The 57,671-nt window shown below is 37.5% G+C and carries 50 protein-coding genes (2 of these 50 running past the window's edge); 37 read left to right on the forward strand and 13 right to left on the reverse strand.

Annotation, left to right across the window (positions count from 1 at the left end):
- The 3 genes in view from PQ456_RS03745 to PQ456_RS03755 are tightly spaced (at most 23 nt apart) and all read left to right on the forward strand, a layout consistent with a single transcriptional unit that may run on beyond the window.
- Positions 1-31 carry the final stretch of a YerC/YecD family TrpR-related protein gene (locus PQ456_RS03745; protein ID WP_069327488.1) on the forward strand. The gene continues 260 nt to the left of window position 1, outside the view, so only the last 31 of its 291 coding nucleotides appear in the window; the start codon falls outside the window, past its left edge; it ends in the stop codon at positions 29-31.
- 5 nt (positions 32-36) lie between these two features.
- Positions 37-804: a sirohydrochlorin chelatase gene (locus PQ456_RS03750; protein WP_273614918.1), complete on the forward strand. Its 768-nt coding sequence runs from the start codon at positions 37-39 to the stop codon at positions 802-804.
- Positions 805-827: 23 nt separating this feature from the next.
- Positions 828-1,721 carry a diacylglycerol kinase gene (locus PQ456_RS03755; protein WP_273614919.1) on the forward strand — a complete coding sequence of 298 codons (894 nt, stop codon included), beginning with the start codon at positions 828-830 and terminating at the stop codon, positions 1,719-1,721.
- 205 nt (positions 1,722-1,926) lie between these two features.
- Here the strand turns inward: PQ456_RS03755 and PQ456_RS03760 are convergent, their stop codons facing one another.
- A complete protein-coding gene (locus PQ456_RS03760; protein ID WP_273614920.1) occupies positions 1,927-2,757 on the reverse strand; it encodes an alpha/beta fold hydrolase in 831 nt (276 codons plus the stop codon).
- Positions 2,758-3,212: 455 nt separating this feature from the next.
- On the opposite strand from PQ456_RS03760, the gene rlmD reads away from it, so the two are divergent.
- The 5 genes from rlmD (at position 3,213) to PQ456_RS03785 (ending at position 11,300) form a co-directional block, all read left to right on the forward strand.
- On the forward strand, positions 3,213-4,769 hold the full coding sequence (gene rlmD, locus PQ456_RS03765) for a 23S rRNA (uracil(1939)-C(5))-methyltransferase RlmD (RefSeq protein ID WP_420540638.1): 1,557 nt from the start codon (positions 3,213-3,215) through the stop codon (positions 4,767-4,769).
- A 562-nt stretch (positions 4,770-5,331) separates the two neighbouring features.
- Positions 5,332-8,439 carry an ATP-binding protein gene (locus tag PQ456_RS03770; protein WP_273614922.1) on the forward strand — a complete coding sequence of 1,036 codons (3,108 nt, stop codon included), beginning with the start codon at positions 5,332-5,334 and terminating at the stop codon, positions 8,437-8,439.
- Positions 8,432-9,337, forward strand: coding sequence for an RNA-binding domain-containing protein (locus PQ456_RS03775; protein ID WP_273614923.1), 906 nt, complete (start codon positions 8,432-8,434; stop codon positions 9,335-9,337). The genes PQ456_RS03770 and PQ456_RS03775 overlap by 8 nt, the downstream gene beginning before the upstream one ends.
- Positions 9,338-9,629: 292 nt before the next feature.
- A complete protein-coding gene (locus tag PQ456_RS03780; RefSeq protein ID WP_273614924.1) occupies positions 9,630-10,610 on the forward strand; it encodes a tRNA dihydrouridine synthase in 981 nt (326 codons plus the stop codon).
- A 129-nt stretch (positions 10,611-10,739) separates the two neighbouring features.
- A complete protein-coding gene (locus tag PQ456_RS03785) occupies positions 10,740-11,300 on the forward strand; it encodes an SF0329 family protein (protein ID WP_273614925.1) in 561 nt (186 codons plus the stop codon).
- 171 nt (positions 11,301-11,471) lie between these two features.
- Here PQ456_RS03785 and PQ456_RS03790 read toward each other — a convergent pair whose 3' ends face one another.
- A complete protein-coding gene (locus tag PQ456_RS03790) occupies positions 11,472-12,344 on the reverse strand; it encodes a GNAT family N-acetyltransferase (RefSeq protein ID WP_420540659.1) in 873 nt (290 codons plus the stop codon).
- Positions 12,345-13,090: 746 nt separating this feature from the next.
- Between PQ456_RS03790 and PQ456_RS03795 the strand changes: the two genes are divergently transcribed.
- Together PQ456_RS03795 and PQ456_RS03800 are read left to right on the forward strand one after the other, a co-directional pair.
- Positions 13,091-14,089, forward strand: a complete 999-nt coding sequence (locus tag PQ456_RS03795; RefSeq protein ID WP_273614927.1) for a YiiG family protein — start codon at positions 13,091-13,093, stop codon at positions 14,087-14,089.
- Positions 14,090-14,380: 291 nt separating this feature from the next.
- On the forward strand, positions 14,381-15,082 hold the full coding sequence (locus PQ456_RS03800; protein WP_273614928.1) for a CPCC family cysteine-rich protein: 702 nt from the start codon (positions 14,381-14,383) through the stop codon (positions 15,080-15,082).
- Positions 15,083-15,415: 333 nt separating this feature from the next.
- On the opposite strand, the gene PQ456_RS03805 is transcribed toward PQ456_RS03800, so the two are convergent.
- Both PQ456_RS03805 and PQ456_RS03810 read right to left on the reverse strand, forming a co-directional pair.
- On the reverse strand, positions 15,416-15,931 hold the full coding sequence (locus PQ456_RS03805; RefSeq protein ID WP_273614929.1) for a pyridoxamine 5'-phosphate oxidase family protein: 516 nt from the start codon (positions 15,929-15,931) through the stop codon (positions 15,416-15,418).
- Between the two features lie 440 nt (positions 15,932-16,371).
- Positions 16,372-17,532, reverse strand: coding sequence for a leucine-rich repeat domain-containing protein (locus PQ456_RS03810; RefSeq protein ID WP_273614930.1), 1,161 nt, complete (start codon positions 17,530-17,532; stop codon positions 16,372-16,374).
- Between the two features lie 337 nt (positions 17,533-17,869).
- On the opposite strand from PQ456_RS03810, the gene PQ456_RS03815 reads away from it, so the two are divergent.
- From PQ456_RS03815 to PQ456_RS03865, 11 genes are all read left to right on the forward strand, one after another.
- On the forward strand, positions 17,870-19,450 hold the full coding sequence (locus PQ456_RS03815) for an ArnT family glycosyltransferase (protein ID WP_273614931.1): 1,581 nt from the start codon (positions 17,870-17,872) through the stop codon (positions 19,448-19,450).
- Position 19,451: 1 nt separating this feature from the next.
- Positions 19,452-20,054 (forward strand): hypothetical protein, encoded by a 603-nt coding sequence (locus PQ456_RS03820; RefSeq protein ID WP_273614932.1) that lies wholly within the window; start codon positions 19,452-19,454, stop codon positions 20,052-20,054.
- A 177-nt stretch (positions 20,055-20,231) separates the two neighbouring features.
- On the forward strand, positions 20,232-20,795 hold the full coding sequence (locus PQ456_RS03825) for a hypothetical protein (RefSeq protein ID WP_273614933.1): 564 nt from the start codon (positions 20,232-20,234) through the stop codon (positions 20,793-20,795).
- A 202-nt stretch (positions 20,796-20,997) separates the two neighbouring features.
- Positions 20,998-21,864, forward strand: a complete 867-nt coding sequence (locus PQ456_RS03830) for an aminoglycoside phosphotransferase family protein (RefSeq protein ID WP_273614934.1) — start codon at positions 20,998-21,000, stop codon at positions 21,862-21,864.
- 136 nt (positions 21,865-22,000) lie between these two features.
- Positions 22,001-22,285 carry a hypothetical protein gene (locus tag PQ456_RS03835; protein ID WP_273614935.1) on the forward strand — a complete coding sequence of 95 codons (285 nt, stop codon included), beginning with the start codon at positions 22,001-22,003 and terminating at the stop codon, positions 22,283-22,285.
- 109 nt (positions 22,286-22,394) lie between these two features.
- Positions 22,395-23,141: a tRNA pseudouridine(38-40) synthase TruA gene (gene truA, locus PQ456_RS03840; protein ID WP_273614936.1), complete on the forward strand. Its 747-nt coding sequence runs from the start codon at positions 22,395-22,397 to the stop codon at positions 23,139-23,141.
- Between the two features lie 295 nt (positions 23,142-23,436).
- The gene (locus PQ456_RS03845; RefSeq protein ID WP_273614937.1) at positions 23,437-24,807 is read left to right on the forward strand and encodes an amino acid permease; all 1,371 of its coding nucleotides are present in this window, start codon (positions 23,437-23,439) and stop codon (positions 24,805-24,807) included.
- Between the two features lie 193 nt (positions 24,808-25,000).
- Positions 25,001-25,897 carry an SDR family oxidoreductase gene (locus PQ456_RS03850; protein WP_273614938.1) on the forward strand — a complete coding sequence of 299 codons (897 nt, stop codon included), beginning with the start codon at positions 25,001-25,003 and terminating at the stop codon, positions 25,895-25,897.
- A 188-nt stretch (positions 25,898-26,085) separates the two neighbouring features.
- A complete protein-coding gene (locus PQ456_RS03855) occupies positions 26,086-26,745 on the forward strand; it encodes a M48 family metallopeptidase (RefSeq protein WP_273614939.1) in 660 nt (219 codons plus the stop codon).
- Positions 26,746-26,785: 40 nt separating this feature from the next.
- On the forward strand, positions 26,786-27,343 hold the full coding sequence (locus PQ456_RS03860) for a GNAT family N-acetyltransferase (RefSeq protein WP_273614940.1): 558 nt from the start codon (positions 26,786-26,788) through the stop codon (positions 27,341-27,343).
- Between the two features lie 233 nt (positions 27,344-27,576).
- A complete protein-coding gene (locus tag PQ456_RS03865) occupies positions 27,577-27,945 on the forward strand; it encodes an MAGE domain-containing protein (RefSeq protein WP_273614941.1) in 369 nt (122 codons plus the stop codon).
- 83 nt (positions 27,946-28,028) lie between these two features.
- On the opposite strand, the gene PQ456_RS03870 is transcribed toward PQ456_RS03865, so the two are convergent.
- Entirely contained in the window at positions 28,029-29,750 is a 1,722-nt protein-coding gene (locus PQ456_RS03870) for a cellulase family glycosylhydrolase (RefSeq protein WP_273614942.1), read from the reverse strand.
- A gap of 459 nt (positions 29,751-30,209) precedes the next feature.
- Between PQ456_RS03870 and PQ456_RS03875 the strand changes: the two genes are divergently transcribed.
- The 6 genes from PQ456_RS03875 (at position 30,210) to PQ456_RS03900 (ending at position 35,987) form a co-directional block, all read left to right on the forward strand.
- Positions 30,210-30,827: a TetR/AcrR family transcriptional regulator gene (locus PQ456_RS03875; protein WP_273614943.1), complete on the forward strand. Its 618-nt coding sequence runs from the start codon at positions 30,210-30,212 to the stop codon at positions 30,825-30,827.
- Positions 30,828-30,987: 160 nt separating this feature from the next.
- Positions 30,988-31,641 carry an HlyD family secretion protein gene (locus PQ456_RS03880; RefSeq protein WP_273614944.1) on the forward strand — a complete coding sequence of 218 codons (654 nt, stop codon included), beginning with the start codon at positions 30,988-30,990 and terminating at the stop codon, positions 31,639-31,641.
- Positions 31,642-31,653: 12 nt separating this feature from the next.
- Positions 31,654-33,171 carry a DHA2 family efflux MFS transporter permease subunit gene (locus PQ456_RS03885; protein ID WP_273614945.1) on the forward strand — a complete coding sequence of 506 codons (1,518 nt, stop codon included), beginning with the start codon at positions 31,654-31,656 and terminating at the stop codon, positions 33,169-33,171.
- Between the two features lie 69 nt (positions 33,172-33,240).
- Complete coding sequence (locus tag PQ456_RS03890) at positions 33,241-34,755, forward strand: efflux RND transporter periplasmic adaptor subunit (protein ID WP_273614946.1); 1,515 nt, start codon at positions 33,241-33,243, stop codon at positions 34,753-34,755.
- A 151-nt stretch (positions 34,756-34,906) separates the two neighbouring features.
- Positions 34,907-35,431, forward strand: a complete 525-nt coding sequence (locus PQ456_RS03895) for a GrpB family protein (protein WP_273614947.1) — start codon at positions 34,907-34,909, stop codon at positions 35,429-35,431.
- A 25-nt stretch (positions 35,432-35,456) separates the two neighbouring features.
- Positions 35,457-35,987, forward strand: coding sequence for a hypothetical protein (locus PQ456_RS03900; RefSeq protein ID WP_273614948.1), 531 nt, complete (start codon positions 35,457-35,459; stop codon positions 35,985-35,987).
- 71 nt (positions 35,988-36,058) lie between these two features.
- On the opposite strand, the gene PQ456_RS03905 is transcribed toward PQ456_RS03900, so the two are convergent.
- A complete protein-coding gene (locus PQ456_RS03905; protein ID WP_273614949.1) occupies positions 36,059-37,249 on the reverse strand; it encodes an MFS transporter in 1,191 nt (396 codons plus the stop codon).
- Positions 37,250-37,397: 148 nt separating this feature from the next.
- Positions 37,398-38,000, reverse strand: a complete 603-nt coding sequence (locus PQ456_RS03910) for a TetR/AcrR family transcriptional regulator (protein WP_273614950.1) — start codon at positions 37,998-38,000, stop codon at positions 37,398-37,400.
- Between the two features lie 287 nt (positions 38,001-38,287).
- Between PQ456_RS03910 and PQ456_RS03915 the strand changes: the two genes are divergently transcribed.
- Positions 38,288-41,275, forward strand: a complete 2,988-nt coding sequence (locus tag PQ456_RS03915) for an S-layer homology domain-containing protein (protein WP_273616232.1) — start codon at positions 38,288-38,290, stop codon at positions 41,273-41,275.
- A gap of 79 nt (positions 41,276-41,354) precedes the next feature.
- Here the strand turns inward: PQ456_RS03915 and PQ456_RS03920 are convergent, their stop codons facing one another.
- Positions 41,355-41,810 carry a MerR family transcriptional regulator gene (locus tag PQ456_RS03920; RefSeq protein ID WP_273614951.1) on the reverse strand — a complete coding sequence of 152 codons (456 nt, stop codon included), beginning with the start codon at positions 41,808-41,810 and terminating at the stop codon, positions 41,355-41,357.
- Positions 41,811-42,027: 217 nt separating this feature from the next.
- Here PQ456_RS03920 and PQ456_RS03925 point away from each other — a divergent pair, with 217 nt between their 5' ends.
- Both PQ456_RS03925 and PQ456_RS03930 read left to right on the forward strand, forming a co-directional pair.
- The gene (locus PQ456_RS03925; protein WP_273614952.1) at positions 42,028-42,882 is read left to right on the forward strand and encodes an SDR family NAD(P)-dependent oxidoreductase; all 855 of its coding nucleotides are present in this window, start codon (positions 42,028-42,030) and stop codon (positions 42,880-42,882) included.
- Positions 42,883-42,986: 104 nt separating this feature from the next.
- Positions 42,987-43,862 (forward strand): aminoglycoside 6-adenylyltransferase, encoded by an 876-nt coding sequence (locus PQ456_RS03930; protein ID WP_273614953.1) that lies wholly within the window; start codon positions 42,987-42,989, stop codon positions 43,860-43,862.
- A 157-nt stretch (positions 43,863-44,019) separates the two neighbouring features.
- Here the strand turns inward: PQ456_RS03930 and PQ456_RS03935 are convergent, their stop codons facing one another.
- The 4 genes from PQ456_RS03935 to PQ456_RS03950 all read right to left on the reverse strand — a co-directional run bounded on the left by PQ456_RS03935 (position 44,020) and on the right by PQ456_RS03950 (position 48,453).
- Positions 44,020-44,739 carry an HAD family hydrolase gene (locus PQ456_RS03935; RefSeq protein ID WP_273614954.1) on the reverse strand — a complete coding sequence of 240 codons (720 nt, stop codon included), beginning with the start codon at positions 44,737-44,739 and terminating at the stop codon, positions 44,020-44,022.
- 29 nt (positions 44,740-44,768) lie between these two features.
- The gene (locus PQ456_RS03940) at positions 44,769-45,806 is read right to left on the reverse strand and encodes a zinc-dependent alcohol dehydrogenase (protein WP_273614955.1); all 1,038 of its coding nucleotides are present in this window, start codon (positions 45,804-45,806) and stop codon (positions 44,769-44,771) included.
- Between the two features lie 92 nt (positions 45,807-45,898).
- Positions 45,899-47,137, reverse strand: coding sequence for an aspartate aminotransferase family protein (locus tag PQ456_RS03945; protein WP_273614956.1), 1,239 nt, complete (start codon positions 47,135-47,137; stop codon positions 45,899-45,901).
- A 116-nt stretch (positions 47,138-47,253) separates the two neighbouring features.
- Positions 47,254-48,453, reverse strand: a complete 1,200-nt coding sequence (locus tag PQ456_RS03950; RefSeq protein WP_273616233.1) for an MFS transporter — start codon at positions 48,451-48,453, stop codon at positions 47,254-47,256.
- 127 nt (positions 48,454-48,580) lie between these two features.
- Here PQ456_RS03950 and PQ456_RS03955 point away from each other — a divergent pair, with 127 nt between their 5' ends.
- The 3 genes from PQ456_RS03955 (at position 48,581) to PQ456_RS03965 (ending at position 51,394) form a co-directional block, all read left to right on the forward strand.
- Positions 48,581-49,222, forward strand: a complete 642-nt coding sequence (locus PQ456_RS03955; RefSeq protein ID WP_273614957.1) for a DUF1349 domain-containing protein — start codon at positions 48,581-48,583, stop codon at positions 49,220-49,222.
- Positions 49,223-49,912: 690 nt separating this feature from the next.
- The gene (gene desA / locus PQ456_RS03960) at positions 49,913-50,956 is read left to right on the forward strand and encodes a Delta(5) desaturase DesA (RefSeq protein WP_273614958.1); all 1,044 of its coding nucleotides are present in this window, start codon (positions 49,913-49,915) and stop codon (positions 50,954-50,956) included.
- A gap of 57 nt (positions 50,957-51,013) precedes the next feature.
- Entirely contained in the window at positions 51,014-51,394 is a 381-nt protein-coding gene (locus PQ456_RS03965) for a response regulator (RefSeq protein ID WP_273614959.1), read from the forward strand.
- A 78-nt stretch (positions 51,395-51,472) separates the two neighbouring features.
- Here the strand turns inward: PQ456_RS03965 and PQ456_RS03970 are convergent, their stop codons facing one another.
- Positions 51,473-52,513, reverse strand: a complete 1,041-nt coding sequence (locus PQ456_RS03970; RefSeq protein WP_273614960.1) for a BtrH N-terminal domain-containing protein — start codon at positions 52,511-52,513, stop codon at positions 51,473-51,475.
- Positions 52,514-52,716: 203 nt separating this feature from the next.
- Here PQ456_RS03970 and htpG point away from each other — a divergent pair, with 203 nt between their 5' ends.
- The 4 genes from htpG to PQ456_RS03990 all read left to right on the forward strand — a co-directional run.
- The gene (gene htpG, locus PQ456_RS03975; protein WP_273614961.1) at positions 52,717-54,615 is read left to right on the forward strand and encodes a molecular chaperone HtpG; all 1,899 of its coding nucleotides are present in this window, start codon (positions 52,717-52,719) and stop codon (positions 54,613-54,615) included.
- A gap of 363 nt (positions 54,616-54,978) precedes the next feature.
- Positions 54,979-56,679 (forward strand): methyl-accepting chemotaxis protein, encoded by a 1,701-nt coding sequence (locus PQ456_RS03980; protein WP_273614962.1) that lies wholly within the window; start codon positions 54,979-54,981, stop codon positions 56,677-56,679.
- A 184-nt stretch (positions 56,680-56,863) separates the two neighbouring features.
- Positions 56,864-57,481 (forward strand): DUF6707 family protein, encoded by a 618-nt coding sequence (locus PQ456_RS03985; RefSeq protein WP_273614963.1) that lies wholly within the window; start codon positions 56,864-56,866, stop codon positions 57,479-57,481.
- Positions 57,478-57,671, forward strand: the 5' end (the start) of a protein-coding gene (locus tag PQ456_RS03990) for a hypothetical protein (protein ID WP_273614964.1). It continues 514 nt past the right edge of the window; only the first 194 of its 708 coding nucleotides appear in the window; the start codon lies at positions 57,478-57,480; its stop codon lies beyond the right edge, outside the window. Before PQ456_RS03985 ends, PQ456_RS03990 begins: the two co-directional genes overlap by 4 nt.

The raw sequence follows: 57,671 nt of genomic DNA on the forward strand, positions 1-57,671 counted from the left end.
CAAAATGACATTGGAACGTCTAGGGAGGTAATCTCTATGAAGCCCGGTGTATTAATAATTAGTCATGGTTCGCCGGAAACGTCTTGGATGGAGCAGATTGATGAAGCGGTATCTCATATTCATCTGCCAAGCGATCTACCTGTAAATGCAGTCTTCCTGGACAATGTTCCGGGAAGATTTATTCAGGATGGAATCGATGAATTGGAAGCGCAAGGGGTAACCGATCTTTTGGTTGTTCCGCTATTTGTGTCCTCTGGTAGTACACATATGGATGAGATTGCGTATGCTTTGGGTGTCAAAGAAACTCCTGATCGCGAGACCGATCTGGAACCTTTTACGATTCAAGCGAATGTTCATTTCGGATATCCAGCCGATGATGATGAAGATATCGCTCGGATGGTCTGGGATCAAGTGAAAGATTTATCGGTTGCACCTGAAAATGAAGTGGTGTTAGTCGTCGGTCACGGCAGTATTCATGACGGATTCAGACAACGCTGGGAAAAAGGTATTTCTTCGTTAGCTCAGCGCGTAGGACAGGTTAGTGAAGTGGCTCATACTGACTATGCATTACTTAATCCAGATAGTCTGCGCGCTAAAACAGAAGAATGGACAGCACGCGGTTATAAAGTGCTGATTGCGCCACTTTTTCTAAGCAAAGGGATATTCCTGAATCAAGTGATTCCGGGGCGTGTGGAAGGGTTAAGCTATGAATATGCAGGTACAGCATTGTTGCCACATCCACTGCTATCTCACTGGATGGAGCGTCAGATTCAGTCACTGTTGAACCAACTCATAACAACATAATTCATATTAGGTGGCATGATGGAATGAAAAGAGCGAGACTGATATATAATCCTTCTTCAGGTCGGGAGGAAATGAAGCGCCGTTTGCCGGATATTTTGGATCGGTTAGACAAAGGCGGTATCGAAGCCAGCTGTCATGCGACAACAGGTGAAGGCGATGCAACCATTTCAGCCGCCAAAGCGATCGAAGATGGATATGAATTGATTATTGCCGCTGGTGGCGATGGTACGATTTATGAAGTCATTAACGGCATGGCTGAATATGATAATCCACCGCCACTTGGCGTATTTCCACTAGGTACAACCAATGATCTATCGCGTGCTTTAGGCGTACCGAGACATTGGGAAGATTATTGCGATCTGGTGATTCGTCAGAATGCGAGACCGATCGATGTGGGTCGCTTTAACGATCGCTATTTTATTAATATTGCTGGTGGAGGATCATTGACCGAGCTGACTTATGAAGTACCCAGTCGACTCAAAACGATGATCGGACAGATGGCGTATTATATGAAAGGCATCGAGAAAGTCGTTAACTTAACACCAACCGAATTGAAAATTACAGCTGCCGGGCAAGAACCGCTACACGAAGAATTTATGATTTTTCTAGTTGCTAATACCAATTCAGTCGGTGGATTTGAAAAGTTAGCGCCGGGAGCACGAATAGATGATGGATTATTTGATTTTATCGGTGTCAAAAAGTGTAATATCGCCGAATTTATTCGCTTAATCTCTATCGCCGCTCGTGGAGAACATCTTAACGATCCGAAGATTATTTATTTCCAGACCAATCGCTTGGAGATTGAAGCGCCTAGTAATAATGTACAAATTAATCTAGACGGTGAACTCGGTGGATCATTACCGGGGATTTTTGAGATTTTGCCACAGAAATTACAAGTATTCTCGGATCTGAAGTAAACGATCTCAACGTTGAAAAGCGCCTGTTTCCTTTGGGAAATAGGTGCTTTTTTGAATGCTACATATTAGCTATAACGTTTATGTTCATATAATAAGTGCTGGGCACGATAACAAAATCAGTACTAATTTTCCTAGTATAATCAGATACCATTTCATTTTTTACAGAGCAAATGATCGTTCATTCCAATTTCTTCAGCATGTAATGCTAGTTAGAAGATTGTTGATTTACTTTGTTCAAAAAATGCGTAACCCATTCATGATTATCTTCGGCTACATCAATAAACAAATTATGACCGCTATTTCCTAAGATAGTAGTGGTAGAATAAGGGTATTTCGTAAAGAAATCAATCTGATCTTGATAACCAACCACATTGTCCATTTTGCCCAATAATACATGCAGAACAGTGTCATGATGCAAAGAAAGTTGCTCTTCTAATGCATAACGATAATATTGTTGACCTTCTCGTTGAATCCGATCCATAAAGTCATGATCTGCCCGGCGTACTCCCGGAACAATCAATTGTTGATACAGCTCCCATGTTTTAGAGTTAATCCGAATATTCATACTCAAGTAATCCTGATATTCACTGTTGCTTGTATCTGTATCAACCTCTTCTTCTATGAGAGGAACTTGCTGCTCGACTCGCCGTTGTTCAAATTGTCCGATCACCACAGGGCAAGTAAGATAAGCTCCTTTAACCCGATTTTGCAGTTTATTCATAATGCCCAGACTTAGATATCCCCCGTAGGAATGTCCAAATAACAGAATATCTTCATAACCAATAACCTGCTCGATAAAGGTTAGAAGGATGTCTAACATATCATCAGTGCTGTTGATCGACAGACTACTGTGAGAGTCGCCCATCCCTGGTAAGTCTACATAGATACGTCGGTATCCAGAGATCGTTTGAAAAATAGGTTCATACGAATGCTTCATGCTTAGTTTATCCAGAGCATTGCCATGTAAAAATAAAATCGTTGTACCTTCGCCAAACATTTCATAATCCATTTCAATATCTTTAATCGTAGCTTTCATCATGTACTCCTTTTGCCGAAGCTATTGTTATATGTATAGCAAGTACTCTTCGCACAAACAGATATGATTTCATCTGCTTATCCTATATCTGTTCGCCAATACGGTTAAAACTTGTGTATGTATAACCGGTAGATACTATATAAATTTTAACAGAGATCACTTTTACATGACAAGATCAAAGGGGCATATACATTCTAATCGTTATTTTAAAATGAACCTAACATCTCCTGTAGAAGTACTATTGCGTTATAATAGAATTGGTGTATGTACATGAACTATTTTCAATTGGAGCTTGTTGAGATAGAAACGTTAAATATTCTATGAAAAAACACGGATAGTTATTGTAAGTATAGGTAATTTTCTATACAATCTTTAGAGGAATTGTTCTTCGGAATGTCCATTCGTAGTGGACAATGTATTTTTGAATTGAGATGTTGGATAGCCTTGAGCAATTAATGAAATGCAGTCATGTGTATAAAGAAATGGAGCCAAACGAGATGAGTAAAGACCGCAGAGGCGGCAGAAAATATAGCAACAACCGGCAACAACCGAGTCAAGCGACAGCTCTTGCGCTGGCGAACTTACCTGTTGCCAAAAATGACGAGTTGGAATTAGAGATTATCGGTATGAATCATGACGGAGAAGGCGTAGGTCGAGCAGAAGGATATACATTGTTCGTTCAAGGTGCTCTGCCGGGTGAAAAGATTCAAGCCAAAGTACTCAAAACGAAAAAACAATACGGTTATGCCAAAATGACCGCCATACTAGAAGCGAGCCCAGATCGCGTAGAAGCCCCTTGCCCGATCTATAATCAATGTGGTGGCTGTCAGGTACAACATATGAGTTATGACGCGCAATTGGAATGGAAACGTCAGCATGTCATAGATAATTTACAACGGATCGGTAAGCTGAGTGTATGGGTAGACCAGCAGGTTCAGCTTCATCTTGATCATAATGCAGATACGCAGAAGAAGTCCGAAAATAAAGGCATCAAAGTACTGCCAACACTGGGAATGGCTGAACCGTGGCGTTATCGGAACAAAGCACAGGTGCCAATCAGTGAAATAAACGGTCAATTGGTTGCTGGCTTCTACGCGCGTGGCAGTCATCGGATTATTGATATGGATACCTGTCTGATTCAAGATACCCGTAACGATGAACTGATCGCTAAAGTCAAACAGATCGGCAAAGAGCTAGGAGTATCTGCATATAATGAAGAGTCAGGCACAGGTCTATTGCGCCATGTGGTGGTCAAAGTCGGCTTCCGTACAGGTGAGATGATGGTCGTCCTCGTCACTAACGGAGAACGTCTACCACGTCCAAGCGAATGGATCGACCGTATCCGTCTCGAAATGCCACAAGTGGTCAGTATTTGCCAGAATGTGAATACCAAGACAACGAATGTCATTTTCGGCGATACCACCAAAGTATTATGGGGACGCGAAGTGATCCATGATTATATTGGTGATGTGAAGTTTGCGATATCGGCACGTTCTTTTTATCAAGTGAATCCGGTGCAGACGGATGTGTTATATAGCAAGACGGTTGAATATGCTGGACTAACAGGAAAAGAAACGGTTATTGATGCGTACTGTGGTATAGGAACCATTTCACTCTTTTTAGCGCAACATGCGAAGCAAGTGTACGGTGTGGAGATTGTGAAAGAAGCGATCGAAGATGCTCGTTCTAATGCAGTATTGAATGGGATGACGAATGTGGAATTTGAAGTGGGCGCATCGGAAGATGTGATTCCGCGTTGGAAAGCAAATGGAATTACACCAGATGTGATCGTTGTCGATCCACCACGTAAAGGATGCGATCCGAGGTTGTTGGAGACGATCTTGGCGATGCAACCGGAGCGTGTGGTGTATGTGTCCTGTAATCCAGCGACACTGGCGAGAGACTTGCGTGTGTTGGAAGATGGTGGGTATGTGACGGTGGAAGTTCAGCCAGTAGACATGTTCCCGCATACGGTGCATGTGGAGAGTGTGGCGGTGTTGGTAAAGGAATAGTATTTTGAAAACATATTTACCTATTTAAATAGTCATGTAGCCCGAAGCTTCTAAAGTTCGGGCTATATTTTTTTATAAAAAGTAATTAATTCGGCGCAAGTCATTTGATAAAGCTTCTTTATTTTGAATAGAGAATAGTTTTATATAACCAATAATATTTTAATTATTAGAAAATAATGAATTTTCTGGTTTATCAGATGTAGGTATATAGTATCTAAATAAAAGATCAGGTGGAAATATTAATGAAATAAGGTCTATATGATTATCTGAAAATGAGTCCCATGTCACTTTAAATAGTTTATTTTTTTAAAGATATGGGAATGATTATAGAATTTAAAGCATAAATAGTCTATTATGGTTGCAACTATATCATATTTACAAATTATAGAATCTTAAGTTTTTTAAAAGAAATCATCCAGAAGATTTTCTAGCATACAATAAATTAATGATATACGAAAGTCTTACTACAACGTAGGATAGTATTAGTTTAAATAGATAAATGAGAGCGTTACCATGCTTATCAATAACAGAAATAGATTTATTATAAGGGAGTAGATAGTTTATGACGTTTCGTGAAAAAATCCAACAATTGCGTAAAGGAGCAAGTGAGGCTCAATCTGCAACAAAAATTATCGATAAGCTCAAAGCCCTTAAAGATAGCAATGGCTCAGATACATCATATAGATGGATATGGGAGCTGATTCAAAATGCTAAGGATGTTGTGAATGCAAGTGGGCTAGTTGATATTGAGATTAAATTTAGCGAAGTAAATAAAACTATTGAATTTAACCATAATGGTCGATTATTTACGACTGAAAACATAGTTTTTTTGATTGAGCAAGTTTCAACAAAAGAACGCTCATTGACTGCTGAGAATAAAAAAAAATCTACTGGTAAATTTGGAACGGGCTTTTTGACGACTCATTTGCTTTCTGAGAAAGTTCACGTGTATGGATATCTACAAGATGATAATGAACCGCCTCGTTCCTTTGAGACATTATTAGACAGAACTGGACAAGACAAAACAACAATCATGAAAGCCATAAGTGACAGTTGTGATATGTTGGACACTGGAAAAGAATGTAGTATTGATGAGAGTCAAATGAATACAAGGTTTGTGTACGAATTGAATGAAGTGGGAATAGAAACGGCAAAGTTAGGCTTGAAAAATCTTCTGATTTCTATTCCATATGTGTTTGCATTTGTGCCGGAGTTAAATTCAATAACCTTTAGTATGGATGATTATAAAAAAGTGATTCAAAAAGGGCAAGAAGTAGCTGTAAAACTTGAGTCTGCCAATGCTACCCAGGTACAAATCTTAACTTCAAAAGGCGAAAATACAACTTCTGAAAATAGGTATGTCTTTGTAAAATCGAATAATGAGGTATCGATCGCTGTAGAAATTAAAAAAAACGACAAAGGTGAAAAGCATTTAATTGAACCACATAAGGAATTACCACGGATTTTTTGCGATTTTCCATTACTAGGTACTCATGACTTTTCATTTCCAGTAGTTGTGAATAGTCCATTGTTTAATCCCACAGAGCCTCGTGATGGTGTCCCTTTAATTCATTCCGAGCGTTCAGGTGGTGACTCAGAAGAGAACAGAAATAGAATTATACAAGCAATAAATGTGTATAATGATATGCTTGACTATTTTGCAAAGGAAGGTTATAAAGACCTCTATAATATTGTTAAGATTTCTGCACAACCGGAAAAGAATTGGCTAGACTCAGATTGGGTTGAAAAAGTTCTTATTCATCCAATCAAAGAGCATATAAAAACAACGACTTTCATTCATAATAGTTCGGATGAAGTCTGTTCTCTTTATGATGTTTGGGACACCCCAATCATTTTTATTATGAAAGATGAAACTCCTGAGTATAGAAGTAAAGTTTGGGAGTTGTCAAATATGTTGATGCCCAAAAATATGACACGAAAAGATGAAATCGAAAACTGGTACAACTCATTATGGGTAGAGTGTCGCAATTTTGGCATTGTTGATTTAATTAAAGAAGTTGAAGAATGCGGTAATTTGGTGAACCTGAGTACTCGTTTAGGTTATGATTCGATAAAATGGCTTAACGATTTAATTGTTCTTCTATATCATAATTCAAGTAAATACATTGCTGAATTAGGTCGACATCCATCTATTCTGCCTAACCAGTATGGAGATTTCTTGCCTTTGGACAGAATACATGCTGAAAACAATATCGGCGAAACATACAAGGATATAGCCTTAATTGCAGGTGTTAATTTCAGAGAAAGGTTGCTTGATAATAGGGTTTCAAAAGATCATCTGCAAGGCTTACAAGAAATTAACTTAAAGGATGTATTTAATGAGCTTATTCAAGACCATATTAATCAAGAAACAAAACTTGAATTTTATAAAGCTATCATAAATCTTCGCGCAAGCAAAAATGAAAAGCAAAACGAGTTTGTTGAAATTGCTAACTACCTTTATCAGGGTTGCTTTGATCGATACACTGAAGTCCGTTATTTTAATGAAAGATTGCTCTCCGATGCATTAAAGTTTTGGAGGGAAAAAATTTGTATAGATCTAAACGACTGTACTTCTATTAGCAGTGTAATGGAGCAATATGATTTTCAAAATGAAAGAGAAGTAGCTGAATGGATTTCAAAATTGGTAAACCATTTTAGAATATGCGAGCACGAAAGCTTACTTGATAAATATGCTATATTGCCAAATCAAAACGGATATTTTATGCATATGAGCGAAATTTTCCTTGACGATGGCAGTGTTAATGAAATTTTAAAAGACGCGGCTATGTATTCAGATAATGATATAAGGAAAAAAATGTTATTTAAGGGTATTGCCCTTGATCTGCCCTTAAATCGAATTATATCGCTTGAATCTGTAGCTCCGGCAATCACTGCATATGTTCGAAACAATAATAAATTCATAAGAACGCAGAATTCCGAGTTTAGAGAAACATTTAGAAACACTTGCGCATGGATTAGAAATAACCGCAAGGATAGTAAAGTGAGTAAGTATTTCAAAGAGCTTATAGAAAATCTTCATTGGTTCTACGACGATGAAGAAATTGCTGAAAGTATGGCAAAGTCAGAACGGTATGATGAAGTTTTAAAAAAATATAATGTAGCCGATGTAAATGAATTGGCGAATATACTTGCATCTCAATCATCTGTCGGGAGCGAAACTATCAGTATTTCAATAGAATTGCTTGCTCAGTGGGGCATATCATCAGAAGCAGAACTTCAAAAAGCATTATCAAAAAATGTTTTTGGTTCCGCTCAAATTCACTATTCTAAAAGTGACCCTATGCTTTTCAGTTACGTTAAAGATATCTTAAATCGCTCAAGAACTAATATTGTAAACTTTTTGGATGAACATGATGATTACGAATTTGACAAAGACAATCTTCAGCTTATAAAAAATACAGCAAACACGATTTTTAGAGTTCGTAAATTAGGACAAGAAATTTATATTATTGCTAGACCTTCGGATTTTGAGCAAATAATTTTGTACTACGATACCGAAATAGATCTGCTGGATTTCGATAAAGATTGTGAACTATGGGTAGAGAATGAAGCTGATCCAACACCTAAAAAAATCACTCTTGGCAGAATACTGAAATTGACAGGAGTAAACAAAATTCCATTGAGGAGTTTAAAGAATAATGATTGATATAACCACAATTAGTACGTTGTTAAGTACAACATCATCAAAAAATGTAGTCGGTGTTGGTATGGAATTAAAGCCCTATGAATTAGCTTTGCTTATGTTGCGAGCATTGGACAACTCCGAAGAATACGGATATATCGTCATGGGTGTAGTTAAGCTTATCAACAATTACGAGATTGCTGGGTTAAGTCCCCAGTTTAAAAACAGCGCTAAAGAACCTATCTCTACTGCATTAAGCCTTATATCCGTTGAACTTGAGGTTGAATACGATAACATAAATATTAATGGGAAAAATGTATTTGTAATGAAATTGAAGAATAGTTCCAAATCTCTTTCTATAAATTTTATAAAAGACCTTGGCTCGCAAGAAGCTTTTGTCAAAAACCTTGTTTTGGCTTGTGTCAACTTACAAGCAAGAAAACATTATTCTGATGCAAGTGAAGACGAGCGGAATGATTATATTGGTGATATACTTGCAGCCATCGGTTATGACATAAAAGATCAAACTAGACGAGGAAGTTCTTCGTCGGGCAAAGGTTCTGGTGAGCTTGATATATTCGTGTCAAAAGACAGACTACCGTTTACTGTCATTGAAGCAATGAATCTTAATTCTTTAAGTACAAACTACATTAACGAGCATTTGGATAAGATTTTTTTATACGATACTTCAGGTAATAAATTCAATGTATGCCTGTCTTACGTCAAAATCGCCGACTTCAATTCATTCTGGGAAAGATATTCTGAGCATGTGACGAATCATAGCTATCCTGCACCTTTGCTTTCAACAGATGCAAGTATTGATGATGAATATGGGTATTCAGAATTAAGAATAATGAAGACCAGTCACAGTCGTTCAGGTAGAACAGTTGGCTTGTATCATATTTGTGTCAGAATTCATTGATTTATATTATTCTCAATACCTATTAGTCTAACTTTAAATAACAATTAAGTAAGCTCATGAGACTTACTTAATTGTTATTAAAAATCTATTGTGAAAATAGTAAAGAGAGGAATACCTCTCTTTTTTTTGCATAATCTAGTATAATAGCTTTTAGGTTAATGAACTTATTTCGCAAAAATGATATTGTACAATACGTATTCTTATTTAACTATCGCATGAAATTTTGAGGTGGAATTCCTAATCAATATAGGATGAAGCTGATCCTTCATATAGAACGAAAGGATTTTTTAAAATGACAGACAATTTTTGGCGTGATTTACCGAAGCCGTTTTTTATACTGGCTCCGATGGAGGATGTGACGGATGTGGTGTTTCGTCATGTCGTGAGTGAGGCGGCTAGACCGGATGTGTTTTTTACGGAGTTTGCGAATTCGGAGAGTTATTGTCATCCTGAAGGGCATCATAGTGTGCGTGGGCGGTTAATGTTTACCGAGGATGAACAGCCGATCGTGGCTCATATTTGGGGAGATAAGCCTGAATTTTTTCGGCAGATGAGTATCGGTATGGCAGAGCAAGGCTTCAAAGGGATCGATATCAATATGGGTTGTCCTGTACCGAATGTAGCCGAAAATGGCAAAGGAAGCGGGCTGATCTGTCGTCCTGAACTGGCAGGAGAGATTATTCAAGCAGCCAAAGCAGGCGGTCTGCCTGTCAGTGTCAAAACACGTCTTGGATTTGCAGAAGTGGACGAGTGGCGAGATTGGCTTACCCATATTTTCAAGCAAGATATTGTGAATCTGTCGATTCATTTGCGTACGAGAGATGAAATGAGCAAAGTGCCTGCACACTGGGAACTGATTCCAGAGATCAAAAAGCTTCGCGATGAAATTGCACCGCATACGCTACTTACGATCAACGGAGATATCGCTGATCGGGAAGCTGGTTTGAAATTAGTGAAGCAGTACGGTGTAGATGGTGTGATGATCGGGCGCGGAATATTCAGTAATCCTTTTGCGTTTGAACAAGAGTCCAGAGAACATAGCAGTACGCAACTACTGGATCTACTCAGAATACACATGGATCTGCATGATAAATATTCTGAAATTGAACCTCGTTCGTTCAAGCCACTTCCTCGCTTTTTCAAGATTTACGTTCGTGGATTTCGTGGAGCCAGTGAGTTAAGAAATGAATTGATGAGCGCTAAGAATACTAATGAAGTGCGAGCATTACTTGATGAATTTACAGCGAAGCAAGTAGATAGCGTGGAAGTATAGTAGAAATATAGTGATAGAAGAATTTTTTTGAATATCGTATGCAGACATTTTAGTATGTAGTGTAGATATACAAATAAAGCCTGACAGCCATTCAACTGGTCGTCAGGCTTTCACAATATAGGAGGAACTATGTCCTGGAGTAAATTAAAGCAAAATTTAGAAGGTTTTCTCGCTCCATCACTACAAGGAAAAGTAGAATACCGCGCAACCAGTTATAGCTATCTGACCGGCAAATCAGGCAACTGTTATATAACGGTAGATAAGAAGAACATCTTTAATATGAACGACAAAACCAGTCCAATCACTTGGTACCAGAGTGAAATAGAAATCAAAAATGATCCCAATCTGCGTATTCCTGTCAGCATAGAGGAGATCGAAGCCCTTCGTAAAGAAACCAATGGAGCTGTTCCCGAAGATCGTCTTCACGTCATGGCACGTAATCGCAAAATGAACGGGCTTGCCAAAGAACTGTTATCTGCGCAGACTGCACTTAGTAAATCGAACTTTACAGCGACCGCGACCAAATTCTTAGCCACACCGATTGATGAGAGTCTGGAAAGTCAGGATATCTTACTGAATATTTTGGCTTTGATGGATCGGAGAGTAGGGAAAAAGCGAATTTTGAGCATGTCAGACAGTGTTAAATTAAAGCATCCTATTGTGCAGTATTTCCACGAGTTGCGCCTTTAGACATGACTATGTTTTTTGAATTTTGCCTGAAAATAAACGGCATTAAAAAAGCCACTTTACGCATTTATCGTAGAGTGGCTCTTTTTTATACACATCCGAATTGTTCACTTTAAAAGAAATAGATAAAACAACATTATACAAAAGCAAGAAAGCAGAGAGGAATAAGAGGCCTTAATCAAGTGCTACAAAACATCTGACTTCTTCTCCTTCTGTATAAAATCCTACCGATTCATACAAACGTAACGCCGATTGATTAGTCGTCAAAACTGTAAGGTTAGCAAAAGGAAGTTGATGATCTCGAAGATAAGTTAAAGCTTTTGTCAGTAAGAACTTTGCAATTCCTCGATTACGCCAGGATTCACGTACAAATACATCTTCGATCACACCATGACCTTCTTCTTGCCATACCATCAATCCACCCAATATGGTTGAAGATTGTTTGACAATCATAGATGTCCATAAAGCGTTACTTTTATGTTCAGACAATGCTGTTAATCCTAATGGAGCTTCAGGCCAAATTTCAGTATCTATTTCAAGATACTCTTTTTCTTCACTAGGGGTATTCATGTTCCAATAGGAAAATCCCAACTCTTCGGATAATTTCAATTCAAGTATAGGTTGAGTCAAATCTCTTGTCATATGATACAAGCTATTTAAAGGATGATATCCTTTTTGAATAAAAAATCGATTATTCGCTGTTTCTTTGGAATCATTGCCTACGCAAAGGATAGTTTTGTACTCTTGAGGTAATGTTGCTTTTAATTCCATCGCTCTTTTGAAAAGATAGTTGTATACCTCATCTAACAAGATATAATCATGTTGTCTTTCTGATATAGTTTTAAGATTTATGTAGATAGAATGCTTATTCTTTTCTGTACAACCTGTAGATACAATGCTAATAATACTCACTTGCCCTTTGGCGACTATTTTTCCATGTTCAAAAGCACAATAAACGTTACTCCAATTATTTTCATCTCCCACCCACCAAAATATTGCATCTTCTATCGTTTTAACTGATTTGTATAACTCTTCGAGCAATGGCATGTCTTGCTGCTGAAAATGACGTATTATTCGTTCGGATGATTGGTTCAAATTAGTGCCCCTTTCAATCATAAAGAACTTTGAATGTTATAAAGATAATGACGTGAATTACTATTAATATCTATACTTTTAGTGAGTCTTAAATCATTTTTTAGCCCTCCTTCATCTATAATAAATTAACTTAACATTAAAAGTATAAAATGTAAAAAAAGTATATTTTAACTATAGATGCAGGTGGTATTACTTGATGTTCATTCACCTACTCATTTATTTGGAAATGACCGCTAAGAAATAAATACTTTCCAATAATCCCAAGCCTTTAAATAGTCTTTGAGATCATGAGGATGAACGTTAACACAGACTCCTATTCTGCAATAAAGTTGAAGAATGATTTCTTCGATAAGTCTGGATTTTTCGATAGATGGATCATGTAGTAGATCGAAAGCAGTACATATTGGTGATCATAAGAAAACCTTTTATAGAGAAAATCAAAATATTTCATATTATACTTGCGAATCATAATCTAATGTTAACAACTCCTTATTATTAGAAGACAAGATATAGTTTACTCTATCTCTTTTTTTTATCTACTGTAATCCTATATCTATTCCTTAAAACACAGCAAATACCGTATAATTACCCTACTCTAGACTCAAGACCAACTCGTCAAAGAACTCTAATATAGAGTAGACCATATGTACATACATAAACAGACAAACAAATAGGTCAAATAATCAGTCGGGGGAATTATGATTTTGCGAAAATTATCTTTTATTATTACCAGTATCCTGCTAGTTACAGCATTGTCTGCTTGTTCGGGCATGACCTCTAGTATCAATCAGACCGGTTCAGGTATGAACAAAGGCGAGAGCCAAAAAATTGAAAAATACAATTCTTATGTCATGCTTAACAACTTGATGACAGGTAGAATCAATGAGGTGTTGCTTCATTACTTTGAGAAGTTTGGTACCGAGAAGAAGCCTGTTATTGAGAAGAACCTGAGCTTTATCATGCTGGATGTTCCGGCATCACAGCGAGAAGTGATTGATCAAGCACAAGGTTATACGACAAGCCAGCCTGCTTTTGCGAGTGCAGACGCTACAGTGACCCAACTAACACCAGTGATCAAAGAGTTATTAGCTGTCCTCGATGAGATGAAAGTCTACTATGATAGCAAAGGTTATGTCGATGATAATTTTGCCAAAGGAAAACAGCTACACACCAAGCTGATCAATGCTAATCTGACTTACGAGAAAGCAGCTAAAGCATACTTTAAAGCTTTGCAACAAATGGATGCTGAGCAACGTCTAGCTGATCTTAAAAATTTTAAAGATTCAGGACAGCAAATTCGGTATAATGCTTTGAAATTCATGATTGATGCTGAAGCGACGGCTATCGAAATGAGTGAGCAAGGGATCAATGCCAGTAATGTGCTTGAACTTGATATGAAGAAATTCAAAGCCAAATACGATCTTATGACTGCTGACTTGAATACACTTGTGACTCTTTCCAAAGACCAGCAACAGATTCAAAAAGAAGGCATGAACAGTTTCAGTATTGAAAATTACGTTCATTCTGCTACAGAAGCCAAAGCCGCAGCTTCCAAAATTATTGAACGTATCAATAAAAAAGAACCGGTATCTGATTCCGATCTAAGCGGTCAGTTTTTGGATACAACAGACGGAACTCCAGAGAATTTTAACTATCTGCTTAGCAAAGCGATTGAGCGATATAATGAAATCAACTAAAACGGTCTAGCGACTTGAAGTAGCACAAATGATAATGAACGATGATAAGTCTCAGTCCAAACGTCAGAAAATCGTTAGTTCAGGTTATCGTACACTAGTGGTTAATCATCTATGATTGCTAAAGCTAACGTAGAACATTGACTTATACAGATTGAAATATCAAAATCTCCCTTTAAAAGTACACTATAACGGTATAGTTTTTGGAGGGAGGTTACATAGAAGAATAGTTAATAAGTATTAAATATGAAAAAGATATTCAGTAGAAGTATATATTCGAAAGGTAGATGCAATATGAATACATTTCAATGCCCTTGTTGTGGTTATCTTACACTGGACGAACAAGGAAGACACGATATTTGCTGGCTATGTAATTGGGAAGATGATGGTCAAAATGATTTGGATGCAGATCAAGTAAAAGGCGGTCCTAATAGAGATTATTCATTAACAGAAGCAAGACATAATTTTAAAAACAATTATACAATGTACAGAGAAACAAACTCTGACTCCATTAAAAATCAGAAAAAGCTTCGTATTAAAAAAGATGCAATTCATGAATTTGAGAAATTGCAAACTTCAAATAATAAATTGGCTTCGCAAATATGGGAAAATATCAATAGGCTTGAACAAGAATTAAATTGTATTTCTTACAAACATGGCATGTACGATAATCATATTTTAGAAAATCATAAAGAATTGCTTACATTAATTTATTCTGATGATCCTGATGCTATTGTTAGGGGATTAGTTTCTTTAGCGTTATATGTAGACGATCCAGAGTTTATCCAAGATACGATAATTCAATACAGGCAGCATCCTCATGATAATGTAAAAGGAATCGCGATCTTATGTTTTGGTCATCTGGCACGCCGATTCGGAAAATTAGATAAAGAATTAGTATTGCCTATTGTACAGGCTGGATTGCAAGATGAGAGTGAAATTGTAAGAGGTCATGCTGATTCCGCATTGGATGATATTAAAATGTTTGCTCTTTAAAACAAATTAGATAGACAAGGAGAGTTTATGCCTAATTTGAATGGCAACTTGCGATAGAAGCAGACTATTATTCATTATCTGAGCTGAATGAAGATATTGCATTAGGATTTAGAACAGAGAAAGAGGTTATATGCATTCAAAATAAAGCGTATAAGCAAGAGATTATACAATCTAAGAATGATAAAAATGTATTGTATAGCATTAAAATAGGGGATGTTTGGATCGGAGAGCATAAGACAAATACATAAATAAATGCTTAAAATCTGAAAATATAGAATAATCAAAAAAGAACCACTTCGCATACTTTCTGCAAAGTGGCTCTTTTTAAATTCCTTAACTCTTAGGAGCATTGCTCAAATCTACCGTCTCATTCAATCCTGGTTCGGATTTAGGATCAGAAGTTTTGCCGACTGCTTTTTTGAGCAAATGAGTGACCATTTTGATCGCACTTCCACTTTCCCAGTATTCTGCGGTTTCGGTATGGATTTTGATCAATGTTAGATTCGGATCTTCTGGAGATGTATCCAGAATTTTTTCGATGATTTTATTAAGCATTTCTTTTTTACGAGCAGGATCATCGACGAATTCAGCAGTACCACTAATCGATACATAAGACTTGCCCGCATACGATACATTAACACGAGGGTCTTGTAAAATATCTTCGTATTTGGATGTATCTTTTTTCGTTAGGAACCATAGATCGCCATCGAATTCGATTTCTTGTGTTTTCATCGGACGGGATACCAGACGTCCTCCCGAAATCGTTGTGAGCATAGCGGTATCAATATCTTTAATCAGTTCTTTGACCGTTTCAATCGCTTCTGGATCTGTAGTTAAATGTTCAGACATATCATTTCCCACCTTTCCTAATCGTTGAAATGTGTATAAACAACGTTGCTAACCATTACACATAAGTCGATGTAGATAAACGGTAGAGTTACAATCAAAATAGAAAAGAACGATCTCAGCACATGATTTACCCACTCTAAGCTATATAGATTGATTAGCACTCAATCGTGATCTAATGATATTTATAGAAATGGATGGATATTTTCAACAAGCTATAATTTACGGCAAGTATTGTAGTCTGAACGAATTACAACAAATGTATGCTCAAGTTCTTCAAGAAACAACAACGATGAAAGAGGAGATTGAAGTCTTTTGTACATTACATCAGTTTAATATTGTTGCGTCTACAAAAGAGAGAAAAGTCCATTATGTGATTGATATGGATATTAAACATATTTATATCTCTATATATGAAGCAGAATAACCATCACATCCGTTTCTTATGTAAGAACCCCACCTCGCGCCAAAATAACATGTTCCAATTTGTGATAAGCATCCGATTCTACATCTACAGCACTATTGGCTAACCGTACTTTTTTTAAATTCGGAAGTTCCAACAACAACTGAGGATCAGCAAAAGATGTTTTGCATAAATCCAATACCTCTAATCCGGTTAATGTTGCTAAAAAGTCCCACGATTTCGGTTTGAGCATCGTTACATCTAGATTTTGCAGAGTACTCATATCTGTCAAAGGGCTTAAATCTTTCACTTTGGTACCCCATATCCATAATTGTTGTAATTGGGGGAATTGAGTACGTATATTTGCGATAGATTGTAACTTCGATTTTTCTAAATATAACGTTCGGAGTGCAGGACAACTCGTAATTGAATCTAGTTGTTCTACCAATGATCCGCGTAGTCTTATTTCTGCTATCGTTGGATGTTGATCTAGAGCGGTGAGATCACTTACAGGTGCAAAGTTAATATCCAACACTTTAAGTCGCTGAAGCTTCGATACATAAGAAAGGTCTGTTAAGGTTTTGGGAGCAGTGATTTTGATTTCTTCTACATTTGGAAAAATCGCAAACGAATGAAGGGTATTGATCTGACAACGATTACCGTTTAATAGCACTTTTTTTACACCAGTTGCAGGAGGAATAGATGGTAATGTATCTAAACCATCTACAGTGATACTGATTTCTTCTAGAGAAGCAGGAAGAGAAGCTGAACTATTGTAATTGTGCTTAGATAAGCTGACAGATTGCAGAGAAGTGAGCTCAGAGAGCAAGTGTGCTGGCAACGTCTGTTGTACATTGTATAATCCTAGCGATTGTAAGTTGGAGAGCTGGGCGATAACTTCGATATTATGCTTGATCTTTGTTTTGCTGACAAAAGCTAATCGTTCTACATGACTGGCTTGCTCTAAACCGACTAGATCCGGGATCGTTAATGTGCTATTGGTTGTACCGAATTCTAGACTTTTAAGATAAGGAAATTCTTTTAAAGGAGCAAAAGTGGTAATGCCTTTAATATCTAATAACTTAAGTGTCTCCAATTCATAGACTGAACCGGAATGTTGAAACCATTTATAATGGCGGTGATTAGATATATATAGATTAGCTTGTTCTACAATATGGCGTTTGGATTGCTCATAATCCATATTAAAACCTCCTTAAGATTAAAAATACATAAGTATCTATAAGAGAACACTTAAAAATTTGTCTACAGCAGACTTCAATTTTCATCAATAATTCAGGTTGAGCCTTTATAATAAGATTCCAGAAGCAACTAAAGAGAGAATAAGTATGCTACCAATAGCATCGATAAACCAAAAAATAGTAGATCGACATTGCGGATATCACTATTTTTGAGTGGGAATAAGACTTGCTTGCGATGGATGACAACGAATGGGACGGGAACAGTTTGCATTCAATTTTTGAAATATCGCTGGCATTTTTAGTGTGCCTACTACCATGTTACCGCAAAGGAGTTTTTCAATGTTAAAAGGTATTCAAAAAACGTTTTATTTCTTATTGATTTTCTTTGTCAGCTTGTTTATCGCCTCTTCGTTTTTTATTCGGGCACAGTATAATTATGTGGTGTATGGAGATACACCGATGTTGCAACAACAGCATCTAGGTACATTTCTATTATTGATTATTGGGTTGCTGATATTCAGTGTGATCATGTACCGTTTATGCTTAAAGTTGAACAAGTATCGTCCTCAGATCGTGATTCCACTTGTTCTGCTCTGTTCATGTGCGATTCAGGTGGTCATTATTTTTCTGTTTACCCGTTTGCCTACAGATGATTCACAGACCGTTGTTTCACTGGCGATGAATATGCTGTATAAAGGCGATTATTCTACATTTAATCAGACCGGGTATCTGCATATGTTCCCGTTTAATTATTCGACTGTGTTGTATATCGAAGCACTACTAGCGATGTTCCCGGATAATTATGTAACGATTAAGGTAGCCAATATTGTTTTTGCTCTGATTACAACGTTGATGATCTATCTAATCTACAAACAACTTACTCGTAATTCCAGAAGCCATGATTATGGAGTACTGGTATTTGCCGCAACGTATCTTCCTGCTTTGTTTATGAGCAATTTTATCTACAACGATGTGATTGCGACGACATTGCTTACGTCGGCACTGTATTTTGGGATTCGTTTTATGAAAGAAAAGTCGGTTAAATATCTAATCTTTGCCGCTATTTTAGTGACTATTGGTAACTATTTTAGAAGTATAGGTATTATCTTTTTACTGGCGATTGTGATTTCACTTCTACTGCATATGAAGCAGATCGGTTGGAAAAAGGTTGTGCTGTCGTTATGTTTGTTTGCTGTTTTGTTCAATATTCCGAGCTGGACACAAAATGCACTGTTACAAGCAACAGGTAAAGTGCAGGCTTCGACTACGACCAATGCGGCACCAATCTATATGTGGCTGAATATGGGGATTAACCTCAAAACATTTGGATTCTGGGATAATCGCGAAAGTTATAATATTTACCAGCGAGATGCAGATTATAACAAAGCGCTCAGTACAGAGTTGTTCAAAGAATCGATTGCGCAGAAATTATCGACAGCAAGCTTAACAGATCTTGTCACGATGTATTATAAAAAAATTATCTGGACATGGACAGAAGGAACGTACCAAATTGAAAGATATGGTATAGGTAACGACGGTTCTTCAGGTGGTTCACGTACAGGCTTTATTATGGGTGGGTATAGTTATCCTACATTTGCTACCGAGCTATTTGCAGACAATTCACCTTATCGTAGTGGCATATTATGGCTCTTATATACGATGAATTTCTTAATGTACTGCTTTATTTTAATTCGTCTGATCGGTAGTCTACGAGCGAAGCGATTTGATGAAATGTCGTTGATTCTAGTCATTTTAGGATTTGTAGGCTTTTATATTTTGTGGGAAATTAAGTCTAGATATATCTATCCTGTCTATCCATTGCTGATTATTTTATCGTATATGGGCTTTAAAGATACGTATCAATGGCTGATTCGACAAGACTTTTTACGATTACGTACTTCTGTTCGAGAGGAGTCTTAATATGCGTAAAAATAAATATTCAGTATCTCTTCTTATGCTGTTACTGTGCGGAATGATAGTCCTAACATCTTGTAGTGCAATTACTGCGCAACAGATTACGTTGAAAAGTGCTAGTGGAATGGGCGGCACGGGCAATCGCAACGCCATGCGTGGAATGATAAATGCTGATCTGATAGGCAAAGTAGTGTCTGTAAACGGTAGTCAGCTTACAATCGATGTGATGGAGCAAGCACAGCGCCGTTCTTCGCCTCCGAGTGATCATAGTGCTACAATGTCTAGCCCAACTGATGCAACTGCACCACGCTCAAACCGTATGCCTGATAACAGCACACCTAATATCAATACACCGAATACCGACCCTACTCCTACGACAGCTCGACCAGATGGTAACACGTCTAATATAAGCAGTACAGGAGTGAAAAAAACGATCACTGTAGGTGAAAATGTACCCATATCTCAAATCACAGCGATGATGCCACAAACTAACAATAATCGTACAGCAACGACACTTCAATTATCTGATCTCAAAGCAGGGCAGATTCTGATGATCTGGTATAAAGATAATACGAATACTGTGGAAAAAATCAGTGTGATGGACTCGTAATGGATAACTGATATAGCTAAGAGAGGAGTGATAAGCTCCTTTTTTTTATGTCTATATATAGACTTTCAAGTATGCTGTTCTTATCCAAAATAGAATACTATCTCTAAAAATTCATAATTTTCCTAAATCATCCGATAATAATAAAGGTATGTAAAATGAAAAAGGGAGTAATAGATGATGCCTATTTGGAGCAAAAAAACAGTAATGATTGGACTAGCTTGTTTATCTTTAAGTGTATTTGCAGGATGTGGAAATGAAAAAACAGACGAGGAAAAAATTGCTGATGCTATTCGTGAAGCAGCAGGCAACCAGATTGCGAGTAATAGTGATGCTACGACTCAAGCAGAACAACCTACTGTAGAATCAAAGCTGAGCGAAATTAGAAATTTTGTAACTTCAGACATTTGGAATGATGGATTTGTAAACATCAATTCGTATACTTACAGAGGAACCAGTGCTACAGGGGATAAATTAGATATAGACTTTTTAATAGATCGTTTAGGTACAGCAATGGATAAGAAAGCGGAATATAATACTTATATACAAGGATTGGACGATAGTAAATATGCTAATGTGAAAAAAGTATGGACTAAGCTTTCTAGTGAAACCGATGTACTTTACAAACAATTGCAAACAAATCCTCCTAAAGAGAATGATTCAGAATACAAGTTTGATACAGGATTGTTCCAACAGTATCAAGATGCTTTCGAAAAAGATGTAGACGATTTGAAAACGAACTAATTGATATACGTTATCGTTTGAAAAACATAAAATAACCAAGTTCAATCGAACATGTAGAAGTGGAATAAGCACAATAGTGTGCGATTCCGCTTCTTTTTTAATCATTCGTTGGCTACCTATTCTGAGATGTATCCTATCTGTAGAAATGATAAGATATATGTAAAATACAGGTAGTACATATTGCCAGAAAAGAGGAACCTTGTTGGCTAATATTTTGCACACGATACAATGGAATGAACAAGACGATAGTTTACATACGTTATTACAACCTGCATATGAGATAACTGAGCATCCGCTAGATCAAGGATTTGAAGCACAAGTAATCAAGTTGTCATATGCTGAAGGTGACTTGGTATTGAAAATATGGAATCAACAGGCGAAGCCGGATGTGGGAGCACAATATCAATTATTACAGTTTCTTTTTATCAAAGGGATCACTGTCTCTAAGCCGATGGGTTGGGGGATGCTTGATGATCAAGATCCAGTATTGCTAACAACATTTGACGGAACAGCACTTACTAAAATGAACAAAAAGAAAATTGTACAGACAGCTACCTTATTGTCTGCTATCCATCATGTTGAGATTACAGAAAGCGAATATGCTTTACTGCCAAAATACGATTTTGTAGATTACTTTTTTCCAGACGTAGCAACGTATCCAGATATTAGCGATATTCTATATCAGGTTATGCCTATGATTACGCTAGAGCAGAGTTGTATTATTCATGGTGATTTTCATCTGGGAAATATTTTAAATAAGCAGGATCGGTATAGCGTGATTGATTGGACAAATGGACAATTAGGGGATGCCCGATATGATGCGGTCTGGTCGATCACTTTGCAGAAAATCTATATTTCAGAACGATATGCTCAAGTGTTTCGTGATGCTTATCTAGCAGAACATCCGATAGCTGAAAAAGAATTACAATTATTTGAAGCACTTGCCTGTCTGCGGTGGATATTACTTGCTCGTCAGGGCGGAATTACGGTACAGCCACAAGCACAGCAGAATATAAAGCAAGTCATAGCTCAAAATCCATTTTTGGCAGGAAGGAATTGTGAAGTGTAAAATATTCAGCTACATATGTCGTAATACATAAATGTAAGATATTTTACTTTGCAAAAATATTTTTTATTGAACTTGGTCATGTTTATAGTGCCAAGCGCTTATGGAGAGTTATTATATAATGTTGGAGGAATGAAATGTGGAGTATAAATGGGAACGTTGTCCGAGATGTGGATCAGCAAAAGTCAGTACAGGATCAGGAAAATGGCCTGCTTTTTTATTATTTTTTATGAGTACCGTTATGTGCATAATTATAGCTAACGGAGTAGATAATCAGTTAATGGAACATCCTATAGCGTTCGGAATAATTATTTTAATAGGTCTATTCACATTGTTTGCATGTATCAAAGTAATAAAGAGTGGCGTTACTTCTATGTGTGATACTTGTAAATATTCTTGGACACCTAAAAAGATAGAAGACTAAAAATAAATCATTAGAAATCTATACACTTAAAAATCAAACGGAATACACATAATATGATACAGTAGATATCTTCAAAGTAATTATTTTATCCAACACAAAGGGAGTACACATGAACAATTACAAATTAATCATCCAATACGATGGTGGGCGGTATAAAGGGTGGCAACGGCTTGGAGATAGCGACAATACAGTACAAGGTAAGATTGAAAAAGCGATCTCTGTACTGGTCGAGCAACCGATTGAAATTACAGGTTCTAGCCGTACCGATTCAGGGGTACATGCGCTGTATCAAGTGGCTAATTTTAAAATTAAAGAAGACTTGCCAGAGTCTAAAATATTTAACTTCCTGAATCATTATTTACCGCCTGATATCAGTATCACTGAAGTATCGAAAGTCGATGATCGGTTCCATGCACGGTATCATGCGACTAACAAAACGTATATTTATAAAATATGGAACCAAGCATATAGCCATCCATTTATGCGCAAATATAGTATGCATGTTGCCAAAAAGCTAGATATCGCCAAGATGAAAGAAGCTTGTGCTCATTTTATCGGAGAACATGACTTTGCAGTCTATTCCAATGCTAAGTCGAAGAAAAAAGATACATTACGTACGATCTATACGTTAGATGTCGAGGTAGTAGATGGATTTGTACAATTCCGTGTATCTGGAAATGGATTCTTGTACAATATGGTACGTAAAATGGTCGGTACACTGATCGAAGTAGGATTAGGGGAAAAGCAAGCTTCAGATATTCCTACGATTTTGCTATCCAAAGAAAAGCTACAAACTGGGGGGATGGCAGATGCAGAAGGTCTTTATTTAGAGCAGATTCAATTCAAGTCAGAATAGATAAATATTTAAAAACCACACCAAGTTTCTTTATATGACATTCCACCAAAATCGTATAAAACAATGAAGAAATAATATCATATAACAATAAGGAAGTAGACTTGAAAAGGTCTACTTTTTTTTCGTAATAAGGTATCTATCTTTTAGTGATAATAGTAGTTGTATTTCATTACATATTCCCTTACAATTTGTTGAAGCAATTCTGTAATGCGTTAATGTATGTTACGGCGAATACATTTACAGCTATATTATAATCGTTGTACATAATGAACACAGTTGAAAGGGAGCGTTTTGTTTGGAAACGAAACAATTAACTAGAGGTCTCAAAACACGCCATATTGAGCTAATTGCACTCGGAGGAACGATAGGTGTCGGTCTATTTATGGGATCAGCCAGTACGATTCAATGGGCAGGGCCTTCTGTGCTGTTGGCGTATTTGGTAGCAGGTGTAATTATGTTATTTGTGATGCGAATGATGGGCGAAATGTTAATCGTTGAACCGGTCACAGGTTCATTTGCTACATTTGCCCATAAGTATATTAGTCCGTTGGCTGGATTCTTGACAGCATGGAGTTACTGGTTTTTATGGGTAACGGTGGGGATGGCGGAAGTTACTGCTATAGGTATTTATGTAGGGTACTGGTTCCCGGAGATTCCACAATGGATTCCAGCGTTAGCCGGTGTCGGCATTATAGCGGCAGCGAATCTAGCGGCGGTTAAGTTTTATGGAGAATTTGAATTCTGGTTTGCGATGATTAAAGTGATCGCGATTAGTGCGATGCTGGTGATCGGCACAGGCATGATCTTTTTTGGACTTGGCAATGGTGGCGTACCGATTGGATTATCTAATCTGTATGTCCATGGTGGATTTTTTGCAGGCGGGTTAAAAGGATTCTTATTCGCATTATGTATTGTCACTGCGGCATATCAGGGCATCGAGATGATCGGGATTACCGCAGGGGAAGCTGAAAATCCTAAAGTGACGCTGAAAAAATCGATCAAAAATATCGTTTGGCGGATATTGATTTTTTATGTAGGTGCAATCTTTGTGATCGTGACGATCTATCCATGGAATGAAGTTGGTACAACCGGAAGCCCGTTTGTTTTAACATTTGCCAAAGTAGGAATTGTAGCGGCGGCAGGTATTATTAATTTTGTTGTTTTAACAGCAGCTATGTCTGGTTGTAATAGTGGTATTTATAGTGCAGGACGAATGCTATATACACTGGCGCAAAACAAACAAGCACCACCATTTTTTGCTAGAATTTCAAAAAGTGGAGTGCCTCGCAACAGTATTATGACGACGATTGCTTTATTATTGGTCGGCGTGCTATTTAATTACCTGTTTCCAGATTCCAAATTATTTTTGTACATTTACAGTGCCAGTATATTACCAGGGATGGTTCCATGGTTAGCGATGGCATTTAGCCAATTTAAGTTTCGCAAAAAATGGAAAAATGATATTCACGAACATCCATTTAAATCGTTATTTTTTCCAGTGAGTAATTATATCGTGATCATCTTTTTGTCACTGGTGCTGATCGGCATGTGGTTCAATCCGGATACACATAACTCATTAATCGTCGGAATTGTATTTATTGCGATTGTCATTGTTAGTTATTATGTATTTCGAATTGGGAAGAAATCGGATCAGAGAATAGATTAATTGGATATTACATTTCATACTATAATGCCTACAAAGATACCATAATACGAAGCATATTCTTTTTTCTGACATGTTTAGAAAAAAAGGATATGCTTTTTGTTTGAAGACAAGCCATGACGGTTACATAGAAAAAGAGCTCATTAATTTCCAGAACGACGACTATAAACATCATCTACGAGGAGGAAATTCAATCATGGCTGACCAATATCTAAAGCAAGATCCAACAACTCAATATCCTAAGGCAAACGAAGACTGGCAACAAAAACAACCAGAACCCGGTTTGCAAACAGAGATGACTCCACGTCCCGATTCAGGAGAAACCAGTTACCGCGGAACAGGTCGCTTAACAGGACGAAAAGCACTCGTAACAGGAGCAGATAGTGGTATCGGACGCGCAGCAGCAATTGCTTTTGCTCGTGAAGGTGCAGACGTTGTAATTTCTTACTTACCTGAAGAAGAAGCCGACGCTCAAGAAGTAGTGAAATTGATCGAAGAAGCAGGTCAAAAAGCTTATGCGATGCCTGGCGATTTGAAAGATGAGAAGTACTGCGAACAATTGATCGAAGACTCTGTAGCTAAATTAGGTGGAATCGATATTCTAGCTAACGTAGCAGGTAAACAGCAGTTTGTTGAATCGATTGCTGATTTAACTACAGAACAATTTGATGCAACATTCAAAACAAACGTATACTCTCTATTCTGGTTATGCAAAGCAGCTATCAAGCATATGAAACCAGGTAGTTCAATTATTAATACATCATCTATCCAAGCGTACTCTCCTTCACCAGGGTTGCTCGATTATGCAACAACTAAAGGTTCGATCAACGTGTTCAGTAAAGCACTGGCACAACAAGTTGGTGAAAAAGGTATCCGTGTTAACGTTGTAGCACCGGGTCCAGTATGGACACCTCTACAAGTAGCAGGTGGACAACCTACAGAAGCATTGAAAGAATTCGGTTCCAATACACCACTCGGACGTGCAGGACAGCCAGTAGAAATGGCTCCAGCTTATGTATTTTTAGCAAGCCAAGAGTCTAGCTATGTAAGTGGCGAGACTATCAATGCTAACGGTGGTATGGTTAGTCCATAACTTGATCATATTGGCTTTATTTCTAAATACAATAATGATATTAATAAAAGGAGGGGCATAATGCCTCTCTTTTTGGTTTCTTCATCTAAAATGATAATATAGTAAATAAAACAATATAGATGTATATGTGCCATGAAAATGATTCGAGAGCATAAGCGTATATCCTATGTCATAGAAAAGAGAATGTTATGAAAATACAATTTGATGAGCGAACAATCGAATTTAATGTGCAATATAGCAAGCGTACCAAGATCGCTATTCAGTTGGAGACGATAGGCTTAATTACGGTCAAAGCACCGAATGGAACACCTGAAGCAGACATTTTACGTGTAATGGAGCGCAATAAGCAATGGCTGTTGGATAATACCAGTAAGCTAGATCAAGCTAGAGCAAATGCTGTTCCTCAAGCAAAAGAATATGAAGAGCAAGGACAGTTTTTGTATTTAGGTAAAAAGTATTTTCTACATGAGCTTATTGAAGTAGGCGATGCGAACGAAGAAGAATTACGTCACAGACTCAAAAAGTTTTACTTTACTAGTTGTAAAAAAATCGTATTAGAACGGATCGAAGGCTACCAGAAACAATTACGTGTGAAGCCAAAAAGTATTGAAATCGAAGAGTCTACGACCAAGTGGGGCAGTTGTCATTCGAGCAAAAAAATCACGTTTAATTATCGTCTCGCTATGGCTCCTGTAGAAGTGATCGATTATGTGATTGTACATGAATTATGCCATCTTCTGCATATGAATCATGATCGTTCATTTTGGAGACGATTAGGTAGTATTATGCCTGATTACAAACAAAAAGAAGAGTATCTTGCACGACATGGACGTCATATGACATTATAAGATAGGGCAACCGTACATTTAAATAAAGGAGAATATACACATGACAATACAATCAGAACGTTTAACGATAAAGCCCCTTGTTAAAAAGCATATAGAATCGTTGCTTGCTTTAGAAGTTAAAAACAAAGAATTCTTTAAAGCTTTTACTGGCAAACGCAACGAATTTTTCTATACATACGAAGGTCAAGCAGAACGTGTACATCGTTTTTTGGAATCTACTGAACAAGATACCGGTTATTGTTTTCTTATTTTTCTAAAAAATACAGAGACTGTGATTGGTGAAGTGATTTTGTCTGAAGTGGTGCGTGGTAATTTGCAAAGTGGTTGGATCGGATACTTTTTGGATCAGGACTACAATGGTAAAGGATATATGAGTGAAGCTGTGCAAGCAGTAGTGAAGTATGCTGTTGATGAACTAAAATTACATCGTATCGAAGCAGGAGTTATGCCACACAATATCGGTTCGACCAAAGTATTATTGAAATCAGGATTCACTCAAGAAGGCACTGCTCGTAAAAATGTAAAAATCAATGGAGTATGGCAAGATCATATTACATTTGCTATTATCGAAGACGATTTGCAAACGCATTCTGATTGATAAGAAAATATATGAAAATACTTTATCAATGATAATCATATAGAATATATTCTATTTTGGATCGATCTGATCGGGTAAATTTCAATTGAAAATAGCAATAACTTAAATTACAAAGCTAATATAACTAATAACTTATAAAATAACTTTATTAATTTCAATTAAACATCTAAAATGGATAAAATTAGTATATAATGAAGCGTGGATACTAATATGACGTTTGGGAGATGTTTAATTTGGACAAGCTGATGGAAACTTACATTGATCAGGTTTCTAATCAATTTCAAGAGTGCATTTACAAAGTATTGAAGCAACTACATCACTTGGTAGGGGTAGATATCGATATTTTGAAAGAACATAACTCTGAGGAATTATTAGCAGATATGTTTCGTAGAGGATATCATATCGAAACAGTAACCGATCATTGGAAAGATGAACATCAGACAGTATATTATCATTTGAAATGCAATGATGAAATCGTAGTATCAGGTCGTATTATCTGGCAAATCGAAGGCTATCATACACATTTTTTTGCTAATTTTGGGAAGCACATAGATGGTCAATGGAAAGACATAAGTGAATTACATCTTCAACCATTATTGTAAATCAAAAGACAAGCTGATGGGCATAAGCTCCATAGCTTGTCTTTTTTATTGGATATAGATCTTATTCTAAAATGGTAAATCAATTAAGATGTTTTACCAACTACGCTTGATCCGCTCTTCGTGATTTTGTAATTCAAGATATCGCCATTCCAGAAATGGAATTTGAGCAATACTTCACCATCGTTTGTTTCTTTGAAAAAGTCTGGTGTTAATTTGATAACATTTGCACTGTAATCCGGGCTAAATGCAGTAGCAAATTCTTTGAAAGGAGTCCAGTTTTGTGGACCTGCATTACCACCATTGGTATACGTAGCTTCCATTGTTGCTAATTGGTTACCATTAAACGTAGTCGGAATAGCGAATGAACTGGTTGTGCCTGTTGTAGCACTTAATGTAGGTGTATTATACGAGATTACATTAAAGTTCCAGTTGGCTCCTTTGCTAAATTTAGCTGTTAGTGTAGCATTCACACCTAATTTACCAGAGGAAAGCAATTTCGTTAAAAGACTGGATTTGATAACAAGTGTATCTCCACTGATCGTATAATCTGTTCCTTTGACCAGCGTTGTACTACCATTAGAAAGAGAACTGAATGTATTACCGTTTAGATTCAATTTGACTGTTTTGTCCTGAATCGTTGCTCCTTTTTTGAAATACAATAGGTCTGTTTCTGCGTTTGAAGAACGTCCTGTCCAGCCTGCTTTCATCACATTGTATAATTCAGGATCAGACCACTTGTAGGTAGTACGGCTAAAGTGCTGACCATTGTCCCATAACATCGTAGTCATATTTTTTTGACGTACATAGTTAGAAAAGAATTCGAAAAATTTCAGCTTCTCACCTTGTTCGATTACGCCTGTATTTTTATCAAATCCCAATAATCCAAATTCACCGATGACGACTGGAATTCCTTTAGCTACAAATGAATTGTAGACACGGTCAAATGTATCTGTGATATCTTTTTGCGTATCGGCTTCAAATTTGGTATAGCCTGCAATATTCACACTGAACGGCCAGAAGCCATAGTAGTGAACCGTAGCAATAATATTAGGATCGTTTAATTTGGCAATCGTCTGAGATAGAGCATCCAAATCTGCTTGTGTAGAAGAAGTTGCTAATGTAGGAAGAACGATAGCACGGGTAGCATTGTTACCACCAGATGCTCTTACAATTTTGTGGAAAGACGTATTCAGTTCATCTAGCAATTTGTAAGCTGTTGCTGGATCTGTAGTTCCACCTTCGGTAAAGCGAGGTTCATTAATACTTTCGAACATCAGCTTACTAGAAGATCCTTTGAAGCGATCTGCGATCTGTGTCCAGACTGCATTATAACGAGCCAGTACAGGATCATGATTTTGACCCATATAGCTTGTCCATAACCATGAATCATGATGAATATTGATCATTACATACAGATTAGCATCCAGCGCCCAATTGACCACTTCTTGTACACGATTCATATAAGCGGCATCAATCGTATAGTTAGGAGCACTGCCTGTATGTTGATCCCAGGTTACAGGAATACGAATACTTTTGTATCCTTGATTAGCAATTTGTTGAATCAATTCTTTGGTTACACGAGGATTGCCCCATGAAGTCTCATCTGCACCTGTCGCATCAAGTGAATTCCCGAGGTTCCAACCCGGTTGCATTGCACTAACATAAGATTGAATCCCTGTTGCGGCTGCGGTAGAAAGGGAACGTTCTTCATCTGAAGCTGCTGAAGCCATTGAAGAGGAAAATAAAGAAAGTAGTAGAGCCGCAATCACAGTCAACGAAAGATATGATTTGGATTTACGTTTCATTAATAAAGTCTCCTTTGTGAAAGTTATGGACAATCTGTAAACGTAATGAGCTGTACATCTTGAAAACAACATGTGTTTCCTTTGACAAACAGTCGTTGCACTGACAGGTTACATATATATGAGAATATTGTAAGCGTGACCACCTCCTGATAAATAAGTAATGAAAGCGTTTTCTAAAATGTAATATAGCACTGATTATCCAAAGTAAATACCATAAAAATTGGTAATAAATTCATACAAAAATTAGTGATTTTACCTATTTTAGAGATAAAAATAAAGCCGGAAAATACAAATATTATTCTGTACATAATGTAAATATAAAGATAAGGAAAGAAATATGAAGATATGGAGCACCAGACTATTGACATGTGACACTGTGTCACATTATAATTGTCTATGTAATTTTTTACACTTGAAATAACAGTATATGATACAAAATGCTTAATTTGGAGTGAATCCATGCCTACTCAGACTTTTTTTAATTTGCCTAAGGAAAAACGCAAAGGGTTAATCGATGCGGCTTTCAAAGAATTTTCGCGAGCCTCTCTGGCAGATGCTTCGATTTCGAACATTATCAAAGAAGCTTGTATTCCTAGAGGAAGTTTTTATCAGTATTTTGACGATAAAGCTGATATTTTCTTTTATATTTTAGAAGAGTATAACAAGCATAATCGTGAGAAAGTGCTGTTGCTTCTCAAAGAAAATGATGGGGATATTTTTATAGCTTTTAATGAATTTTTCAAAATGATGTTAGAACGATTTCAGCATCATGAATATCGCTATTTTGCTCAAAATATCTTTTTGAATATGAGTTACAAAGTAGAGCATCGCTTAGCGCTGAATGTGAATAATCCAGAGGCAAAAGAACGTACCGATGAATTTATCCGCTCGATCAATCGTAGTCGTCTGAATGTAGCTGATGAGAAAGAAGTGCTTCATTTGACCAAAATTATTGTAGCGATCACCATTCAGAATTTTATTCGTTTTTTTGCGAGAGAAGTTCCGATAGACGACATTATTGAACATTACGAGTTGGAATTGGATTTGTTGAAGCGAGGATTAAGTAGAAATGTATAAGGAATTTGGGTGACTTTTGGAGATAAACATCATCTAATTCCTTGTCTTTGTGTGTTTGCATACTGGACACATGATTATAGCCATATTGACGTTCATAACAGGTATGTTAAACAGTGCTTGTTGTAACAATAAAAAAAGTTGAACTACAGGGGTGGAGTAAGTGAGAAGGAAGATCGTATTGTCAATTCTCATCGTGTTACTAGTTATTAGCGGTGGCACGTTAGGTTATTATTACTGGTATCAAGGTACTCATTTTGTCAAAACAGAAGATGCCCGCATTTCAGCAACCCAATATAAAGTGATGCCACAGATTACCGCAGAGCTTAATCATATTGATGTTGAAGAAGGCGATGTATTAAAACGCAACGAACCGATTGCTGAACAAGATGTATCCGGTCTAGATTCAAGTATGATTAGCAAGTCTGTTCTACGTTCACCGATAGATGGAACAGTCTTAAAAGTGTATTCCAAAGAACATGAGATCGGTACACCAAGTTCTCCTGTAGCGATTGTAGCGGATATGAATGATCTATATGTCTCTACGAATATCGAAGAAACAGATATCAATCGCGTCAAAGCAGGTCAAGTGGTCGATGTATCGTTAGATGCAGATGGAGATTACACAATTCAAGGTAAAATCCGCAAAATTGGTGAAGCGTCTAACTCGGTTTTTGCTACTATTGCAGCTACCAATACAAGTGGTAATTTTAACAAAGTCACACAGCGTATTCCTGTTGAAATTGCGCTCAATGTACCTAAAGACCTCAAATTGATTCCTGGAACAAATGTGGTTGTGAAAATTCATACATCGTAAGGAGAGGTTTATGTGGCTGACACAGTCGTTGCCGCCGCTCCTCCCGCAGATTCGCCTAGAGAACGCTGGCTTGCTTTTATAGCGATTATATTAGGAGCCTTTGTCGCTATTTTGAATAACAGTCTAATCAATGTAGCGATTCCGCAGTTGACCACCGATTTGGGATCAACAACGTCACGAATTCAATGGGTGATTACCGGCTATACTCTCGCATCAGGAATAATCGTTCCGATTACGGGATTTATGGAGCAGCGTATTGGTTATAAGAAATTTTTGATCGCTGCACTGAGTGTATTTACACTGGGAACAGCATTTTGTATTTTTGCTTGGAGTGACTCGTCTTTAATCGCTGCACGTATTCTGGCAGGATTAGGTGGCGGTGTAATTATGCCGCTTAGTATGACGATTGTATATAAAATTATGCCACGTGAACAAATTGGGATGGCACTTGGTATCTGGGGGGTAGCAGCAATGGCTGCACCTGCTATCGGGCCAACACTTAGTGGATACTTGATCGAATGGTTTAACTGGCGGTTTTTGTTTATCGTCTGTATCCCTGTTGCACTGTTCGCGATCTTGATGGTTATTGTGCTAATCAAAGAACCACCAAAAGGCGCTATCGTCAAATTTGACTTAGCCGGCTTTTTATTAGCGGCTACCTGTGCAGGAACATTATTATATGCACTATCCAGTGGTTCAAGCGATGGTTGGAGTTCTTTCAAAATTGTAGGATTATTTTTTGTAGCTTTCTGGTCACTGGTATTTTTGATTTTTGTCGAAAGTGGCAAAGACAACCCGGTTATCGATATTTCTTTATTTAAAAATTATAAATTTACGATCAGTGTTATTACTTCGAGTTTTGTTATGATGGGGCTATACGGAGGAACATTTTTATCTCCATTATTTTTGCAAAATATTCAATCGGTCTCTCCTGTACACACTGGTATTATCTTGTTGCCACAGGCGATTGCGATGGCGGTAATGATGCCGATTGCTGGTAAATTATTTGATAAAATCGGGATTGTACCGATTGCGTTATTCGGCTTAACGTTAACGAGCATTATGACCTATCATCTACACACACTGACTCCAGATACTTCACATCTATGGCTACAAGTCGTATTGATGTTCCGCGGTATGGGAATCGGAATCTGTATGATGCCATTATCTACAGTAGGGATGAACGCTGTGGCACCGGAAAAAGTCGGTAAAGCTTCTACAGCATCGAATCTAGTACGTACGATAGCAGGGTCAATGGCGATTGCTATTCTGACATTCTTAATGCAAAGTCGTACAGCACTACATTCACAACAAATATCAGAATCGATCACACTGGATGGAGCACAAACGCTTCAAGCCACACTGGGAAGCTCATGGGCAAGTATTACTTCAGGATTGATTACGCTTGATGCTTATTCCAGAGGAATCGCCGATACATTCTTAGTATCTTCTATTCCGCTATTCTGTTCGATTCCATTTATTTTCTTGTTTATTAGTCGACGTAAAGGTGTCAAAGTGATCAAAGAATAATCGTATATCGATATGCTTTCAGATAGGAAAGCTTTTCATCCAATATAGATAGAAAGAAAGGGAACACGAATGAAAAGAACAAAGTGGGAATTACCATTAGCAGCGTTGCTGGTTGGAACGGTTGTGTTATCCGGCTGTTCTTCCAATAGTGCAGCGGCAACAACACAGGCAATGAATGTGACTGTCAAAGTCAGTCAGGCACAAAAAGGATTGATCGGCAAAGGTGAAATCTATACAGGTACAGTAACCCCTTCAGAAACAGTTAATATTGTGCCTAAAATGGGCGGTAAAGTTGTATCATTACCTGTAGATATCGGAACAGAAGTGAAAAAAGGACAAGTGCTTCTCAAACTCGAAGACAATGATCTTCGTAACAATTTGGCAAAAGCACAAGCAGATGTAGCAGCGGCAGGAGCAGCAGTCAAAACCGCTCAGGATTCACAACAATCCGGTATGGTGTCTGCGAATTCTGGAGTGGTAAGTTCCAAAAATGGTATTATTTCTTCTAAAAGTGCAATCGATCAAGCAACAGGTTCGATCAACCAGGCGAACGGATCGATTAATCAAGCGACAACAGCGGTAGAACAAGCCAAAACAGCCGTTTCTAGTGCGGCTAACAATATTAAGCAAACGACAGAAACATTGTCTGCTGCGCAAAAAACATTAACACGTACGCAATCATTATTTCAAAATGGTCTAGCAACACAAGCGCAATTAGAACAAGCACAGACCGCTCAAGCAACAGCGCAAACAGCGAATGATAATGCTAAAAATGCACAGGTTAATGCGCAAGAACAATTAAATGCAGCACAAAAAGCATTGGTTATTGCAAAGAAAAATTTGAGTACAGCTCAAAGTGCTTATGAAAATGCAACCAGCAGTTATGAGAATGCTAACAGCGGTTATAGCAATGCACAGAAACAACTGGAAGTATCTCAAAGTACATCAGGTATCGAAGCCAGTCAGCAAAAGCAAAAACAAGCTGAACTGAATGTAAATATTGCTCAAGATGCTTTAGATGATGCAGTGGTCACTTCTCCAATTAACGGTATTATCGGTACTAAAAATGCAGAAGTCGGTGAAATGGCATCTACATCTTCACCAGCACTTGTTATTGCTAATCTAAGTACAGTCAATACACTGATCTATGTTCCAGCAGATCAAATCAATAATGTTAAAATTGGTGATCCTGTACAGGTGCGAGTTACTTCATCCAATATTCTTAAAACAGGCAAAGTAAAAAATATTAGCCCGATGGATGAGAGTGGTAAAGGGTATCCGGTGAAAGTTGCCGTCTCTAATGCAGATAATAAGCTCAAATCAGGAATGTTAGCAGATATTAGCTTTGTAGATGCTAGTGCCAAAGAAGGAATTATTGTTCCTTCCAAAGCGATCCAAACGATCGACGGTAAATCGTACGTCTATGTTGTACAAAAAAATGTAGCGATCCGTAAACAGGTTACTTTAGGCAAAGCAACTGGATCACAAGTATTTATCAACAGTGGAATTAACGATGGAGATACTATCGTAACCAATAATCTTGCTTTGTTAGACGATAAAAGTCCAATTACAGTTTCTCAATAAGTAGATTACAGAGTTGTACATGGATCTTAAGAAAGTAGTACAATAGCGCTTTAAGCAGGTATTATTCTGTTTGAAGCGCTATTTTTTATAGGTAATAGATAATGAATTACATAAAGTCTACATGATTAACTTCAAATAAAGGAGGCGCGCTATGATAGATATACAAACGTACCAGCCAGAGTGGGCAAAACAATTTGAACAGATTAAACGTATTTTAGCAAAGCAATTAACAGGACAATGTATAGGTATTGAACATGTAGGGAGCACTTCGGTGGTAGGACAAAGTGCTAAGCCGATTCTAGATATCGATATCATTATTCCTAGTAGACAGCAATTATCCAGTGTTATTACAGCATTACATACTCTCGGTTACAACTATCGAGGTGACTTGGATGTCGAAGGAAGAGAAGCTTTTGGACGAATAGATGATTATGTGCCTTGGAATTCAGATCAGCGAGTCTGGATGAAACAGCATGTGTATGTATGTGCTCAAGATAATCAAGAATTACATAGACACCTTACTTTTCGCAATTATCTTCGTCAACATCCTGAGGAAGTGATCGCTTATGGACAACTGAAGCAACAGCTTATTAAGCAGACAGAAGATCGGGAACAATATACATTACTCAAGACTGATTTTGTAGAAAATATTTTAGCTAAAGCAAATGTAACCTAATCTTTTATAGCAGGAGGAGACACTAATGTGGGGCAGAAAAAAGAACAAACAATCACTTCATAAACCTTTATCAGAGCAACAATTATGGGAACGGTATTTTTTTGAACGTCATTCATTGGATACATTATTAGAATGGTCTAAGCGATTGAAATATTTTCGATATTGTCGAGCTTATGGAGGACATGTAGGAGATGGCGATTCTCTTTTAATTGCGATTCGGATTCAGTCAGAACAAGAACTACATGAAGTGTTTGAACAGTTAGATATACCGATTGTATTAGCATCGGATTCCTCTACATCTACTACAGCAAATTGGAGATATCCACAAATAGAACATCCCAAACATGTGATGATTGCAGGAGTAAAAGCTTTTATATGGATGTATCCTGATCGTATGAAGCTCAGTATCACGAATCTGGAACATCCGGTAGAAGTAACAGCAACCAGCGTAGTTGCCGCAGAACAATTAGAACCTTTTTTAGCACCATTAGCTTATCGAATGATTGATCCTCCGCAAGATGATCGGTATTGCTTTAGAGCAGAGGATTGGCGATAACAAAAGCAAAAAAGAGTATCTACAGCTAGATGCTGAATAGATACTCTTTTTGGTGATGCTGAATATGTTAGTTATACATCAAGCTTCTTGGTATTACGGGATAGTATAAAACATAAGAATAATACTATCGCTGCCGCCATATAAGGGAAACCGATATTAATATCGAATAATAATCCAGCTACAATCGGGCCTGCAATATTACCTAGACTGCTATAAGCAGAGTTCAAACCAGCAACATAACCTTGCTGATTGTGAGCAATTTTGGATAACTGTGTACTGATGGCAGGTCGCAAAATATCGATCGATAAGAATACGATAAAAGTAACCACTAATATCATCCAGTATTGATTGACGAATAACGTTAACAGTACAAATACTGACGCGAACACAAGACACCACGAGATCACTTTTTTCTCACCAAATGTATTCACGATCCAGCCAAATGCACTGACCTGTACAACAGCACCAGCAATCGAACCGAAGGTGATAATAAAGGCAATATCTTTCGGTGTAAATCCGAACTTGTGATCGACAAACAATCCGAATACAGTCTCATAATTGGCTAAGCCGAAAGACATCACAAATACAATCACCAGACTAAGAAAATACGATTCACGATACGAATGAATCAACTGTAAAAACATATTGGGTTGCTTGGTTAGAGATGCTTCAGCGATTGTCGCTTTACGTTTCTCGGCTGTTAATGATTCAGGCAACACTAGCAATGTAATAATAGCCGCTATAGCTGCAGCGATCCCTGCTGCATAGAAAGGAACACGAATACCAAATTCAGCAATATAGCCACCAATCCCCGGCCCTATAATAAATCCAGTCGTGATCGCGGCATTAATATAACCCATCCCTTTACCACGTTCTTCATCTGATGTGATATCAGCGGTATAAGCCATTACAGCAGGCATAATAAAGGCTGCACCGATACCACCTAACATACGAGCAGCGAACAATAGTGTAGGATCATTTGCAATCCCGAATAACCATTCAGACACTGCGAAAATAATCATCCCGGAGACGATCATTTTTTTACGTCCCCATGTATCAGATAATCGTCCGGCAATCGGGGAACAGATCAACTGACTAAGTGAAAAGGCAGCAACCAGTAATCCAACCATACTACCGTTAATATGAAGTTCATTCATATAGGTAGGCATAATAGGAATAACTAACCCTACACCTGTAAAAATAAGAAAAATATTAATCATCAGAAGTAATATAGCACCTCTGTTACGAAGTAATAACAACATGAGTAAATCCTCCATCTATTCTTTTCATCATTTTCAAATACTGAACGTTCGGTCTGTAATATGACATTAATAGAATATGTTACTGCTTATCATCTTATTGATAAAGCAGATCACACTATTCTATCTATAGTAGTATGGTTGTAAAATGCTAAGAAGGAGCAGGATGTGCAATCCCATACAGCAACACCTGTACAGCTAATTCGTACACACTCAATGCTTCTTCAATACTGGATTGACGGGACATTTGGCTAAGTCCAATAATCAAACTTTCCATAATAATCGCTAACTTGGAAGCATTATTGGCTTTGAATTCACCTTTGTCGATTCCTTGTTGGATCAGTTGCTGATTAAAGCTTAAATGAGAATCCATCATTGTAGAGACTCGTTCTTCGACATCGTTATCTTTCTCATCGCTGTTAAAAAATTCATCGGCTGCTTTGGTAAGTGGATGACTCAGATCTTCACGTACCAGATGTTCGGCAAGCCCATATAATTTTTCGACTGTAGTTGGAAAAAGATGTTCCTTTTCTAACCATTTCTCTTCCCAATCTCGATTCCATTCATCTAACAAATAAAGAAAAAGACCTTCTTTGCTTTTAAAATGGTAATAGATATTTCCTTTACTGCTACCAGTCGCTGCCACAATATCTTCAATCGATGTCGCTTTAAACCCTTTTTGCACAAATAGGGCGCGAGCCGCATCCACCATTCTTTTTTTCGTCTGTTCGGTTTGCAATTGCTTTTTATTCACGAGTTTTCACTCCGATTCTTAAGGTGTTCTGAATCATACAGTATAGAGCGCTATATATAGAAGAAATAATACTGAACGTTTGTTCAGTATGTTAACAGAGAATACTAAATTTGGCAAGTTAGACATAAGGTTTTAATCGTTATCCATACAATTCCATTATAGGAAAAATCAATTCCCAAAACAAAAAATATGTAGTAATATGAATAAATATGTCTATGTACCTAAGTCTAAAGGTACAAAAAGTGGATTAGACTTACATTTCATTGGGGGAATTGATGTTGGGGAACATGAAAAAGAGAAATCGCCAGTGGATGATGTTACTACTGAGCGTAGCGATTGCTTTGCCTACATGGGGGTTAACAGCAACAGAATCAGCTCAAGCAAGCGATATCCAAAATCACTGGGCAAAAGATGTACTGACACAATGGCAAAATAAAGGTTATATCAGCGGATTTCAAGATGGAAGCTTACAACCAGATCAAAGTGTCACTAGATCGCAACTAGCCGCTATGATCAACAAATCATTTGGATTTACACAAGCCGGATCAATAGCTTATCAGGATGTACAGCCTTCTGATTGGTTCTATCACGATGTAGCGATTGCTAAGTCACAGGGATATATGGAAGGATACAAAAACAATACATTCCATCCCGATCAAAAAGTAACACGTCAAGAATTAGCGGTTATTTTGACTTCATTGAAAAAGTTAAAATCATCGAGTTCAGCTACACGTATGAAAGATACCGTCCATAGTCCTTCTTGGAGTAAAGGTTCTATTGGAGCCGTTATCGACAATGGTCTGATGAATGGTGATGAAAAAGGATTCCGTCCCAAAGATACAACAACACGCGCGGAAGCTGTAACGGTATTAGAACGTTCTTTAGAATCATCGAATAATACGAATACGTCCAAATCAAATTCGCCTACGACTACATACAACACAGCAGGTGTCTATGGGCCGGCATCCGGTCAACAACAGATCACAGGTGATATGCAGTTGAATAGTGCTGGCAGTACATTGCGCAATATGGTGATCGAAGGCGATCTTCTATTGGGTGCAGGTATTGGTGAAGGCGATGCTATTCTAGATCATGTTACTGTCAAAGGAACAACAACGATCAATGGTGGCGGTATCAACAGTATTCATCTGCAAGATTCTACACTTAATACAACAGTAATCAATAAAAAAGACGGCAATGTACGTGTAGTCACTACAGGTACAACAACGGTTCAACAGATGATCCTTCAATCTGGAGGTTTACTTGAAGAAAAAGGTCTAACTACAGGTTCAGGATTTACCAATGTAGTCTTGTCTAATCAGATTCCAGCAGGATCAACGGTCTCACTAAAAGGGCGTATTGATAGTATGGATATTTCATCATCGTCTGTGCTAACTCAATTGCTTACAGGTTCTGTGGATAATCTGGCAGTGGCTTCAGGAACGACAGATAATAAGATCAGCACGACAACATCTTCCTCGATCCAATCATTAACTTTGAATGGTGTAGCCAAAGTGAGTGGTAACGGCACGATTGAGAAAGCCTACATTAATGTAGCAGGAACAACGATTACACCACGAGTTAACCAGACAACAACCAGTGCAGGCGTAACAGCCCGAATTGAAGGTGGTATGGTCGGCGGGGAGCAAGTGGTTACTAATATTCGTAAAGACGATAACAAACACCAAGAATCGTCCACACCTGTCGTTGTGCAACAACCTATGCAAAGTTTGGATGTTAGAAATGGACAAGCGATTTTACATCTAAATCAACCAACAAATGAATTATTGCTTAGTGATATGGAAGTAACGGCTACGTTAAATGGTAAACCTTATACGCTAACGAATGTTATTTATGATAGTGTGACAGGCGTTCTACAATTCGATCCGCTTAATTTAAAATATGCTTATAATAAAGTATTAGAGATTACAATTACACCGTCCTCACCTGCAAGCCGTTTATTGATAACTACAAAAGGCAATCTACGTATAAATGGATTTACAGGGTGGATTTCAGAAGAAAATAGTGCTTATGTAGAAGGAATGACAATTAATTTTCGTCGTGGAGTAGGTGTGACAGAGGGACCAATCGCAGCAACTGTTACAACCAATGAATATGGAGATTATATAGCTACTCTTCCGCCTGGAACATACACTGGTGAGTTGAAAAAAGAAGGATATATTCCTTCCTATCTGATTGCTACATCTTTGGCAGACAAATATAATTATGAACAAGATGCTATTGTTTCCAGAATGCCAACAGAAGGTAAAATTAGTATTGTGTTAACATGGGATGCATTACCTTACGATGAGGATGCTCATTTGTTAGGACCTACACCCGATGGCTATGGATTCCATACTTCTACCGAAAATAGACAGTACAATTATCAGAATCAGAATTATGTATCTTTAGATACAGATAATATGAGTTCTTACGGACCAGAAGTGATCACTATTAATAAACGTGTAGATGGCATATACACGTTTTATGTACAAAATTATAGTGCGACTGCTAATAATGGAGAAGCATCAACATTGCGAAAATCATCAGCTACTGTAAAAGTATATAATGGAGCATACAGACTTCCGATGAAAACTTATCATATCCCTGTAGGCGATGGAGAAGAACCTTACTGGCATGTGTTTGATATGAATGTAGATCGTGATCAAATCAGCTTTTTCGATCAAAATATGTTAGTTAATAAGCCACCTATCTCTATTTATCATCAAACTCCTGATCAAGGAGATTTGGATATGCTTGACTTAGAACGTGAGATGGAACTTATCTCATCATATAGCGAATTGTCTTATGATACCAAAGTAGATGAGGATATATCATTGCGCTTATCCAATTCAATTAATAGTAATATCAATACGTTTGTTTCTGATATTGAATTATTACCTCATATTGTGGATGGTCATCCAGTAGGTGTAACAGACGATACGTATTTAACCACTTCCGATACAGAAGATACGATACGATTAGCTCAATATAATGGAAGTGCTTATGCGGCAGATTATAATGTGACATTACATTTATCTCTAGGTGGGGCAGATTTGGAAATGACTGTTTTAGTTAAAGTTCCTACTATAGATACGTGGATCGAGCAAGCGTCTGTAGAAGCTCAATCCAAGATCAATACTGCTACGGCTGGACAAGATATCACTGCATTACAAACGGCTCTAAATCGTAAAAATGCATTAACAAGCAGTTCAACAACAGAAGAAAAAATTGCTGTTTTAGAAGAACTGAACCATGTTTTAATCAGTTTTTGAAAAGTATATAAAAGGCTGTAAACTAAAAAGAACAAGTCTAGGCATAATGCCTTTGACTTGTTCTTTCTGTTTACAATAATTAAGAGACAGAACTTTTTAAAAGGTTGTGTCTGTTCAAAGGAACACGATGATCTTGAGCATCATCTGTACAGGACGTTGCAGGAGGACGCAAAGAGGGTGTACGTTCTAACACAATATCAATAAAATGAGATATCTGTTGTAGCGACTGAATATGTTTATCAATCGTTTGTTGATGCTGTTGGAGCATTTCGTAGAGATCAGGATAATCAGTCAGATCACTATCAAACGATAGATTTAGATAGGGTTTCATTTCTTCTAAAGATAAACCCGTCTTTTTCAAACAGACTACTAATTTCATTTTTTCAATATCCATTGTATGGTATATACGATGACGATTAGATTTGCGCTGAGCGTAAGGAAGTAATTTAATTTTTTCATAGTAACGAATCGTATCTTCAGATAAGCCACTTTGGCTGGCTGCTTCTTTGATTGAAAATTCTTCAGATGAATACATATCCTATCACTCCTTTAAGACTGTAACGTTATTTTATAACTTGGAGTCGACTCCAAGTCAATCTACGTACTTATCTGTAATCTCCCTATAGCAATTGCTTTATAAAATAGCTGAATTAGGTTTACTGTTGACTTCGATTCGACTCCAAGTTGTAGAGTGAACTCAACCCTTTGTTACGGGGGTTCCAATTGTTCACTTGTAAATAGGAGGAAATAGAATGAATACTACATCTTTAGCACGTATTGCATGTATTACTGGAGCTAATCACGGAATCGGTCTTGCTTTGACTCAACAATTACTAGAGCAACAATGGCAGGTGATAGCGATTATTCGATCTTCATTTGCTACTGATGATATACAAATTCAGCAAGCTATACAAGATCAGCGCTTACGTATTTATGTGGCTGATGTATCTGATTTTGAGCAGTTACGAACAGCACTCACACAGATTCAAGCCCAAGAAACCCATATTGATATATTATATAATAATGCAGGTGGAAGTTATCCTGAATTAAGTTTTTCCCCGCAAGGGCGTGAGCTTCACTTTGATACACAGACTGTAGCTCCATATATTATTCTGAAAGAACTTGAGCAATTGATTCAGCAAGGAACCCTACGCACAGTGATCAATACATCCAGTGCTGTATTTGCTACATTGTTAACATTCGATCCTGATCAGTTAGAACATCCGACAAAATTTAAACCGTTATTTGGAGCCTATGCAACCGCTAAGTTAGCTTTATCGCTTTGGACTTTTGAACGTGCTTCTGAATTTGAACATCACAAAGGAATCAAGTTGTTAAGTGTTGATCCTGGGGGCAATAATACGCTACGTTCGGGTAAACGATCAGGCATTCCATTTTTCATCAAAATTCTAACTAGATTATTTTTTCCAGCACCGACTCGTGGAGCATCTTTATTATATGAAGCCGCTTTAGGAGAGAATCATTCGTTATTTGTAGCAGGTGATTATATTGTGAAAGGGAAATCAGCTCCATTGAAGTTTAAACAGATTGCACCTGTAATTAGTGAGAAGGTGCATAGAATCTATGAGCAAGAATATAAAAGATAAATAGACCACAGTATTTGGATATCCCATCACAAGTTGCTTGTACTCAAAAAAAGTTTCTATATGAGCGAAGACATTTTACTTTTTTAAAGAAAGGATGATGTGCGATGCGTAATCAGCAACAGATGATGGATTTGATTTTGAACTTTGCCGAGCAGGATGAACGGGTGCGAGTAGTAGCGATGAATGGTTCGCGTGTGAATCGCAATGTGCCGACTGATATTTTTCAATATTACGATATCGTGTATCTGGTGACGGATGTGCCATCTTTTGTAGAAGATTCGAATTGGACAGATTATTTCGGTGAGAAGATTATTGTGCAAATGCCAGACGCTACAGGCGATTTCTTAGAAAATAATGATGGACGATACGCTTATCTCATGTTGCTTGCTGATGGCAACCGGATTGATCTGAGATTATTTCCATTATCTCTTCAAGCGACTTATATTGCTGAAGATCGGTTGATTGAAGTATTACTGGATAAAGATCAGCGAATGCCTGAACTGTCGTCACCAACAGATAAAGATTACCATATTCAGTGCCCAACAGCGCAACAGTATGCAGATTGCTGTAATGAATTGTGGTGGGTATCGACTTATATTGCAAAAGGATTGTGGCGACAAGAAATTCTATATGCGATTGATCATCTCAATACGTATGTTCGTCCTATGTTATTACAGATGATCACCTGGCAAGTTGGAATTCATACAGACTTTCAAGTAAGCGTAGGCAAAAATCATAAGTATTTACAACAATATGTAGATCCAGCTATATGGACACAATTGTTAGCAACATATCCTCAAGCAGATAATGAACAGATCTGGCAGGCACTACACCAAACAGGTGATTTGTTCCGAAATGTCGCTTTAGATGTAGCAACACAATTACATTTTGAATATGATAGGGTGCAAGACCAGCAGGTGAGTGCCTACTTAGAACATATTCGTACACTGAGTCCGCAAGCGCAAGATTTTTATTTGTAGTGTATAAAGCATTCCATACAGAAGTGATTACAGAAGCGCATACAGAAGCGCATACAGAATTTCATTTACTAAATGGTCTATTTATTTTGGCAAAACAAAAGCCTTACTCCATATACAGGAATAAGGCTTTTAATATTTCTACATTAATACATAACTATTATAGACGGACACCGATATGGAAAGAATCACGTAATTCCAATAGTTCTGCATAATGATCCACGATCATATCTGCTTCACTCAAATCTTGATTGCCTGAACCTGGATTCTGATGACCGATACAACGCATACCTGCAAGCTTAGCTGCTCGTACACCATTACGAGAATCTTCGATTACGACACAGTGTTGTGGTTCTACTTGTAATAATGATGCCGCATGCAAAAAGATATCCGGTGCAGGCTTACCATGTGCTACTTCTTCACCACTAACCATGACTGTGAAAAAGCGGCGTAATCCTGTACGCTCTAAAATCAATTCGATCAAGGAACGTGGAGAAGATGAAGCGACCGCAAGCTTTATCCCTGATGCAGATAACCATTCGATCCATTGTTCTACATGGTCAAACGCTTGCAATTCCTTGTGATCTTGCATCACTTTCATCACATTGTCTTTATGAAAAGCCAGAACTTCCTCCATCACATGATCCAGCTTGTGTTTATCCATCACTTGCTGAAACATCGATTCCAACGTAACACCTACATACGTATGATGTTCTGTTTCTTCTACTGTAGCACCCAGATGCTGGAAAGAACTTTTTTCAATTTCAAAATAAATCGGTTCACTGTCGATCAGAACGCCATCCATATCAAAAATAACGGCTTGAATCGGTGGGTCCTGCCACAAAGAAGATGAAGCGTTATTCAGATGCTTTGATGCCATATGGTATTGACCTCCATTCCTCAGATCTATTAAGTAGATTGTAAAACGACTTTAATCGCATTTGAAGATGGTGTCAATGTTCCACTGCTGATATTACAACCTAGCGTCTGGAACGCTTCTTCATAATCTTGCAGTGCAAAAGTATGAGTAATCAATTTGCTTGCCGGGATCAGATTGCGTTCGATCATATAATGAGCTGTCGCAAATGTACCTAGAGAATCGATCGAACCGATAATTTTGAGACTACGATCCACGATTTCTTTAGGATTAAAAGAACTGACTCCATCACGCAAACCAACCAGCATCATATAACCCCCATGAGCAAGGTTCGATAATACGGTTGTGCCTACTGCACCGGTTGTATCCACAATCAGATCAACCTGACGATCAGAAGGAGAGATGTGTTCTAGAGCACTTTCAAATGAGTTATGTGTATCCCAACGTTCCGGGGCTATCGCATTTGCAATATGCAAGCGATCTTGTGAGATATCAACAATGCTACCGGATACTCCTTTGGAAGCTAGAGCATAGCTGTATAACATTCCGATCGGGCCTGCACCCAAAATAATCGTACGGAAATTAGGCAGTAGTTGAATTTGGTTAATACCTGTGAGCATACAACTCAACGGTTCTGTTAGCGTCGCTTCTGCATAACTAACATGATCTGCTAATTTGTAAAGAAACCGATCTTCAGTCACATAGTAGTCGGTAAATGTACCGTCACTACTTACTCCTGTCTCGGTCGTGCTTTTATGTAAACAATGGTTCTGCCTTCCTGTCCGGCACATATTACATTGACCGCAATAGTAGGTAGGATCGATCACAACTCGATCACCAACTTGTAGAGTAGTGACTCTGTCGCCCACTTGTACGACTTCTCCAGCCGATTCATGCCCTAGAATGATTGAAGATTTGGCATGATATTTGCCGCTCACAATACCGAGGTCTGTTCCACATACACCTGTTGCATGAATCCGTACCAATACTTGATTGTCTTGCGTAATTTGTGGTTGAGGTCTTTCTTCTAAAGCAACATCCCACGCTGATTTGTAGACAAGTGATAACATAATATTCCTCCTCATATTAACTATAAGCGTATTCTTTTATATTCATCTAACAACGTATATACATAATTTATTCGCAATTAAGTAAAAGCGCTTTAATCCAAAGACGACAAAACGAGATCCAATCGGCGAATAATCTCTACAATTTCTTCATCAGTAACTGTAAGGGATGGACGAACTTTCACGACATTACCAAATCCATAACGAGAACCACGTAGAATTAATTGTTGATCAGCAAACGCGAAATTGATAATCGCATTCATTTTGTTGGTATCTGGAGCATTGTATTCATCTACAATTTCTAGACCCCACATAAGACCAACACCACGAGCTTCACCGATACAGCTATATTTCTCTTCCAAATCTAAAAGTAAATCGCCAAGCAATTTGCCTTTGCGTTGTACTTCTTCCATAAATCCAGGTTCAGACACAACTTCCAATGTTGATTTAGCTGCGGTGACAGAGATCAGATTGCTACCAGACGTAAATGAATGTTCATGTTTTTCAAGTACATTTAGACGAGATTGCATTAATACGGCAGCAACAGGAACACCGATTCCACCAAGCCCTTTAGCTAGCGTAATAATATCAGGTTTGATATCGAATAATGTACTTGCGAACATATAACCGGTACGACCAATACCTGTCTGTACTTCGTCTGCGATTAAGATGATATTTTGCTCATCACATAACTGACGAATGCCTTTGAAATATTCAGGTGGAGGTATAATATTACCGCCGTTACCTAGAATCGGTTCGATAATCATGCAAGCGGTAGAACCAGAACCACCGTATTCAAGCTGGTCGGCTAGTGCTTCTACACATTTCATTCCGCAATTGGAAGGGTTCGCATCGAACGGGCAACGATAGCAGTAAGGTGCAGGGACATGCAGAGAATTGGGAACAGATGAATTGGGGAATCCTTTACGACGAAAAGCATTACCCGAAATACCTGTAGCAAATTGAGTCTGTCCATGATGAGAGTAGAAAAGGCTGACAATATCAGTATCACCGGTGTATTTTTGAGCGATTTTAGTTGCGCATTCGTTTGCAGTGGAACCCGTGATGTCACGCATCCAGCCTGCATCGATCCCATTAGGTGCATATTCTAACAAATGCGATAACACTTCATCTACATAAGGTTCTGTAAAAGTAGACGACATATGCGTTAGATTACCAACTTGCTCTTGTACTTTTTCTACAACATAAGGGTGATTATATCCTAGAGAAAGGTTGAATGTACCGGATACACCGTCTATATATTCTGTGCCTGTATCGTCAATTAATTTAATACCTCTACCATAACGAAACCGATTCTCAGTTAAAGTTTGCATGTTTTGCCTCCTGATTTTAAGTTCAAATAGACTTGATCTGCCAAAATAGACTGTCAGCACTACAACTACAATCGATTACTGGAACGCTGTTCCTCACCTCCTTTACAGAGTGATTTCTATGATTGTACTCTTGATGTTAATTTGGCTTGAGAAGAACTCCATTGAGAAGTAAAAGCAATACTTATTAACAACACCAGTGCAAATCCAGCAAATACCCACAAGGTAGGCCCAACTGACCAATTCGCCATGCTCCAACCGATCACGTATTGCAATACAGAGCCACCGATACCGCCAGCAGCAATCAGAATACTGGTTGTACGTTCAGTCATGCCCGGAATCAGCACGTTTGCGAATACAAGAGCGATAGAGAATAGACCTGACATAAATAATCCGATACCAAAAATCAGAATATACATAGCGACAGGATGAGAAACCAGAGCAAGTCCAATAATCATTAGCATCATGCCAAGTGAACTACCTATTAGAAAAGGAACATAACGAATCGATTCTGCTATACGTCCGACAAATAATCGACCAATCGTCATAGCTGCCCAGAAAAAAGTGACACTGAGCGAAGCGGCTGAATCACTAATAGAGATACTTTCGATCAGAATCGAAGGCAAGAAATTCATTACGCCTAATTCAAGACCCATATATACGAAGAAGAACAAAATAAAAATACTGAGAAATTGTAATTGTTTGCCACTGTATTTTCGTTTCACAACAGCGCCGGTATGATCGGCATCATGCTCTTGAATACGGCGAAGCTGTGCAGAACTATCTGCTGGCATCGTCATCCAGAATATCAATAGCAATAATGTAGCTAATGCAACCGTATAGAAAGACAGCTGCCATACATTTAAGAAAATATACAGACTAGCAAGAGCAGGAATCAATAATGAACCTACGCCAAAATAAACATCTAACTTGGTCATCGCGACCGCTTTTTGCGCTTCAGCGAATTCGATAGTAAATGCTCCAATCGAAGATTCGATAATTCCTGAACCAAAGCCAACAAAAATCGTCATTGTGACCATCCAACCCCATACAGGCAATGTCCCCATCAACGCATAAGCAATCGTAATCGCACCAAGTGCAATCAATAACATATACTTACGTCCTACCCCTGCGGATAAAGATGGCGATACAATTACCCCTACAAGAAAGCCCATAAACTGTAGAAATAACAGTGTGCCTCCATCGCTGTAATCTTTACCGTAATGCGGCAATATAACAGGGAGCAGAGCACCTAACAAAACACTGGTAATTCCGATCAAAAAATAAAAGCCACAACTTAATCCAAAAATCCTTTTCAACATCATCACCCTTCCATAAATAATCAAATAAACTTGAAATTTCCATCTATGATCAACATAATGAATGAAGGCAGACGTTGTACAGTGACTGCCATCTATGTATTTAGCCTATAAGGAGTGATAGTGAATGAGTCAGTTATTAGAAAATTTTCAAGGTAAAGCAATGGATGAACGATTACAATGGCATTGCCCACCAGAAGAATGGGAAGTATCTTCCGACAAACAGGTGCTTACATTTAAGCCACTCGCCAAAACAGATTTCTGGCAAAAAACGCATTATGACTTTCGAGTGGACAATGGACATTTTTTATTTGCTGAAATGACAGGTGACATCATTATGACAACGAAAGTGCGTACATATCCAGTTCATCAATATGATCAAGCTGGATTGATGATTCGTTTTTCAGAACATTGCTGGCTCAAAACGTCTGTTGAATTCGAAACGGACGGTCATGCCAAGTTAGGTGCGGTTGTCACCAACAATGGATACTCGGATTGGTCTACGCAAAATTTTGTTGCCGGTGAGACCGAATTGTTATTCCGTATTCGTCGTGAAGCTGGTGATTATACGATTGAGTATGCCGAGCAAGAGAAAGATGAGTCTGCACAGCCCCAATGGAACCAGATACGGATCGCTCATTTATTCGAAGATCAAAATGATCAGACACCTTTTCAATGTGGTGTGTACGCATGTAGCCCTCAAGGAGATGGCTGTCATGTTGAATTCGAATACTTGCATATTGAGCCACTACAAAAAGAGAACAAGTAGTTAAAATTACGCTGAAAGTAAATGTAAAAATTATGTATTTAATTACAATAAATAACTATAGAGTCTTAAATTTGAATAGTCAAGTTAAGAATATGTAAGGTTATACATTTAAGATTAAATAAGGAAAGCGAAGCGTTATATCGTATTTAGGAGATTAAAAATTGTAAAATTAGCATTAAATTTACTTTTTTATGAAATGAACATTATAAAAGTAAGTGGGAAAATACAGAGATAAATATTTGATTAGGTAAAAACCAAAAGGTGATAACATCAGATTTTGGTTTGGCTATTCTATTTTGATTTTCAACCAACGTTGTATCAATTATTTCCCAGGTAATTTCCCTAAAAGAGAATTAATAAAAAGCTCGCAAATAAAGCAAAAAGATTATTCTGAAGATAGGCAAAATAGCTATCATTTTAGAATAATCTTTTTGTTATGTATATATGGTTATATGGAAAAGTTTGGTTTTTAGACATATTGTATGGATATCATGTGAAAAGAGCTAGCTTGGTTTACAAGCACCTATAGAACGTAATACAATAGAGTTATAGGCAGGTACTAAGTTTTCAAAAATTGTCCCAAATGCCCTATGTGATAACTTAATCTTTCTCGGGGATTCCATGAGTGACTACTGTGGAATCATTGTGAAGTAGGTTACGAATCGATCCCAAGAGAGGAATTACCTAAATATGTCCACTACGCGTGTGACGAAAGACCAAGATAATTGGCGCAAAAGTTTAGCTCCTTATGAGAAATCAAATACGAAGTACAGTGTATGGCAACTAATTAATACACTTGTTCCCTTTTTCGGACTCTGGTATCTTGCATACCTTAGTTTATCCGTATCTTACTGGTTAACCATTCCTATTATGGTACTTGCTGGTGGATTCCTTGTTCGTACTTTTATTATTTTTCATGATTGTTGTCACCGTTCCTTTTTCAAAAACCGTAAAGCAAATACAATTGTAGGTAATATTACAGGTATTATGACTTTATGTTCTTATGATCAATGGCGCTATAGCCACTCTATGCATCACGCAACAAATGGTAATCTGGATAAACGGGGAACAGGCGATATCTGGACACTAACTGTAAATGAATATCTAGCATTATCTCCATTACGCCGTTGGGTGTACCGTATGTATCGTAATCCAATGATTATGTTTACAATCGGTCCGATTTATACGTTTTTATTAATTTACCGTTTTAACCGCAAAGGCGCTCCAAAAAAAGAGCGTATGAACACATATATGGTCAATGTAGCACTTGTTGCTATTATCGGTTTACTTTGCTGGGCTATCGGCTGGCAAGCATTTCTAATGATTCAAGGCCCAATCTTCTTTATGTCTGGTGTAGGCGGTATCTGGTTATTTTATGTACAGCATCAGTTTGAAGAAAGTTACTTTGAAGAAGAAGAAAATTGGAATTATGTCAAAGCGGCTATGCATGGTAGCTCGTTCTACAAACTTCCTAAAATCTTGCACTGGATTACGGGTAATATCGGTTTCCATCATATTCATCATTTAAGTTCTCGTGTACCCAATTATTTCTTGGAGTCCGCGCACAATACAAGTCCGGTGTTGCAAGATGTACAGACGATTACATTATTAACTAGCTTGCAATCATTACGTTTCCGTATTTGGAACGAAGATACGAAGAAATTTATAGGATTCAAAGATATTGATACTTCGCTTAAAGTCAAAAACAAAAAACAACAGCAAAAAGCAGGCTAATGATCGGATAGATGCATCACCAGGTTTACGAGAGAGGTGGTATATTCTTCCGAATATATGAAAACAAAAAACCTTGAGATTTTGATTGCTGATGACAATGACATTAACCGGTATGTGTTAATGGAAATGTTGAGAAAATTAGGGCATAAAGTCAAAGGGGCAAAGCATGGTAAAGAAGCTGTACAACTAGCTACTCAATATTCATATGATATGATATTTATGGATTTGCGTATGCCCGAATTGGGTGGGATCGAAGCTGTACAACAAATTCGATCTTCTATTTCAGAACATGAGAAACAGCCTTATATTATTGCTTGTTCTACAGATCTTCTGAATGTAGATTTACTTTCAGAATCTAAAATGAACGCCTATATCAGTAAACCTTTGCGAAAAAGAGTGATTGAAGAAGCGCTTAGCGATTGGGAAGATTTACGATAAAAGATGATATGTCTACAACAAAAAGAACAGCCCGATCAAAGGGCTGTTCTTTTTTTAATGCTTTTCATATAGTGCCTATTAGAGAGTGGAGAAGGTGTGACGGTGACGAGGAGATAGCTGGTCATTTAATAGACGCATCTGTTCCATATGCAAAATGGTATACGCTATATCTTCTTCCATCGCTGCTACTGCTTTGATTTTTTCAGGTAGCGTATTGAAAATGTGTTCTTTATTCGCTTTGGGTTCATATAATTTGAGGTACATCATGCGAATAACAGACCAGCTTTTAATAGATTGGGTAAATGCAGCACGAATACATTGCATATTAGCCTGTTCTAGATCTGCTCGATATTCTACAAATTTCAAAAATTGCATTCGTGACTGAACAATATACAACAATTCAAGATGCAATTTGTTCGCAGCACCTGGATTGAATTGGTTCATTTCCATCACAGCAAGTTGATACCATTGCTCAAATTGATCTGCAAATACGCGCATAGCTTCAAAAATAGAGTACGTTTGCGGTTGGAGCCCTAGATTTGTTTTGGCGATATTCAGTAATACAAGATCTATATCTGTATCTTCTAGATCTAACGTAGAAGTACGAGGAGAGAATGTCATAATCTCATTCATAAATCCCTGACTAAAGTCAGCTACACTTTGAGTATAGTTGTGCGTCATATAAGAAACGTCTGTGCAAGCAAACATATCGGTTTGTGGATCATAGTTCACGATAATAAAAAAGTGTGTGTTATGCAGAGCATGATAATTGTCAGGGAACCAGGGACAGGCGAATGAGTCACATTTGACCAACACCGGTCTGCCAGCTTCCAGTTCCTGATAAATAGTGTTCAGTGCATCAGGTAAAGAAATCTCGCGATGTAACGTATAATCAGTATTAGCATATTTCAAAATATCTTCATACGTATAGGATTCATGACCAAGTAAATCATACGAAAATGGATCTGTTCCAAATTGAGAAAAAGTCCATGAATGGGCAAAAGCTTGTAAATAATCATCACCAAAATAAGACACAGCGGTAGCGATATTTCCGTTAAAACAAGACCAATCAAATCCAGATAACGGTTTCAAATCAAGCAAGTTGGAAAAGGGAGGCATATATCGTTCGCTCCTTATCTTCATATAGGTAGAGTAAAAATAGCTTATGTATGTTGTCTATCATACTACTGCCAGATATAAGACACAAATTAACCAATAAGAATTGACATTCAAAATCAGTATATGGTATATAAAAGGTAGCGATTAGCACTCGTATTGCCTGAGTGCTAAAAAAAGCAGAATCGAAGGGAGACTTACTTTTCATGACTACCAAGCAATTTAAAGCGGAATCCAAACGATTATTAGAAATGATGATTAACTCGATCTATACGCAAAAGGAAATCTTTTTGCGCGAATTAATCTCCAATGCAAGTGATGCGATTGATAAAATTTACTATAAAGCATTAACAGATGATTCGTTAACATTCCACAAAGAAGATTATTATATCAAAGTCTCTGCGGACAAAGCGGCTAGAACGTTAACGATTGCAGATACAGGGATTGGTATGACTGAGGAAGACCTTGAAAATAATTTAGGAATTATTGCAAAAAGTGGCTCGCTTGCTTTCAAAAAAGAAAATGAAGCAAAAGATGGTCACAATATTATCGGTCAATTCGGTGTAGGCTTCTATGCGGCATTTATGGTGGCAGATGAAGTGACTGTCATCAGTAAGGCACTAGGAAGCGATCAAGCGTTCCAATGGCATTCTGAAGGGACAGAGGGCTATTCTATTACTCCAACAGAGAAAGATACAGTAGGTACAATCATTACACTCAAAATCAAAGAAAATACAGAAGATGATCAATACGATGAGTATTTGGAAGAATATCGTTTGAAAGCGATCATCAAAAAGTATTCTGACTTTATCCGTTATCCAATCAAAATGGATATCAGTGGCAGTCGTCCTGTTGAAAATGACAACGCAGACGAAAATGCAGAGCCAGAATATGTAGAATATACTGAAGAGCAAACAGTAAATAGCATGATTCCAATCTGGCGCAAAAACAAAAGCGAATTAACCGATGCTGATTACGAGAACTTTTATAACGAAAAACGGTATGGTTTCGATAAACCGCTAAAACATGTGCATATTAGCGCAGATGGTGCAGTGGTCTATAATGCAATTCTATTTATTCCTGAAAATACACCATTTGATTATTACACGAAAGAGTATGAAAAAGGTCTAGAATTGTACTCTAATGGCGTATTGATTATGGATAAATGTAGCGATCTATTACCAGATTACTTTAGCTTTGTGAAAGGAATGGTCGATTCTGAAGACCTGTCTCTTAATATTTCACGCGAAATGCTACAGCATGATCGTCAATTGAAGTTAATCGCTAAAAATATTAAAAACAAAATCAAAGGTCAATTACAGTCGATGCTTAAAGATGAGCGTGAGAACTATGAGAAGTTCTACCAATCATTTGGCAGACAATTAAAATTCGGCGTGTACAACGAATATGGTATGCACAAAGAAGACCTACAAGATATTTTGTTGTTCGCTTCTTCACATGAGAAGAAATTAGTGACACTCGATGAATATGTATCCAGAATGCCAGAAGATCAGAAGTTCATCTACTATGCAGCAGGTGAATCAATCGAACGTATAGAGAAATTACCGCAAACCGAAATGGTATCTGATAAAGGATATGAGATTCTATACTTTACCGATGATATCGATGAATTTGCTATCAAAATGATTAATACGTACAAAGACAAAGCATTCAAATCTGTTTCTAGTGGCGATCTAGGTATCGAGCCAGACGAAAAAGATCAAACGACAGAAGCAGAAGAAAACGAAAATAAAGATTTGTTTGAAGCGATGAAAGCAACTTTGGCAGGTAAAGTATCTAATGTTAAAGCATCCAAACGTCTAAGATCACATCCTGTCTGCTTATCTACAGAAGGCGAACTATCGATTGAAATGGAAAAAATCCTTCAAGCGATGCCAGATGGTGGCGGCGTAAAAGCAGATAAAGTACTGGAAATTAACGTTAATCATGATGTTTTCCAATCACTTAAAAATGCACTGGAAAATGATAAAGATAAGCTGAACCTGTATACAAACTTGTTATACAATCAAGCTTTGTTAATCGAAGGTCTGCCGGTACAAGATCCAGTAGAATTTACGAACGATATTTGTAAAGTGATGGTTTAAATTCAATAGTTAATCTATAAAATATAAAAGCACAAAAAAACTCCTTAATCATAAGGAGTTTTTTTTGCGCTTTTATTCGTCAATAAACGACAAAATAATATTTTTTACAACAAATGGTGGATTTGCTATACATATTTAAATTAGTACTACCGACATATAATTATAGTTAAATTTGAAGCTAATGTATTGCTAAAGTCTTAATTGATCAAAATTTAAGCTGCTAAGTCATTAGTTTGAATAACGATATACCTCAAAATCCTAATTAGATAAACATCATAGATAGAGGTTGGTGATATGAAGTAATACACAATCAGGCATTACTACTAATAAAAACTAAAAAACTTTCAGAGGGGTTTATTGAATATGAAGAATCTAAGTGTTCGTACCAAAATTGTAATCTTAATTATTATTAATCTATTACTATTGCTTGCTTTAGGTTTTAACGGTACGACTTCAACAAAACAAATGTCTAATATTGCAACAGATATGTACGAGAAAAATATGAAACCTGTGATGGCTATGGATCAGATTATTATTAATTATAGTAACAATGCCAAACGCCTATTAATACTTACGCGTACAACAGATATGACGGAAAGAGAAACATTGATAAAAGAAGTGGCTACAACAGCTTCGGATACAGGCAAACAATACGCATTGCTTAAACAAACGACTCTTAGTCCTGAAAATCAGCAAAATTTAGCCAATCTTACAGAAACAAATATAGCATTTTCAGACGCTCGGCAGAATATTTTAGATGCGGTAGGTGCAGGCGATCTTACGACTGCTCAGTCAAACTACACTGATTTAGAAAATACACGTATTACTTTGAATAAATATTTAGATACTTTGCGTACCAGTATGGTAAATGAAGCCAATCAAAGTAAAGTTACAGCTGATAATACGTATAGTCGGTCTACTATAGTTATGGTTACTTTTATTATTATTGGATTGCTCGTGTCTTTGTTGGTCGGCTTATGGATTGCATTACTTATTTCTCGTCCATTACGTAAAGTTCAACAATTGATGAATCAAGCGGCTCAAGGGGATCTTACAACAGCAGCAGATTACCAGGCAAAAGATGAAATCGGTCAGGTGGCTACCGCTTTTAATACGCTTATAGCAAGTATGCGTAAAATCATTAAAAGTGTAGATGAAAGTGCAATGACGCTGTCTGCATCTTCGGAAGAGTTAACTGCTAGTGCAGAGCAAACAGCACAGGCTTCTTCTCATATTGCTACGTCTTCTGGCGAATTAGCAACTGGCTTTACATCCCAGACACAAACAGTTATTCAAGTGACAGATTCGGTAAATGGAATGGCACGTCAGATGGATCAAATCTCTCATACGAGCCAACAAGTGGGCGAAATGACTGAAAACATGCAACAAACTGCTGAAAAAGGAATTGATGAAGTACGAGATATTACCAATCGTATTGAACAATTATCAAGCGATATTCATTCTACATTAAATGTGCTTACGAATCTAAATGCGAAATCAGAGCAGATTGGATTTGCTTCTTCCGCTATTCAGCAGATCGCTCAACAAACCAATCTATTAGCACTTAATGCTTCTATTGAAGCCGCGCGTGCAGGTGATGCTGGACGAGGATTTGCCGTAGTTGCTGATGAAATCCGTAAACTGGCTGAAAGTTCAGCGAGCTCTTCCACTACAATTACTAGCTTGATCAAAGATGTACAACAAGAAAGTCAAAGTGCTGTCGACAAAGCAAAAGGTTCTGTACACAGTGTTCAAGCTAGTATTGATGGAGGACAACGGGTTACAGTTGCATTTGAAGCAATCCAGCAATCTATTAATACGACTGTCCAACAAACCAATTCAACAAATACGTTAATTAATAATGCCACGCAAGAGACTCAAAAAGTTGCCGAAGCGATGGAACATTTAAGTGCACTATCACAGCAAGGTTCTGCGGGTATTGATGAAATGAATGCGGCTAGTGAAGAACAATTATCTACGATGGAAGATGTAGCTTCATCTGCTCGTCATCTATCACAGTTAGCAGAAGAATTACAACAATTGATCGCTTTCTGCAAAGTATAATTTTCGACTAGATCAGGTATACTATCTTTATATCGCACAACGATAATTAGCAAATACAACAACCAATAGAGCCACGACCTTCTCACATTGTTTCGAGAAAAGGTTGTGGCTTTATGTTAAGATCATGAAGAAGTGGAAGCAACTAGAATATAATAAAGTGATATTTCAGATGGAGGAGATTACGATGCAATTAAAAGAAGTATTTACTCGTATCGAAAAGAAAGCAGAACTACATTCATACATAGAACAGATTCCAGCCAAATATAAAAAGACCCAAAAAGCGTATCTGGCGGCATTGGTGAAATTAAGTTATCTCTTATATATCACTCAAAGCGATCAGAAGCCACAGATCAAAGAGTTACTAGAGGAGCTATCACAGATTCCTTTTGAAGAAAATTATGATTACTGGACATGGGTAGAACATGCATTGGTTCTTCAAGCCCGTATCGCTCGTGAAAAAGAACAGCAAGGTTTGTATGATCAATCGATGCAATTGATAGAAGATGCGATCAATACCGGCGAAGAAACGGTAGTAAAAGTTAAACATAATGTGCAAGCCCGGTTCGTCAAAGGAGAAACGCTAAGTACCCAAACGATAGATGCAGCTATCAAGAAAAATGATACCTCTATGGAATGTGAGCAACGAATATTGTATGTGATGAAGCTTTTCAAAATCAAAGAATTAGGCGCTCAACCTCCTTATACAGATGAGAAAGTAGAGCAAGAAAGTACAGAATATATGAAGCGAATTAACGAGATTGTGGAGCAAGTCGGTATCGAGAAGGTGGAACCTTTCAAATGAAGATACGCTATTTATTTCAGAAAGATGAGCGAGATATACCATCCAGTGAAATGGGTATAAACGATTGGTTGAAAAGAATTGTAATCATAGCGATATTAGGTAATATTGCTTCATATATTTGGTTGGTGCTCACCGCAACAGCTAATTTTCAAAGAGGTCTGGATTTGATAGGGACTGTAGTGGTCGTCAT

It is taken from the genome of Paenibacillus kyungheensis (assembly GCF_028606985.1).
GTDB classification, from domain to species: Bacteria; Bacillota; Bacilli; order Paenibacillales; family Paenibacillaceae; genus Saccharibacillus; species Saccharibacillus kyungheensis.

Excerpts from the sequence above, each read along its gene's own strand:
- PQ456_RS03755 (WP_273614919.1), top strand. The coding sequence starts at position 828 with ATGAAAAGAGCGAGACTGATATATAATCCTTCTTCAGGTCGGGAGGAA.
- PQ456_RS03780 (WP_273614924.1), top strand. The coding sequence starts at position 9,630 with ATGACAGACAATTTTTGGCGTGATTTACCGAAGCCGTTTTTTATACTG.
- PQ456_RS03795 (WP_273614927.1), top strand. The coding sequence starts at position 13,091 with ATGATTTTGCGAAAATTATCTTTTATTATTACCAGTATCCTGCTAGTT.
- PQ456_RS03870 (WP_273614942.1), bottom strand. The coding sequence starts at position 29,750 with ATGAAACGTAAATCCAAATCATATCTTTCGTTGACTGTGATTGCGGCT.
- PQ456_RS03895 (WP_273614947.1), top strand. The coding sequence starts at position 34,907 with ATGATAGATATACAAACGTACCAGCCAGAGTGGGCAAAACAATTTGAA.
- PQ456_RS03770 (WP_273614922.1), top strand. The coding sequence starts at position 5,332 with ATGACGTTTCGTGAAAAAATCCAACAATTGCGTAAAGGAGCAAGTGAG.
- PQ456_RS03855 (WP_273614939.1), top strand. The coding sequence starts at position 26,086 with ATGAAAATACAATTTGATGAGCGAACAATCGAATTTAATGTGCAATAT.
- PQ456_RS03940 (WP_273614955.1), bottom strand. The coding sequence starts at position 45,806 with ATGTTATCACTTGTCTACAAATCAGCGTGGGATGTTGCTTTAGAAGAA.
- PQ456_RS03900 (WP_273614948.1), top strand. The coding sequence starts at position 35,457 with ATGTGGGGCAGAAAAAAGAACAAACAATCACTTCATAAACCTTTATCA.
- PQ456_RS03980 (WP_273614962.1), top strand. The coding sequence starts at position 54,979 with ATGAAGAATCTAAGTGTTCGTACCAAAATTGTAATCTTAATTATTATT.
- PQ456_RS03850 (WP_273614938.1), top strand. The coding sequence starts at position 25,001 with ATGGCTGACCAATATCTAAAGCAAGATCCAACAACTCAATATCCTAAG.
- PQ456_RS03935 (WP_273614954.1), bottom strand. The coding sequence starts at position 44,739 with ATGGCATCAAAGCATCTGAATAACGCTTCATCTTCTTTGTGGCAGGAC.
- PQ456_RS03800 (WP_273614928.1), top strand. The coding sequence starts at position 14,381 with ATGAATACATTTCAATGCCCTTGTTGTGGTTATCTTACACTGGACGAA.
- PQ456_RS03750 (WP_273614918.1), top strand. The coding sequence starts at position 37 with ATGAAGCCCGGTGTATTAATAATTAGTCATGGTTCGCCGGAAACGTCT.
- PQ456_RS03970 (WP_273614960.1), bottom strand. The coding sequence starts at position 52,513 with ATGCCTCCCTTTTCCAACTTGCTTGATTTGAAACCGTTATCTGGATTT.
- PQ456_RS03965 (WP_273614959.1), top strand. The coding sequence starts at position 51,014 with ATGAAAACAAAAAACCTTGAGATTTTGATTGCTGATGACAATGACATT.
- htpG (WP_273614961.1), top strand. The coding sequence starts at position 52,717 with ATGACTACCAAGCAATTTAAAGCGGAATCCAAACGATTATTAGAAATG.
- PQ456_RS03825 (WP_273614933.1), top strand. The coding sequence starts at position 20,232 with ATGCCTATTTGGAGCAAAAAAACAGTAATGATTGGACTAGCTTGTTTA.
- PQ456_RS03955 (WP_273614957.1), top strand. The coding sequence starts at position 48,581 with ATGAGTCAGTTATTAGAAAATTTTCAAGGTAAAGCAATGGATGAACGA.
- PQ456_RS03790 (WP_420540659.1), bottom strand. The coding sequence starts at position 12,344 with ATGCCATTGCTCGAAGAGTTATACAAATCAGTTAAAACGATAGAAGAT.
- PQ456_RS03930 (WP_273614953.1), top strand. The coding sequence starts at position 42,987 with ATGCGTAATCAGCAACAGATGATGGATTTGATTTTGAACTTTGCCGAG.
- truA (WP_273614936.1), top strand. The coding sequence starts at position 22,395 with ATGAACAATTACAAATTAATCATCCAATACGATGGTGGGCGGTATAAA.
- PQ456_RS03905 (WP_273614949.1), bottom strand. The coding sequence starts at position 37,249 with ATGTTGTTATTACTTCGTAACAGAGGTGCTATATTACTTCTGATGATT.
- PQ456_RS03760 (WP_273614920.1), bottom strand. The coding sequence starts at position 2,757 with ATGAAAGCTACGATTAAAGATATTGAAATGGATTATGAAATGTTTGGC.
- PQ456_RS03785 (WP_273614925.1), top strand. The coding sequence starts at position 10,740 with ATGTCCTGGAGTAAATTAAAGCAAAATTTAGAAGGTTTTCTCGCTCCA.
- PQ456_RS03890 (WP_273614946.1), top strand. The coding sequence starts at position 33,241 with ATGAAAAGAACAAAGTGGGAATTACCATTAGCAGCGTTGCTGGTTGGA.
- PQ456_RS03915 (WP_273616232.1), top strand. The coding sequence starts at position 38,288 with ATGAAAAAGAGAAATCGCCAGTGGATGATGTTACTACTGAGCGTAGCG.
- PQ456_RS03875 (WP_273614943.1), top strand. The coding sequence starts at position 30,210 with ATGCCTACTCAGACTTTTTTTAATTTGCCTAAGGAAAAACGCAAAGGG.
- PQ456_RS03945 (WP_273614956.1), bottom strand. The coding sequence starts at position 47,137 with ATGCAAACTTTAACTGAGAATCGGTTTCGTTATGGTAGAGGTATTAAA.
- PQ456_RS03985 (WP_273614963.1), top strand. The coding sequence starts at position 56,864 with ATGCAATTAAAAGAAGTATTTACTCGTATCGAAAAGAAAGCAGAACTA.
- PQ456_RS03810 (WP_273614930.1), bottom strand. The coding sequence starts at position 17,532 with ATGGATTATGAGCAATCCAAACGCCATATTGTAGAACAAGCTAATCTA.
- PQ456_RS03860 (WP_273614940.1), top strand. The coding sequence starts at position 26,786 with ATGACAATACAATCAGAACGTTTAACGATAAAGCCCCTTGTTAAAAAG.
- PQ456_RS03920 (WP_273614951.1), bottom strand. The coding sequence starts at position 41,810 with ATGTATTCATCTGAAGAATTTTCAATCAAAGAAGCAGCCAGCCAAAGT.
- PQ456_RS03820 (WP_273614932.1), top strand. The coding sequence starts at position 19,452 with ATGCGTAAAAATAAATATTCAGTATCTCTTCTTATGCTGTTACTGTGC.
- desA (WP_273614958.1), top strand. The coding sequence starts at position 49,913 with ATGTCCACTACGCGTGTGACGAAAGACCAAGATAATTGGCGCAAAAGT.
- rlmD (WP_420540638.1), top strand. The coding sequence starts at position 3,213 with ATGAAATGCAGTCATGTGTATAAAGAAATGGAGCCAAACGAGATGAGT.
- PQ456_RS03805 (WP_273614929.1), bottom strand. The coding sequence starts at position 15,931 with ATGTCTGAACATTTAACTACAGATCCAGAAGCGATTGAAACGGTCAAA.
- PQ456_RS03775 (WP_273614923.1), top strand. The coding sequence starts at position 8,432 with ATGATTGATATAACCACAATTAGTACGTTGTTAAGTACAACATCATCA.
- PQ456_RS03925 (WP_273614952.1), top strand. The coding sequence starts at position 42,028 with ATGAATACTACATCTTTAGCACGTATTGCATGTATTACTGGAGCTAAT.
- PQ456_RS03815 (WP_273614931.1), top strand. The coding sequence starts at position 17,870 with ATGTTAAAAGGTATTCAAAAAACGTTTTATTTCTTATTGATTTTCTTT.